The following is a 57,671-nucleotide window of genomic DNA, read 5'->3' as shown; positions in this document are numbered from 1 at the left end:
GGAAAATATACAAACGGATCTCCCAGCAGAAAAGCAAAGCCCGGCTCCTTCGTCGACTGCAAATAATCAAAAGGTCCTTCCTCCAGCGAAATCAGTGCGAACTCCGTTTCCTCCTCGAATCCCGGCATGCCTTTCGGAAACCGATAAATTTGCTCCTCGGCGATGTCGAGCTCTCCCCAGGATGCGGTCTGTATAATCATGGCGGTCACTCCTTGTTCATCGATTGAAATTTCTGTACCATAACTCAGGGCAAGTACGTAAAATGTCCCTACGATCACTCTTGTTTTCGGATTTCTGATTTATAAAACCAATGTAAGGTAGCAATCCGAAAGCCAAATGTGACCGCTTCGCTTCTTCGGAATCACTTTACTCCCCCGCTTGCATCGTATTCTTCAGTTCAACTTATCTCTAAATAAAAAGAAAACTATAGAAGGCGATCGAGAATCCCCCTCTATAGTCTACTCTATCATTTCATACCTGCCCAACATCAGCGCTGGGTATCGATTTCCGGCGGGATATACTGCACGGACGCGTACTGCTTCATATAAATGTCCAGCTTGCCGCGGGTATATTCGATCTCCGGCCGGTTCACTTGCACCTGGATATCTGTATGCGCCTTCCGGAACTCAATATCCGGCGAACGTGTGTCGATCTGAATGTCGACGTTATCGATGGAAGCCGGCGTGCGCGTCTCCGGAAAAGGAACCGGCTGCCAGTCCTCACCATAAATATTCGCGATCGTGTTGCTGGCAATGTGAATGGCCGCGGCACGGTTACCCTCCTCGACCCTTCGGGCAATCCCCTGTAGATACAGCTCCTGAAAGCCGGAATAGATCCGGCTGTTCATATCGATAAAGTTGCCGCCGGTGAAAGCCGAAAATGCCTTGGACTGATCCACATGAAGCTCCGGCTTGTACTGGTGAATTTCCAGCTCCGACGGCGTAGTGTTCATGGTCACGTCAGCCTTAGGCTGGCGAATGGAATACTGACCCAGGTCGGCATCAATCCCAATCTGGGCCCGGGTCTGGCGGATTTGCAGAATAGGCTGTACCATACCTTCCTCCTACAAACGATACTATCTCAGAAAATCAACCAGGGATGGTTGAATGATTTTGGAGCCGGCAGACAGCGAGGCGTTATAAATGTTCTCCTGGATTTTGGAGTTCATAATCAGCTCCGCATAGTCGGCATCTTCAGTTTTGGCCTGAAGGTCCGTCAGGTTGATGTTGAGATCGGACAACCGGTCCTGCATCAGCTCGATGCGGTTCGTTTTGGCACCCAGCTCCGCGCGGGACGTGAGCATTTTCTCGGTGCGGCTGTCGATCAGTTCGAGCTGGGAAGACAGGCCGGCAAAGTTGCCGTCGTCCAGATTTTTGGTGATATTTTCGATAATGTTAAAAATGTTGTCCGCATCGCTCCCATTCCCAAATACATCTGTACCGGTCATGTTGATCGGGAGCTTCACGCTTTCGCCAACGCTGAAATTGATGAGACCCTTATCCGTAACGATATCGGCAATCCCCATACCATTTGGTGACCCGTCCGCGTTCAGACCTGTCGTGTTGGAGGTACCATCATCGTTTTTCGGAAAATCGTACGGCTTCTTGTCATACGCTTCCCCGTTAAAAACATACTTCCCGTTCAGCTTGCTGTTTGCAATATCTATCAGCTGTTCCTTCAGCTGGGACACTTCCTGCTTGATGCTATCCAGGGCAGACTGCGGATTCGTGCCGTTCGCCGCTTTGGTTGTCAGCTCGCGCAGACGCTGCACGACATCTCCAGCTTCGCTGAGCACTGTATCATTAAAATCCAGCCAGGACAGCGCACTGTCCACGTTGGATGTGTATTGGTCATTGGAAGCCAGCTCCGAACGGTAGCGCAGCGAGTAAGTAATGCCCACGGGATCGTCCGAAGGACGATTCAGCTTGCGGCCGGTGGCCAGCTGGTTCTGCGTGTTGTTCATCTCGCGCGCGTTGCGGTTCAAGTTCAGGAGCAGCTGGGAGTTCATCATATTGGAAGTCACTCTAAGCATTTCGTTAACCCACCTTTACCGTTATCTTCCTACAGTTCCTGTAGAGTTGATCAGTTTATCCAGCAGCTGGTCGAACGTGGTCATAAAACGCGCGGACGCGCCGTACGCATGCTGAAACTTGATCAGGTTCGCCATCTCCTCGTCCAGAGAAACGCCGCTGACCGACTGGCGCTGGCTCTCGACCTGCTGTACCAGAATGTCCGAGTTTTGCGTCTGCCGGCTCGCTTCCTGGGCTTGTACCCCCAGCTGTCCCACCATCGAGCTGTAATAGCCGTCGATCGTCGTGGAGCGGGTGCCATCCGGCGAAGTAAAGTTGGTCTGCTTCATATTAGCCATGAGCAGGGCCAGCGTATTGCTTCCTTTGACAACCTTCTCGTCCGTTCCCGAACCTTCGGTTCGCATTGAGGTAGCAATCAGGGTGGGATCTTCCGCAATCTTCGTGTTCAGGCGGATATTTCCCGCCGTAATCGGACCGCCATCGCTCGATTCAAAGAAAGGCAGACCGCCCGTGGTGGTCCCATCCATCGTATATCCCAGCTGGTGCAAGACGTTCAGGCCTTTGACGGTTACGACCGTATCCTGATCGACAACCCGTCCGGTAATGCCCGGGAGGGTGACACCGGCCGGCAGTACGCTGCCTTTTGGAATCGTGATCTGAATATCACCGTTCGCCAAGGTGTTGGCCAAGTCATTGAGCTGCTTCTGGTAATCCTTCACGTAGCCTTCACGGGAAGCAATGATGCCGTAAACCTCTCCGCCCTGTAGATTTCCAGACGCATAGGCTGCTTCAAGAAAAGCACCCCGGTCATCCGGACCTGTACCATCCACATCCGCGCTCACGGCAAACCCTTCGACGAGGGCTTGTCCGCCCATCGAAATATTATAACCCTGGTCGGTGTCCTGGACCGTGATGTTAATGATTTTGGACAGCTTGTCCGTCAGCAGGTCGCGTTGGTCTCTAAGGTCATTGGCATTGTCCCCGAGTCCTTCAATCCGCGTGATCGACTGATTCAGGTCCGCGATGGAGTTCAGGTAGTTTTGAACCTCGCTGGCTTTGACGCCGACGTTGGCGGTCAAATCCTGGCTCATTTTATCCAATTGGCCGCTCATGTAATTCATTGCATCCGTCAGAGCCGTTGCATTTTCCTTGACGACTTTGCGCGCCGCGGCGCTTTCCGGATCTTTGCTCAAGTTGGACCAGGAATTCCAGAAGTTGCCGAGTACCTTGCTGATGCCCGTGTCAGACGGCTCGTTAAAAATACCCTGCAGCTTGTCCAATGTGTCCGATTTGATCGTCCAGCTGCCGTTGGCGTTGCTTTCGCTGCGGAACTGAGTATCGAGAAAGCTCTCGCGGATCCGTTCAACCGACGGGTATTCAACCCCCGTGCCCAGCTGTCCAGGCGCAGTGGAGCGGTTCATGCCGTAAGCCTCGATTGGACGGGACGCCTGCATTTTTACGGTTTGCCGGCTGAAGCCTTCCGTATTGGCGTTGGCGATGTTATGGCCGGTCGTACCCAGTGCAGCGGTCTGCGTAAACAGACTTCGCTTCGCCGTCTCGATGGAATGGAATGTGGATGTCATGCAACAAAATCCTCCTTCACGTTCGGGGGAGAGCCGGGCTCACCCATGTCTCAATTGCCCCACGTTGTGGGTCTCTGCTTCGTCGTTGGTTCATGTAAAAATCTGCGGGGAGCCCCGACACTCGTAATGCTCACAAGAAAAACAAACTTTTAAGGACTCAAGCCCTTGAATCGAAAAGGCCGCTCCGGATCACGTTCCCGCTCCGATCGGCCGGATGGTGGTAGGTGACATCCTGATTCGGTCTTCCGACCAGAATATCCAGGGACAAATCTATAAACGAAAGCGACTGCTCGATCAGCTTCTGGTTCAGCTCGTTCGCCCTCTTCAGCTTCTGCAGGGTCTCCGACAGCTTCTCCTGAATGGCAAGCAGCCGCTTCTTCTCTTCCACGTCAAAAACAAGCCGCGACAGTTCCGTCAGATTCAGGTTCAATTCCGACTTGATGCCGCGTTCGCGTAAATACTGCTGGGCGGAGGCCGCGCGCTTCTGTTCGAGAATTTCGATCTGCTTCACCAGCTTGGCTTCCTGGTTCATGATCTTGATGAGAGACTCTACTTCATTGGCAATGATGACTTTCTTCTTCTCTGCAGCCAAGTCCAGCATGTGGTGATGAACCGTATCCAGCTGCTCCAGCAGGTCGATTAAAGTATGAACAGACATATGGGGTCACCTAATTCCTTGGGAACTCTTTAAAATAAGGCATCAGCTTATCGGCCAGTTTACCAGCATCCACTTGATAGGTGCCGGATGCGATTCTCTGCTTCAGATCCTCGAGCTTCTTCGCTCTCTCCGGGTCATTGGCACGGCTCTGGGCCTCAAGCATTTCAATCGCCTCCGAGGAAATGGAAACTTGGTCCTTCTTGCGTGCAGGCTTTTGCGCTTCCTGCCGCTGCGTCTCCATATTCCGTTGATAAGGGTTAACTCCACCAATTCTGCCGGTATCATTAATTTTCATATCTTCCACCTTCTTTCACAATATGCGGGCTGCTCCGCCGGGTACTCACCCGGCCTCCCAAGCCGACACGTCAGCCCGTTCGCATGCAAAATGCAAACAACCGATAATCTTTACTAAGTTTATCGGTCGTCACTGAAACATTATTAATAGCTGCTGCCGTTTTTAGTGCGGCAGTCGGTTATTTGTGGAATTTATCCACGACACGGTAGGCACCTTCACCCGGTTTTCTAGGACCTGAATCCTGATCTTGGCCTGCTTGTGCAGCCTGGCTGAGCTCTCGGGTCAGACGGGTGCGGCAAGAGTCGCACATATGCCCCTCACGAATCAGTGTACCGCAAACCTCGCACGGATACATCAAGTTCGGTGCATTCACGACCGAGATCCGGCCCTCACGGACAAAACTCGTAATCTGCTTGACGGAAACACCCGTGGCTTCCGACAGCTCCTGTATATTGGCACCCTTCTGCTCCCGCAGATAATCCACGCAAATCTCGTATTCGCGTTCGATCTCCTTGATGCAGTTCGGGCAAATGTCTCTGAAATTGGCAGCAAACAATCTGCCGCAGCGAGGGCAATTCGCAAGATCCATAGTACTTCTCCCCCTATCGAATACCAAATCAAGCCATGATGATATGGTTCTAGATTACATTATTCAGGCTCCCTTCGTCCATCTTAATTTACGAGATTCGGTAAATCCTGACATGATTCTTGTCGGCATTACGAACGGGCCCATGTCAGGCTGTACACTTCAGCGGCAAGCCCCAATCCCTGGTGCAAAGTATTCCGCAGCACCTCTGCGCATGCATTAATCGTGCTGCCTGTCGTATAAATGTCGTCTATTAAAAGAATTTGCATGGGCAGAGGAGCATCCTGAGCCGTTATAGCATGTCCATGGCTTTCATGACGAGTCATCTCGCTATTACTATGACTTGCTTTAGATGGCATCCCATATGTACGCATATACAACGATAAGGCAGCTTCTACCCCTTCCTCATGAACAGCAAACACATTCTTCATCGAATCGATCCGCTCCTGACGGGATTTATAGCTCTGCTTGGCGGTGTGCTCCCTGCGGACCAAAAGCGGCATGACAGGAATCCGATGCTTGTTTCCAAGCCCTCTCGCCAACACCTCCGCCTGATTAAATCCCCGCTCCTTCAACCGGACGTCGCTTACGGGGACATAAGTAATCACGTCCGGCTTCCATAAAGCCTGTTGCGAAGTTTCTCTTAATTTATGGAAAAGGGGCACCTCTGGCAAAACGAAATCGACCCTTGAAATAACCTTGGAAATAACCGCTGAAAAGAATCCAATAGAGGCATCCGATTGAATACGCTGATTTTGGGGGTGGAATGAGCGAAATGTGTGGCCTGGTACAGTGCCTGAACTTCTCGTTGAAAATAAACCTGGCGAAGATGCTGAAATTCCAGTAGACGAAATTGAATCCCCAGAAGACGACGACAAAAGTTTTCCTTGCGTCAGTTTAGGGTTAAGACCGAGCAACAGGCTGCTTAGTTCCTCCTGCATCTGTAGGTAAGCCCTGCTCAGCATATGGACAATCAGATCCGCGTATTTCTCATGCCCGCGATACTTATATTGGGCCAGCCATTCTCTCATTACCCCGTTATACTGGACGGCGCTCCGATTACAGACAAAAGATCGGTGTCTCATCTCTTCCCGCAGACAGTCCGGACAGCCGATGGCACGGCCGCAGCAGAGGCAGCGGGGTTTATGAATCCAGGGGATAGCCTCTGCGCAGGATCGGCAAATACCCGGCCATTCGCAGACAAGACGGCTAACGCTGCCGCAGGTTAGGCACGTTTCGCCGGGCGGAGACAGCAAATACTGCATCATCTGTAACAAGGAACTACTGGACTTCAACTTATCATCCCTCCTATCGGCTTATGACTTAGAAGGTTACCCCTTCAAATATCCGTGCTTGCCGGCAATCCGGTTCATCGCCTTGATCTGGTTTACGGCCAGCTTTTGGGACAACGTCCACTGGGATGAAGCAAAAATGACCCTTCCTGCCGGATCCTCCGAAGACCGCCCGGCCCGGCCGGCCATTTGGACGAGCGACGCCTCGTCGAACAGGCTGCTGTCCGCATCCAGGATATACACGTCGCTGCGGGGAACGGTCACTCCCCGCTCCAGAATTGTCGTCGTGACGAGCAGGCGGATTTCCTTCTTCCGAAAAGCCATGACTTTCTCACCCCGCCCAGAGTCTTCCGAGGATGTCCCTTCAACCGAAATATCTTTGAATCGGCGGCGTAAAATCTCGACGAGCGGTCCGATATGGCGAATCCGTGAGACAAATAAAAAGATCTGCGCTCCCCGGTCGATCGACCGGCGGAGCTCCGCAGCCAGTGGCCCCAGCAGCTTCGGCTGCCGTAGGCAGGTTTCGACGCTGCGCATCGCGATCCGCTTCGGCACAGGCAGCGGGTGGCCGTGGTACCGGACGGGTACCTTGGCATGCGGCAGCGTGCCTCGGGATACCTCCCGCTGCAGCGGACGAGGAGGAGTCGCCGACAGATATACAAATTTACCGTCCGGCTTGCAGGCATGCTGCGCCGCATAGGCTAGCATAGGGTCGTTATGATAGGGAAATGCGTCGAGCTCATCGATCACTACCAGGTCGAATGCGTGATAGAAACGCATCAGCTGGTGGGTGGTCGCGAGCGTTAAGGCGCCGCTCTCCCAACGCTCGGCGCTGCCGCCGTACAGGGTGACGATTCGGACACCGCTGAACGCTTTGGCAAGGCGTGGGGCGAGCTCGAGCACCACGTCCCGGCGCGGCGTGGCCACAAGCACGCGCCCGCCCACCGCCAGCACGGAGTTCAGCAGCGGGAAGATCATTTCGGTTTTGCCCGCGCCCGTCACGGCCCACAGCAGGAAGCGGGAGGGCGCGATGCTGGTGCCGCTTCTCCGCGCGGCACCCCATCTCGGCCACATCCAGCCGGTGCGGCCGCCTGCCGCGGAGCCCCCTTCGGGCGGCTCCGCCAGGAACCCCAGCGCGGCCCAGGCGGCATCGCCCTGGGCTGCGCTCAATCCCCACCGCCCCGCGACGGCGGCGGTGGATTCCCCGGCCGTGCCCCGCACGGCCGGATCCGCTGCTGTGCGAAGCAGCAGCGAGCAGGCGCGGCTGCGCCCGAGCGCGAGGCATGCCTCGCAGTAGGCGCAGGCCGCGAGGCCGCACGCGGCGCAGGCCGTGCGGCCCGTGGCTTCGCTGCCGCACCGGCGGCAGCGGGGGCCTGGCCGCGGCCGGCGCGAAGCGCGCCGCGGGGCCCCTTGCGCGGGCTGGCGGCAGCCACGCCCGCGTCCAGCGCCAGCTGGCCCTGCAGGTAGGCCAGCTGCGCCGTGCTGTGCCAGGCGCCGGCTAGCCCCGGCGCCCGGTCGCTCAGCAGCGAGTCGACCTCCGCTGCGAGCAGCGACCTACCGCGCAGCCTGTCCACCAGCTGCGCGGCATGCTCCGCAAGCACTCTGAGCACAACCGGATCCCTTACGTCTCCTGCCCACTGCCCTTCCTCCGGCTGACGCATCAGCCCCTGCCATACGGCAGGAGATAGCGGCTCGCCGAGCTCCCAGCTCCACATTCCTGAACAACCACCCCCGACTTTTCTGTCATTGCTCTTGAGGTTAAGCCCATCCCGCACAGCTCCGTCATGGTCCTTGGCTTTGAATCCTTCCCGGGTCACTCCGTTATTGCCCTTGGATTTGAACTCATCCTTCGTCGCCAAGCCATAGCCCTTAACCTTGAATGCACCCCTCGCTGCTTCATCATTGCCCTTGAGGTTGTGCCCTTCCCGCTCCATCTCCTCCCTCAACTCCGCCTCCAACCACCCCCTCCACTGCTGCATCTTCCAGGCCGCCATGTCCGACGTACCCACAAAATCCCTAGCCACCTTGCAAGCCCAGCCTAGAGGCATGTCCCCCGACAGCAAAACCATCGTTCCATCCATTCCAGCATCCCTGTGCACATACTCCCACCATACGATATCAATACGCAGGTCCAGCGAAATCTTCATCCTCCACCGCTGCCCTTGCCGGATGGCATATACGGCGACACGCATGCGCCCGCCTCCTTTCTCCCTTCCCGTTTCGGTGAAACGTAAAAGCCGAATATCCTGTCCTCCTACGGAAAACCTCAATCTCATCAAGAATCTTTTCAGCACGAGTGATATGTAAATCTACATAGAACGAACTAAAGAAATGAAAATAAATGAATGTTATAGGCCGCTGTTGGGCCGATCTAACAGGAAGTTCAATGCAAAATCTTTAGTTCAATCTATACAAGTCCTTAAAATTCACAAATCACCGACGATCCTCCGCCCAACGCAAAAAAGCACACCCCCGGCTTGTCGCCATTGGAGTGTGCTTCACTCTGTATTCTGCATTATGCCGCCTCCCGGCATGAACGCAGTTCCCTGCGTATTAGACATAAGGGATGCGCTCCGCTTCATGCGGCTTTCTCAAATCAATCATTTCGGAAATCATGCCGTCAGCCAGCACCAAGGTTCCTTCGATGTCTCCGTGCTCCACGGAGGACTGCATCGGGACGACGGACAATTCCATACCCGCGGTTCCGTGCATTCGGTGGACAATTTCCACGGTCTGATCCGTGGAAGCTGCATCCATCACCGTTAGACGAAGCTTCTTGCCTGAAATGAACGAATACCACCCGAATGCCCGGATGTACCATTCGATCTGTCCTTCATGGTTGGACGTCACCAGCGTATAGTGAACCCAGGGTGAACTTTTGCGCTTCTGCCAAGCATGAAATAAGTGAACCGCCGCAGCCGCCAGCACGTATACCGCCGTGATCCACAAAAGCGGAATCATCATGCAGACTCACCTCCTGTATACCCACACTATATGCGGGTACAAACCGGACGGTGAATGATAAAGGCCGGATCGCCCACACCTCTGACGAAAGGGGCATGAGCGAGCGCACAGTGGAATTTTTCACAAACTTTGGCAGAGGCAAGCAGCTATCCCAAAATTATGGTATTAGAGCGTTACCCAACCGTATTTAATCGAGTTGATAACTGCTTGCGTACGATCGTCGACTTCCATCTTCTGCAGGATGCTGCTGACATGGTTCTTGACCGTTTTCTCGCTTATGAATAAAAACTCTCCGATCATCTTGTTGCTCTTGCCTTCCGCCATCAGGCGCAGCACTTCAGCTTCCCGCCGGGTCAGCGGATTGTTCTCGCCGGCCACGAACTTGACGCCTGCTTCGCGGACGCCGCTCTCAGTCATGGCACCCGTTTCGTTCAGGAAGGTCATGCGCCGCAGCTGCTGAATCAGCTTGCCGGTCACTTTTGGATGAATAAATGCATAGCCTTCCTGAACCGAACGGATCGCATTGATCAGCGACTCGGCTTCCATATCCTTGAGCAGGTATCCGTTCGCGCCCTTGCGGAGCGTCTCGAATACGTAACTCTCATCATCATGAATGGATAGAATAATGACCTTTACATCCGGAAACAGCTCGCGGAGCTTCTCCGTGGCCTCCACACCATTTTCCACAGGCATATTAATATCCATCAGGACAATGTCGGGTTTGATATCGTTGCAAAATTCGAGCACCTGAATACCATCGCCGCATTCCCCGATGACCTCAATGTCTTCCTCCATGTTCAAAATACGCTTCAGACCCTCGCGAAACAGTTGATGATCGTCAGCCAGGAGGACCTTAATGGTTGTTTTGCCGGAATCTCTCGTTTCCATCCAACTACTCCTTTCCCTTTTCCACGTTCGTTGGGATATGGATAATGATCTTCGTACCCTGGTTCTCGGCCGATTCGATCTCCATTCTCCCTTCGAGAAGCTCTACCCTCTCGCGCATTCCGATTAAACCGAAATGATCCTTGCTCTTCTGTTCCAGAAGCTCGACTCGGAATCCAAGTCCATTGTCTTGAACGACAATTTTAACCATCTGCGCTTGATATGTAATTTCAATTAACACATAGGTTGGGTGGGCATGCTTCGCCGCATTGCTCAGTGCTTCCTGGACCAGACGGTAGATCGCCGCCTCCATTGCAGAAGAAAGACGATGCTCTTTCCCTCTCGTTTCGAACATGGTACGGATCTTGGTCTTCTCCTCGTAATCGTGCGCGTATTTGCGCAGCGTCGGGATCAGTCCCAAATCATCGAGTGCCATAGGACGCAGATTAAAAATGACCTTGCGCATTTCTTCAAGGCTGGAGCGTACCTGCCCCTTCAAATCTACTATTTCGTCCTGCACCATCTTAAATTCCTGCTTCAGCAGCATTCTTTCCACAATTTCGGTTCTAAGGACCAGGTTAGCGAGCAGCTGCGCCGGACCATCATGGATTTCACGGGCGATGCGTTTGCGCTCTTCTTCCTGCGCCAAAATAATTTTCAGACCGATCACCTGGCGGTTCTTGGCCGTCTCGATGATCCGGGTCACTTGTCCCAGCTCTCCCGACAGGTATTCCATGACAACGCCCATCTGCGATCCGATGGATTCGGCACGTTCTATCGAATTTTCGACACTTCTCACCCGCTTCTGGAGTTCATCGCGTCTGGCCTTCAAATACATTTCCTTCTCACGATAAATCATCACATCAAGCTGCAGCTGCGTCGCTTTCTCGTAGGCCTGCCTAATATCATCCTCTTTGTACCGGACGAAGTCCCGGCTGACCTCGGTCAGCCGGATCCGGGAGCGGCGGTAGTTCAGCTCCAGCTGATCCACCTTCTGCAGCGTCTCCACGGTTTCCTTCATCACTAACTGCAGTTCCTGATTCAACGTGAGCAGCTCGTCCCGGGCCGTCTCGAGAATCTCGAACATCTGATATTTGCTGTTTTCAACCACCTGGATGGCATTCTTAATGACTCGGTCTATCGCATCGGCTTGAAAATCCACGAATGTTCTACTCCATTTCTAACCATTACAGTTCTACATAGAATGAGCTGCAGTCGCATTTCCTAAGTTCAATTCTATACATATCATACCATATCATGATTGGATGGTAATGGTCTTCGTGTTTTGTTCCCAATTTACTTGTAATCCTAATTGCTCGGAAACGAGCCGAAGTGGGACTAAAGTACGACCTTGGGTAATGAATGGAGCAACTTCTGCGCTTTTACGCTTGCCGTTTAGGATATATTCCTTTTTGCCGACCGTCAAGTCCATCAGCTTGCCGCCCCGCAGGACGCTGATCCGCTGATTGGCCGAATCCCATGTCGCTTGTCCGCCAAATGTATCCAGTACGTATTTCACCGGAATGTAGGTCGTACCGTTCTTCATGACCGGCGCAGCGTCCATGGATTTCTTCTGTCCGTTCGACATATAGGACTTCTGCCCGACCGCCATGATCACCTTGCCGGTTGGAAGGCCGGCATCGCTGGACAGCGAAGGCATCGTGAATTTAATGTTGTCAAAAGCAACCGTGCCCGTCTTCGCCCGCTCGTCCTGACCATCTTCGACATTGACGACGTAGAGGCGCTTCAGTTGGGCCGGGAAGGCGATGCCCAGGCTGCTCAGATCCACGTTGATCGTTTTCCAGCCCGTCCAGTCAATGGCCTTGGCCAGGTCGACGTATACCGTCTGTCCTTTCGCGTCCGTCAGCTCGGCACGCATCCAGTTCAGGCTGTTGTCGCCCATCGCGTCGATTGACATCGACGTAGCCGCCGCATTAATGCCTTTGCCCGAAGTGCCGTTCAGTTGTGCATAAGCATACATTTTGCCGCTGCCGGCCGTCATGTCATACTGCAGCTGAAGCACTTTGGAATTGGCATGGTCGCCGGTTCCCTGCGTCACCTGTGCCGATCCGGTCACCTGGCTGCCGCTGTTCGTCGTGAAATCAACCGGGTATGTGACATTTTCAAAGTTTTCCCACATGTCTTCGCCTGCTGCCGACAGCACGACGACGGTGCTGAAGCCGTTATAACGGGCGATCGCGTAACCAACCTTCGTATTCGCATTTACCGAAGCGACGGTCAGCTTGTCATCCTGCACGCTGCCTTTAAATCCGATGAATTCCCATTTCAGGGAGCCGGCCGGAACCGTGATGCTCTGCCCGTCCTTCGTCACCGCCGTAACCGGCACTGATACCGTGCTGCCTGCCTTCAGCGGAGCCGTTGCCGTTCCGACGTTCAGGGCGGACAGGTCGTCTCCGCCGATAACCTTCACCTGCATGCTGGCGTTGGCTTTGCCGCTGACCGCGGTAATCGTCGATGTTCCCGGCTTCACGCCCTTCACCGTCTGCCCGCTGACAACGATGTTGCCGTTGCTCGACTTCCAGGTCGGCGTAATGCTCGACACGTCGATCGGGTTGTAGTAGGTGTCGTAGCCTTTCAGCTGGAACGACGCCTGCTGCCCGATCAGGATCGCGGAAGAGCCGCTGATTTTCAGTCCGAGCAGGCTGCCCTGCGGCGCCTCGGTGTACACGCCGACAGCGTTGACGACGCTGCGCTGGGTCGTGCCGTATTCCGTGTCGAACGTCAGCTTCGTGCCCGTTTCGCCGAGCGGCCGGTCCACCATCGTTGTGGAGCCGCCACCGTCCAGGTTCATCCCTTTCCAGACACCGACCTTGACCATAAAGGTCTGCAGCTCGGACAGCGACATGCCGGAGCTGTTATCGTTCTTCTCAACGGCTACGATATATGCGTAGCGCTGATCCTTCGAATATCCGAGTGCCGTACGGGCGCGGTAGCCTCCGATGCTGGATACGTCGCGCGAAAAGGCCGACGCCGCTCCGTTGTTCACGAGAATCGTATGCCCGCCGATCATCATCTGCAGGTTGGCCGGATCAAGCGACTGTCCGGACGTTTTGGACAGCAGCTTGTAGTCGGTTGTGATCGTTTGGCCGACTGCCATATGGTTCGTTACGAACTGCGCTGCCGTTCCGTGAGTCCGCAAAATGTACCCGTCCTCCGGCACTGCGAAATCGAAGCCGCCTGGCTCGGAAATTTGCGTAATCACGTTATTTTGCACCAGAACCTCAACCGGTGTAGTGGAGCTGTTCTTCGGACGAACCGGCGACTTCCAGGCGCTTGTATAAATATACATGGCATTCGCATGGCTGTAATTTGAAGTACCGCTCTCCGGCGTGTAAGATGCCTTGTTGACGCCTGCCAGCGGGAACGTAGAGCCGTCTTGGGCTGTTACCGTTCCGTCAAACGAAAACTGATCAATAACCGGCGTACCGCTCTTGGTAACCGCAAAGGAATACATCCCCTTCAGATCCGAAGGCGTCGATACCAGTTCCCCGCTGGTGACCTGACCCCCGATCGGTGCCCCGTCTCCGGCCGTATTAAAATAGTCCCCATTCACGCCTGCTACCGCACCAGTCTCTTTGACCATGCCGCCAGTGCTCTGTTTGGTGGTCAGCTGACCGTCCTGGCCGTTCATGACGTCAATCTTGACGTTCGGATTCTGCAAATCCACTTTGATAACATCCGCCAGTGCCGTCGCCTGTTTGCCGGAGCGCGTCGTCGTAAATTTGTACTTGGTCATTATCGCCCCAGACGTAACCGGGCTCTCACTAAGCTTCGTTACGGTCGCCGCCGTGGCCGCGCTGGCCACCGAAGCAATAGAATGTCCGTTCAGCGGGATGCCGCTGCCGATAACCGGCGTAATAAACAGCAGGCCGGCCAGCGATACGACCATCCACTTCTTGCCTGCACCCTTCTTGTGCTCGTTCCCCATGCGATCATTATGCCATTTCATGTACTGTTAACTCTCCCATCTTCTTCATACGCAATGCTATTCTATCGTTGCTCGTTCATAAACAGGACCAACCGACTATTCACGTTACAGCATGAGTTCACAGACTCTATTATCTAGGTCCAGTATGAACTCCCTATTAAATAGACTGAAATTATCCAAAAAAGTTACGGAAAATTAATCTTTTTAGCAAAATCCACCGAAAAATCCCACAAAAAAAGCCCCACCGAAGTAGGGCTGACGTACCGAAATGGAAACTCTATGATTTTGTGGGAGATTTAACCTGTTTACTGCTCTGGTTACATGTACCCGATTTTCTCCAGCAGACGCTGAAGCATGACTGCCGCCTGGGAGCGGGTTGCATTTCCGCGGGGCTGGAACGTGTTCACTGTGACGCCCTGGATAATGCCTTCCTTCAGGACGCGGGCCGCGGAATCCGGATACTGGATTTGCTTGCTGTCCTTAAAAACTTTCAGGTACGTGGACGCCGGATAGCTCAGCGTCGAGTTGTATCCCGCATAGTTCATGGCACGGACCATCATGATCCCCATCTGCTCGCGTGTGATCGAGCTGTTCGGTTTGAACGAACCGTCCGTATTGCCGGTGACGATGCCGGCTTTGGCCGCCGCCCCGATATAGGCGCTGGAGCCGATGTTGACCACGTCATAGAAGCGATCCGCGCTCTGCGCATCTCCTTCCAATCCGAGAGCCCTGGCCACGTACTCGGCAAACTCAGCACGGGTAATGCTCTGATCCGGGGCAAACAGCGTATTCGTACGGCCCTCGATCACCTGCTTGGCGGACAGCGTGCTGATCGCGTCTTTCGCCCAGTGATTGCCAAGATCGCTGTAATATTTATAGAATGTCGCTCCGAAAACAGTAAAGTTCCCCTTTACCTTGCCATGGAATACCCGGCGGCTGCCTGCTGTGTCGATCACTCCCGGAACGTAGGTCAGCTTGTTGGCTCCGCTGTCGAAGCGGACCAGGCTGGACCGGCTGTCCTGCAGCGCACTGCTCGTCCGGACGAGAACCTCCCCGCTGAGCTTCAGCTCACGTGGATTGTTCGGCGAACTGTTGTTCACGGCGGATACATAGAAGTCTACTGGCTCGGTGATCTTTTGGCTGGAGCTGGTGTTCAGCTTCTTGCTCAAATCCGCGGCTGCCTCTGCCGACAGCTTCTCTACCGTGATGTTAAGCGTTACGGAAGAGCTGCTGGCATTCAGGCTGCTGGCAATGTCCGGCAGGTTCACTTTGCTAAAAGGTACCATATACACGGCGTCCCCGGCTTTCACCGCCAGTACCGCGCTGCGATCGATATTATAGACTTGCTGGAGCGTGTCTAGCGGGAACGTAACCGATGCTGAGCTTAGCCCGACGGCCGCATCTACAACGAGCGTGTGCAGCTTTTCACCGGAATTCAGCATATATTGGTAGGCCTGTTTCAGCTTCTCGCCATCAACCCGGTACTGCTTAATATATTGGTTGTTGCGGGACTTCACGTCCGAGACGGCCGTCACCTGGTTGCCAAGCGCAAACATAGCCTGTCCAAACTCAGATGACTCCATGAACGTCAGGTAAGAAGGACGATTCGGATCGGTCGATCCGCTGCCTGCTGTCGTTCCTGTACTGCTGACCGGGATTTTGCTAAAATACTTCAGATCATTGCCTGCGCTATCCTTTAGTGGCGCTGCCCCTGGAAAGTAAGACAGCTCCACCTTTTGGCCGCTGATGACCGGATTGCTGAGCTTGAGCGTCAGCGTGCTGCCATTGACCGAGGCGCTGTACAGGGAACTCGTTATACCGTCCACCAACACTTGGAATTGGGTCACTGTAACCGAGGGTTGTGATACTAATGTTTTATTAAACACAACCTGGATTGTGTCACCCTGCACGACCGCTGATTGAATGCCTCCCATGTCAACTGAATTCGTAACAGTAACCGGCTCCAAGTTCAGGTATCCGGCCGCGTTCCCGTTCAGGTCTGTCAGGCGCGCCGTACCGGGCACGTACGAAATCGTCACCTTGTTGTCCATGCTTAGTGCAGTGGTCAGGGTCAAGGTCACCTGATTGCCCTTGATCTCCACCGCGGTCACGTAATTCGGCACATTGTTGACCAGTACGGAAAACTGGCTTTTCATCGGCACATTGGTCGTGCTGAGCAGCTCGTTATACGTCAGGACGAGCTTGGTGCCGCCGCCTTCCGCCTTGTCCATGACCGGGGGCTTTGTGTCCCAATAGTTGCGGACGATGTAGTCCGTGAATCCGGCGATATTTTGTCCGCGGTAATCCTGAATCGGATACGCCCCCGGTTTGTAGCTGACCCGCACCACCTGCCCGTCACCGACGGACGTGTTCAGGGACAACGTCAAGGACTGGCCGCTTTGACTCACGCTTTTGACGCCCATACTCGTTCCGTCCGCCGTCACTGTGAACTGCTCGTAGGCATAGGCAGATGGGCTTTTCAGCGACTGGCTAAAATACAGCACCACCGTGCTTCCCGAAATCGTGCCGCTGGTTGGCTTCGGCAGTGCGGAATCCACGCCGTTCAAAACCTCGCGGGCCCCAAAAGCCGCCGCCGCATTCCCCGCCGTATCGCGGATCGGGCTGGAGCCGCCGCTGTAGCTGATTTTCACATTTTGCCCGACGGCGACGCCGGTCTCCAGAATGACATAGACACTGTCACCGGAGGTATACACGTAGCTGATCCGCCGCGTTTCGTCGTTCACCGTCACGTTAAAGTTGGCCGTCGATGGCCAGGAGTCCGAATACAAAGCTTCATTATATACGAGCCGGATGGTCGTGTTGCTGTACATCTCGCTGCTCTGCAGCACCGGAGCTTGCTTGTCCGATGTGTACGTCTGGAATGTCCACCCCGTATTGCTTGTAATTCCAGCATAATTCATGCCAGGGTTCTGTTTGTCGTAAAAAGCCCCCGGATCTACAGTCACGTAATAGGACCCGTCTCTGTCGAGTGTGTAACCGGACTGCAGCTGGATTTTGGCCTGGGTCCCACTTACCGTGACCGTCAAAGGAACACTGGCACCATTAGAGGATTTGCGGAGCAGTACATTCCCTGAACCGCGAACGACTTCCCGGTTAAAATTCATATACAGCGTCGCGTCCACCGCCACGTTCGTGCTTCCGCTTGCCGGGAACAAGCTGGAAACGGATAGCGGAGTCGTGCTGCCTGGCGCCGCTGCCGTCGTGAAGGTCCAGCCGTTGGTCGATGTAATTCCCGGCACATTCTTGCCTTCTCCGTCCTGAAAAGCGCCTGTCGGCACGATCACATAATACGACGACCCGTATGCCAACACGCTTCCCGGATCGATCGTCACGACCGTCGACCCGCCGCCTGTCACCTGGGTGGATTGGACATTAATCGAAGTTACCTTGGTACCGTTCGATTTATACAAATCAATTGTTCCCTGCCCTGGATACACCGGGTTGTTAAAGGACAGCTGGAGCTTGCCGTTCGTGGCGATCCCGGTCGCGGCGCTTTGCGGCGAGTTGGCCGTAATGGCGGTATCACCCTGCGTCGTAAAATACCACTGCCCGCCCGTCGTCAACCCGCCGAACGCTTGCCCATCCAGCGTGGTGATCGCACCAGCAGGGATATACACGTAATACGTTGTGTTTTTGTCCAACGAACGGGACAACGCGAAGCTAACCTTCTTCCCATCCACTAGAACCCGTGAATTCGTCTGCCCCTGCGTCAGCGTAATGGAGTCCACCACTTGGTTGTCGGACACGCGTTTGATCTGCACGCTGCCGCTTCCCGTTTGGATCTCCTCATTAAAAGTCAGCTGCAGCGCGTTGGAAGTGCTGGCACCGATTGAACCCACTTGGGGCGCGTAGTCCACGACAGCCAGCTTGCTTAACGTGGTGAACGTAAACGTCGACTCGTCCAACGGTTGATCTGAAGCGTCTTTCAGAACCCCCGCCTCGACTTTCACCTGATAATCCGTCTTATAGGACAGCCATTTGCCTTCAGGTAACTGGAAGGTGAATTTATCGGAGGGTGCTGGATTCTTCGAATCCATGGCCTTCAAATCGCTTAGGCTGAGCTTGATCTGGTTGGCCTCTTCCGGATGAGCCGGATCGATGATCCGCACCGCTGGGTCCGACACTGGATCGCTGGATGGATCGGCAATATGTACGTTTTGGTTAAAGGTCAGCTGAAAATCCGGACGTCTCCCAACCTCCATGGCCCCATCCTCTGGCAGTGTGGAGATAAGCGGTCCGCTCATTTGAGCCTTTACTGCCGTTGCTGCAGCTGATACGGGACTTCCTCCCATCCCTCCTGTGATTCCTATGTCCAATGCCATGGCGAGTGCTAGCATGCATGCCGTTATTTTTTTCATAGAATGGCGTAAACCTACCTTTCCTCGTATTTCGCCCATGTGAAAGGAAGGCATATTGCACTCTTTTCACAGGCACACGCTTATACTTCTATGTCGGTATAAATTGGAAGGAAGTTTAGTCATGGCTAGAAACGCTAGGTGATAGGCACGCAAAAAAACCTCAGCCTGGCCATCTGGCCAAACTGAGGTTAAAAAAATTTCTTCTATTATAAAAAACTGTTTCAGTTACAGACCGGCTTGCGCACGCAGCTCTTCGGCTTTGTCGACACGTTCCCAAGGCAGATCCACATCGGTACGGCCAAAGTGACCGTATGCCGCGGTTTGCTTGTAAATCGGACGGCGAAGATCCAGCATGCGGATGATGCCGGCTGGGCGCAGATCAAAGTTGGCACGTATCAGCTCAACGAGCTTCTCGTCACTCACTTTACCCGTTCCGTACGTATCGACGTTGATCGATACCGGCGTCGCTACACCAATGGCGTAAGCCAATTGGATTTCGCATTTGTCAGCCAGTCCTGCAGCGACCAGGTTCTTCGCCACGTAACGCGCTGCGTATGCTGCGGAACGGTCCACTTTCGTCGGATCCTTACCGGAGAAAGCACCGCCGCCATGACGGGCATATCCACCGTACGTATCGACGATAATTTTACGTCCTGTCAGACCAGCGTCCCCTTGAGGTCCGCCAATGACAAAACGCCCCGTAGGATTGATGTAATACTTTGTCTCGGCGTCAAGCAGTTCAGCAGGAACCACCGGCAGAATGACTTGCTCTTTCACGTCTTTCTGGATTTGCTCCAGTGTCACGTCTTCCGAGTGCTGCGTCGAAACGACGATCGTATCGACACGGACAGGCTTGTCATCCACGTACTCAATCGTCACCTGCGTTTTACCGTCCGGACGCAGGTAGTCCAACGTACCGTTCTTGCGCACCTCAGCCAAGCGGCGGGCAATGCGGTGAGACAGCGCGATCGGAAGCGGCATCAGTTCAGGCGTTTCGTTGGTCGCAAAACCGAACATCAGACCTTGGTCGCCGGCACCGATGTTTTCGGTTTCCTTGTCGACCTGTGCTGGGTCACGGCTCTCCAGAGCGGCGTTAACGCCTTGCGCGATGTCAGCCGATTGCTCGTTGAGCGATGTCAACACGGCCATCGTGTTGGAGTCAAAGCCATATTTGGCCCGAGTATACCCGATTTCTTTCACCGTATTTCGAACAATTGCTGGAATATCCACATATTCGGATTTCGTGCTGATTTCACCGATGACGAGCACCAGGCCGGTCGCAACCGACACTTCGCACGCCACGCGGGCATTCGGATCATTTTCCAGAAAAGCGTCAAGAACCGCATCGGAGATCTGGTCGCAAATCTTGTCCGGATGTCCTTCCGTAACGGACTCGGATGTGAACAGATGACGTCCTTTTACAGACATTGTATCAACCTCCTATAAGGGTATTATAACAACGGCAGATAAGTTCTAAACAAAAAATGAACCTTTTCCGCAAAGGAAAAGGTTGTTCTACAATCCTCGTATGTCATATTAACGTATTTGTCAACCCATGTCAATCAATGCAGAGGGAACATGGGCCTCGAAAAAAGCTCATAAGTGCTTCTCTAATCATCGTTGAAATGGCTGGTTACAGCAGGTTTTGCTGCGCCAGACGAACGAGGCGTTTCGTCATTTCGCCGCCCACCGAACCGTTCTCCCGGGATGTCAGATGAGCCCCGTACACACGGCCAAATCCAACGCCTCCAGCTTCACCCAGGTCGGATGCAAACTCGGTGTCCGCACCGTTAAATCCTGCAGATCCGTACGCCGCACCCAGCCCAAACTCGGCAGCGATTTCGTACTTCATTTGATTCAGCATATTCCGGCTTTCCGGTACCACTTTACGATTGCTTCTTGCCATGATGGATACACCTCCTGCAAATATGGTCTTGCAAGAGTAGTATTTGTCATCCGGCCGTCCTTAGACGTATAAATCATTGTTACTTCTGGCAAAAATAAGCTTATGTAGGGCGATTATTGGATCGAATAACCGCCACGAACCATAACCGTCAGGCTGGATTTCACGCCGTCTTGCACCATGATGCCGCGTCCGGCTCTCGGGAAGGACATCAGATGGTTGTTTCCGACTGCCTGTCCATTGGTTACGTCTTTGCCATCCGTAAGGTCAGCGACACCGTTGGAGTCGGCACTGTAGATAACAGCGTGTCCATTGCGGACGATAAACTCGGCACCGGCAGCAGCGATCAGCTTCTCGCCTGGTTTTACGGTAACGATGGTCACTTGGTCACTAGAAGAGGATGAATTATTATTCCCTGAATTGTTGTTTCCACTATCCGTTGGTGCCGTTGGATTGGTAGGCGTTGTTGCTCCTCCGCCCAACGCTTTTTGGATCTGTTGGTCAACGTAGCTCTTCGTTACCACCGGATCATCGGCTGTGCCTGCTTGGCCCGTAACACCTGCGCCCTGGGCGGTGATGTCAAAGATGGAGCCAAGGGCTACACCTACGCCGAGAATGATCACGGTAAGGGATAGTTTGGTGATGGGTTTCATGAGGGACCTCCTGTCAAATGATATTCTAATAATTATACCAAAGATTCTACTAAACTCCATTGTTGTCTGTACATATTAGTTTATAAATAAAAAAAGAAGCCTAGCATACGCTAGACTTCTTTACCTTCATTGTTACTTACGGAAGATCAATCAAAGTTACTGTTGCACTATTACCAACTGCATCAGAAACAACTGCAGTTACATCGGCTGCGTAGGTTGATACAGCAGTTGCTGTGATAGTAGCAACCTTGCCAGTTGTATCAAATGCTACAGTCGCACCTTGTGCACCTGCTGCTCCTTCAATAGCAGTTTTAACTGCGTCTTTGGAAGTCGCATCCAGAGGTTCGCTGAATGTAAGAGTAGTAGTACCAACTGGCAATTGACCAGAGTGAGCAGTTACTGTTGGTGCAGTAGTATCTGCTGGAGTAGCAGTTACTGCTGGGCTATACTTCTCGAATCCAGCAAGTGCGTTTTGATCAACATGATCAACTACTGCTTTGCTATCAGCATTTGCATCCCCGTTAAATTTAACATAAACTTCACCGGTAGCAGAATTTTCAACTGTTGCTTTGACAATGATTGTATTACTGTTCGCAGCAGTCGCGCTGATTACCTCAGTATCGGAAGTTCCAATTTTAACAGTGAACAGATTGTTAGCTACAGAAGCAGCATCTACATTTTTAGTAACAACTACTGGAATAGTATATGTTGTTTCAGTAGCGCCTTTTACAGCAGTAATTGTATCAAACTTAGAGAATTCTGGTTTGATTTTATTAGCTACTGCAACTGTAGGAACATTGACAACATTACCAAAGGAATCGCGAGTTACAGAACCGTTGATAGCGAGAGTACCAGCGAAATTAGTTGGGATTTTATCTCCAAATTTCAAAGTAACTGTTTTATTATCTGCACTCAGCGAATAATCAGTTGCAGTATATTTAGCATTCGCATTTGCAGTATCAGTAAGAACAAATTCGGAAGCATCTACTGAATTCAATGGTCCGTTGAAAGAAACAGACACTTCGTTAATGCTATTAGCTTTCACAGTTCCTTCAACTTGAACTGCTTTGTTAATTCCATTAATTGTTGCAAACAGATTATAACCACCATTAACTGCAGAAGAACGCAGGTAGTTTCCGTTTGCATCCTGAATGTAACTTGCAGTAATTACAGGAAGTGGAGTAGCCGTCAATTCAGCAACACTGAAGTTACGAGCGAATACACGAACTGTATCAGTGGATACAAACTCAACATCAGAAGCATTATAAGTCAATGGCTTGTTGTCGATTGTGTATTTAGCCGGATCAGCAGCATTACCAGCACCACTAGTGCTCAATGTTTTGTTGAATTGAACATATACATATTGTCCTTGAGACCAAGCGCGGTTAATTTGACCAAACACAGCGTCTTTCACAGACAATGTTGCAGTGTAAGGAAGCAGAACGTTTCCTACATAAGATGTATCTCTAATGCCAGAGATAGTCAATGTGTAGTCGTCGTTAGCAAGTCCTGGTCCAAAGTTGATAGTTACCTTTTTACCGTCAGTGCTCAATTGTGGTTGACGAATTGGGTTACCATTAGAGTTAACTCCGCTCACTTTTGCAACGTTACCAGCAGAATCTTTCAATACATACTTGGAACGGTCTTGAGCATCATCTTTGTTAACAGCTTTGCTGAATTGCACTTCGGCAACATAGTCACCATTCGCATTTTCTTGAGATACAGCAGTAGCTACTACAGTCGGACGAGTTACATCCAGAGAAGGTGTAACTGTTACATCCACATCACCAGAGTTATCGCTGTAGTCTTTTACGCCAGCAATATGAACTGTGTTCTCAGAATAGCTCAGCGCTTGCGGGAAGTGCAAAGTCACTTTGTTATCATTGATGGTGATGCTATCAGCCTTGATCGAAGAAACATTGGCATAGGCACTAGATACGCTCTTAACTGTTTCATCAAATTCAACTGTTACTTCTTTCAGGTCGTAAGAAGAAGTCGAAACAACTTTTGGAGCAGTAGTATCTTGAGTTACCGTGAAGTCTTTGGCAACTGGAACTACAGCCAGGTTGGAATAGTCTTTCACGCCGCTTACACGCAGAGTGTGTTGACCTTCGGAAAGATTAGTTGTAACGATTACTGTATCTGGGTAAGCGTATTTCACGTTAGCCGCAATTGTTTTGTCGTCCACGCGGAAGTTGCTGGAGATCAAATCAGTTGGTTGAACCGGCTCACTGAATTTAACTTTGAACGCTTTAGTTCCCAGTGCAGTAACGGATTGAACTTCTGGAACTGTTACGTCAAGGGCAGTGAATTCTACCTTTTGAGTAATAGTTTTAGCAGCTCCTTCGCTCTTCACGTTGTTCACTTGAACGAAAGTTTGCTTTTGGTTAGTCAACGTGCTGCCTTCTGCCAAGAGAATCGTTACCGATTTTTTGTCAGCACCTACAGTAACACTGTCAATCGTTTTGCCATCGACAACGTAGTTGTTTTTGTTTCCAGCGGAAGCAGGATCAAGTGTTCCGTCGAAAGTTACAACTACTTGCTTCAAGTTGGCTGCGGAAGCAGAATCAACTTTAGTTGCAGATGTTACAGCCCAAGTCACTTTTGCAGTGTACTCGTTGCCAGCCGCATCTTTGAATTTCACTTCAGTTTCTTTGTTGGCTTCAAGCGGCTTGTCAAGTTTAACCTTTACTACTTCACCAGTAGAAAGTGTGAATTCAACATTGCTTGGGTCAACTACTTTATAAGTGAAAGTAATGTTAGCCGCTTGGTCGATTGCGTATGCAGCTTCAACCAGTTGGGAACGGCTAGCGTTTGCTTTGAAGTTAGCATCTTTAGAGATGAGGCCTTTGTCGATTGCTGCTTGAACATATCCTTTAGCCCAGTCAGCTGCGTTGTTGTTAGGGTTTGCAGGGATTTCAAGTTTCAGCGCACGAGTCAGAACAGTCGCCATTTCTTGGATGGTTACTTTTCCGTTGTAGTTGAAGATTTTCTTCACGTTGTCTTGACCTTGCATGATACCAGCAGCAGTTACTGCTTCGATGTAAGGTACTGCCCAGTTCTTGGCGTCGTAACCTTTATCTTTGTAAGAAAGAGTTCCAGTTACTTCTTTCAGTCCAAGAAGCTTCGTGATGACTTTCGCGAACTCAGCGCGAGTCATTTCTTTTTCAAGATGAGCTTGTTGGTCTGGGTAGCCGTTGAAAATCCCTTTAGCTGCCAGAGCGTCGAATTTTTGTTGCGGAGTTACTGCAGTATCACCAAATGCTACAGATGCAAACATGGAGAATGCCATTGCTGTAGACAGAGCGACTGTCAAAATTTTCTTCATAACCTTTTTTTCTCCTCCTTGAACATTCATCACATTAGAGTTTTCTTTAAATGGGTAGCTCGTGTTACTCATTAGCCAATGCACCCCCTTTCCCGAGTTGAGCATAGTTCATATAAATGATGTCTGTGACGATATCACAGAAACTGGTAAACATTTGAATGAAAGCGACAAAAATAGAGTAGATTCCTAATCCTACCTAAGTATTATACAATGGGCCCCACAAGCCGTAAAGATAATTTTTCTAAAAAATAGACATCTTTCTTGCGGAGGGTAATGCTGGTTAAGCACCCATCATAAATGACTCTACATCTTAGACGCGCGTGTTTCTAAAAAGTTGCACCTTTTTTAAAAAAATTTCAAAATTGTTACCGGCCCTTTAAAAAAGCCGTCAAAAGCCCTGTTTGTCCAAGAAATATCTGGAAAACATTAACCTTTCCTTACTTGCTTGAAACAAGGAAAACAAAAAACAAGGCGCCGATTGGCACCTTGTTGGACGATGTAAATGAGTCAAAGGTTACAAAATATTAACGGATTTTCATGGCCAGCTGAATGATCTGAGCGCGCATTTCCGGGTTTGCGTTGTGGTTATGGTACATTTGCTCATCAGGTGCTTGTGCAGGTGATATGTGGTTAACTATTAAGCATGTCTCACTTGTTTTAAACTCAAAACATGTAAAAAAATGGCGCCTGGTGAAGAACAGCAAAAGTGTTTATTTGAAAAATTATCTTTGTTACAAACACAACGAGCCTTCTTGGGAAGATAGCTTATGTCCCCCATCGTTAAATTCTTAATACACTAAACACACTTATTCGTAAATAAAAAAGGGACTTCAGCTTTTTGAAGGGCCCCTTATTAATTCTATAGGACGGCTCCAGTTTCAACAAACATTCTGCAACGTGCATGTTTGGCTCACTTTATTCGTGCCAACCTGAACCTTTTCCAACGGATAGATCGTATCAAGCTGGCTGCTCATTGTTCTTCACTCTGTTGCCGAGCACTCCTTAACAACCCTATACGCCCTGTCTTTTGTTGAATCATTAACTTTATATATGCAGGTACCTCGTAAAATATATTATAGCTGCCACTTTTATCCACTACTACCCTGGTAGTGTTCCAGCCGGATAATTGCGCGTTCAGGCTACTCGCATCCAATACACAGTGCCTCCCCCATTTTTTCCTTTTTGCCGCAACCAACCATTCGGGGGCTTGGAAAACAATAGTAGCTCTGTTGGGCATCTCTGAGATCAATAGTGCATCGATTTCCTTGAAGTCCGGTGAAGTATAATCCAAAAATAATACCAGCCCATTCGTTTCATTAGCCAATTGCCCGATATGTAGGATTTGTTCCTGGATTATCCGACGCTCCCTTCTTCTTAAACGTGCAACCACTGTTATACATAACGCGAGCCATAACATCGTACCTAAGAAAAATAGATTGAACATAGTCATGCCTCATTTCTTTTTCGGAGAAGCTGCACCACCTCAATCGAAAAGGATAGTGCCATGACAAAAACGAGCGAATAGATCATCGAGTAAACATCTCCCCGCTCCCGGTTGAAGCTTGCATCGATTAGCAAAAAAATCATAAGCGCAAAATTTCGATAAATCGGGAACCGATTTAGGAAACCGATATTGCCAAAGCAAGCACAAGTGCCAACACCCGTATTTTTTTTCTTTCTCCAAGTCAACCAAGTAAAAGCAGCCAGCATACCTATCCCCATAAGATGTTTCCAGCCGTCAGCCCAGCCAGTCGCAAAAAATAAAAACAGCAAAAATTCCACAACCAATACGGTGATCGCCGCCAAGGGCAGCAGGAAAGCCGGCAAAACTCCATAGGAATATATTTCTACCTTTAGCCCTTCAAAGCTTCGCAGTTTCATGTAAAAGGGCAGGAAAAATAAAACCGAAATTACCAAGTCCAGAACATGCGCGATCGCGCTGGTCATATTCGTTCACCCCAGTACCAGACTTTTTTCTTTCAAAAAATCAGGGAACACGATTCTCCTCCTCCAGCACTCGAATCGTTAACGGATACCAAGCCGCTTCTTCGCCATCGGCGAAACACCTGATATGGACAATTCCCGGTTCTGTTATCACCAGCGTAACAACATAGTCTTTATCGACGCCCGGTACTTGATTTTCCCCTCTGTAATTCCTGAGGACAGTCGTTGTCGTTCTACCAAGCTGCTCTCCACAGTGATTAGTGAAGACAAGATAGGTATCCACTGACTGTCGTAAATCAAATATTTTCAATAGGATGTGCAAGTCTAAAGCATAGGGCAGTACGGGAATCGTCAGTTGATTCAACACCCTTCCCAACTCATGTCCTCTCCATTGTTCATTACTTGTAATTCGGTCGCAAACGATCAGTTGTGCATTCAGGAAGCATTCCCCCTGTACTTAAAAAGAGTAAAAAGAGAAGAGGGGCTATCCCCCTCCTCAAATGATTTTAGTAGCAGCAGCCGACATTTGGCTGATTACATGTTGTAGTACTTCCGTCTTCGCAACCAAGAAGTTTATTGGATTGCATGGTTTTAGGATAACTATTACCGCCAGAAGTACAAGGGCTTACGTAGCAGAACTCTTCGCTTTTCAATACAACTTGACACTTAGGATCAGTACAGCTCATAGGTTTTCACCTCCTTTCATGAGAAAATGCGCTATTTCGGATGTAGAAATCGGCATATCCGCATCAAGCCGATGCATGGCGGACGTAATCCTTCACGATCTGCTCGAACTCATCTGCGTTATAAACGACCCCTTTGGCGGTTACTTTCCCCGACTCATCAACAAGGATCATAAAGGGAAGATAAGTCACTGCAAAATATGCCTCCATGTCACCCTGGTCCAAAGAGCAAACCGGGAATTCCCACCCAAAATACTCGACCATACTTCGATTATCTTCCTCATCACCCGTAGAAATAAGTTGGAAGGAAAAGGATGGGTTCCTTTGCGTCATCGCATCGATATGCGGGAGCAAATCGATGCAGTGCGTGCAGTGCATGGAGACGAACAACAACACCTTTGTAGTTTCTGAGTCCGACAGCAACGACTCTCCAATCACTTTGCTATGAGGCGGCATGGCCGATAGCTCGGATCCAATCGGTGGGCCACTGTCAGCAGATCGGCCCGACTTACGGTTTAACGACATCGCCATTCCCTCTTTTCACATAAATTAGTCATACCATTGCTTTTGCTGATGCCACATTTCATGATATAACCCATGCTCGCGAAGCAGGTCGTCGTGTGTTCCGGATTCAGCAATCCTCCCGCTTTCCATTACGAAGATGCGGTCGGCCCGCCGAGCGATCCCAACACGGTGAGAAACCATGAGCACGGTTTTGCCGCGGCAATGCTCGAGCATTTCATTCATCATCCGGACTTCGCTGACTGGATCGAGGGCAGAGGTCGGCTCATCAAAAACGACCAACTCGTGCTTGTCCGAGATAAACACGCGCGACAGAGCCAGCCTTTGCCACTGTCCGCCAGACAGGTTGACCGCATTATCCTCGAGCATCCCCAGTTTGGTTTCGAGTCCATGTTCAAATGTTTTCGAAAGCCCTACTTTTGCGAGCACCGAATGCAACTTGTTCGTATTGTGCACCTCAGCCACATTTCCAACTGCGATGTTATCCCTTACGTCAGTCATATATTTGATATAGTCCTGGAAGACAGCGCTGGTTTTACTCCACATCCCACTCCGATCTAGCAGACGAATGCTCACACCGTCATAAAAGATGGAATCACTGTCACTCCGGTAAAGGCCAAGCAGCATCTTAATAAGAGTAGATTTTCCCGATCCGTTTTCCCCTAGGATGGCGATCATCTCGCCTTTTCCAATCTCCGCGTTAATGTCCGTCAGCGCAGGCTCGTCCCGATTGGGATAACGGAACGTGAGGTTGCAGATCCGAAGTTTATCCTGGAAGCGAAAGGGCTTGAGCTCATTCTGAACTGGTTCGTGGATGGCGGCATGCACATCATTTTCAATCTTGTGCAGTCTCTCGATATGAGCGGCATTTTCAGTCAGTCTCGATATTGAAACGAACATCATCGTAATATTCCCTTCCGTCATCGTTAGTGCCATCGTGATAGCTACATAATCTCCGATCGTAAGCGAACCTCTAAAAATAAGAATCGCGATGATAACGATAACAATGCCTGAGCTGATAATGGACAGCAGCTCACCGGAAGCTTGTCTTTTGAGATTTAATTTTTCGAGCTGCATAGACAACGCGTTGGCTTCATTCTTCTTGCGCATCCACTTCTGTCGGAAGTAGGGCACCAATTGGAACAGTGTCATTTCCTTCTGCGTTTGAGAGCCCGTCAATAAATCGAAATAATAATGATACACACGTGCTTGTCTCATCAATTTTTCGTTGATGACTGCTCTTCGCTGAACAGCGTAAAGATCGTAGATCCCCTTCGACGTACCGACGAGTAGTGCTAGCAAACCTATGTAGAGGTGATAGTACAGCAGATAGCCCATACTTATCGCCGCAATCAAGCTTTGTTTGGCAAGCTGGGTCACGGTGGTGTATGACTCCAGATATTTCCCGTTAATAAAAGACCAATAAGAGAAATCGCCTGTATATTGGGGATGCTCTTTATCCAGTAGTTCAGTCTTAGCGACGAGATCAATCAAGTCGTTCTCACAATGAACGGCAAACTCCATATGCATCCGCCCGTTCTTAAGTGTGGAATATGACTCTAACACCAGCCGCACGAGTTGAAAAGTAATGAGGAGAGCAATGCTTCCCAAGAGGCTGTACAAGTTGTTTGCGGAGAGCTGGTCTACGATCCATTTGCTTAAAAAAATATTGATATTTGACTGCAAGGCCACCATTAAAGATATGAACAGAGACAGTAGAACAATTGATTTATTGAATCGATATACCTTAAAAAAGGCTTGGCCAGCACATCTAATTGTGTTTGCGAACGTTTTCATATTCTTGAAGAACTTCGCTCGTACACACGGATCAACGGGGCAGCGAGCTGCTCAAGCTTCTCATAGTCGTTAAAGATGCCGGCGCTAACTGCTTGTCCGATCTTATTCAAAATCAGGGCAAAAGGAATCATGTTCACTTTCAGCTGACCTTGTAATTTAACGGTATCGCAGAGATAGCATGGAGTGTCCAAATCATAGATTTCACGCTGCAACTCTAGCTCTTCCCGGCTTCCTTCAAATAAAATGCAGTAACGGAAAACTCCGTACCTCTTCACGAACTCTTGAATCGGCTCCATACGGCAGGCCGAGCAACGAGCGCTCACGAAGAACACGACAGAACCGTGTACCGCCTCTCGAAGCCATTGGAAGGAGACAGGCTCCGACTTGGCGAGCAAGGTCAAGTTTTCGGGAAAATACGTTCCTAATTTAAATTCCTCTGAAAATTGTTTTAAAAATCGTCTGTGCCCATCAGGCGGGCGTTCAGGCTGCATTTCATTTCCTCCAATACAGAGAACTCGAAAAGCCACTTCATTCACTGGTGCACGATACCCTCTTGCTATAATGAGGCGATCTTTTTGAACTTGTTACTCCGATCCCTATTTTCGGTACCTTCCTAACTGTTTGACTATATATTTCATTCCACCTTTTGTTTACTTTTGACCCCCTCTTTGGAATTTATAACACAATTTTACAATATAACCTCGTTTTAGGGAAGTTATTTTTTCATTTATTTGCCATTTTTTTAAAAAACGACTATTCTCACCAATAAAAGATGCGAATTAGAATGGCTCTGTTAATGCATGGTTGCGATAGTTTTCCGAATTCCCTCTTAGAATTTCCTAAGCGTATCTACTTGATATTAGGCGATCTGTAATCGTGAATTCAAAGTGCCGTAGTGGTGATCTTACAAACGAATCACCTCAGGCATAGAACAGGAAGAAGATGGCGATTTATCCGAGGCGCCTCTAGAATACAACAAACCCAGCACCGAAAGCGGTACTGGGTTCATCCTTACAATATCTTTTTGGTTTTTCAGGGTTCTTTCCAGAGGAATCCTTTTTTATAGAAACAATGAGTCAAAGGTTACAAAAAATATTAGCGGATTTTCATGGCCAGCTGAATGATCTGAGCGCGCATTTCCGGGCTTGTGTTGAGGTTCTCGTACATTTGTTCAATCGGCTGCTTGTTCTCACGATAAGTCTTATCATGTTTGATTGTCGAATGGGACCATTCAATCAGTTCGTTCTCGGAAATGACCAATTCATTATATGCATCATGGAATCCGGTCTCCATTACGAGACCTTCCATTACTTCTTGCGTAATTTCTCTCGTTTTCCGAGTGGTTTCGATTTTCTTCTCCAAAATGCTAGCTTTATTCTCAAATTTGGTCTTCGCTTTCAAATAATCCAGTTGCGCCTTCGAATAGATCGGTTTCATAAGATTGCCTTCACCCTCTAAGATAAAATATCGTTCTACGCCATTGTATCCTAATTTCCGACAAATTACAAAGAGTTGAAAATGGAAAAAGATAGCCCCTTAGCCTAATCATTGGACCAAGGGGCTTTACATTTATTCGATTAGCTTAAATTTGCCGGGAAGATTTTGGAGCTCTTCTTAAATAGCTCTACTGCAATCTTGCCTGCTTCTGCACGGGTCATGCTGCCCTGCGGATTGAAGTTGTATGAAGCCTTCTTCTGGCCTGGAAGCGTAACAGCTTCACCTGACATCACCTTGGCTTTCGTTACGGCCACAATGGCCGGTCGTGCATAAATACCGATCTTGCCAGAATCGAGGAATGACTTGTCCAACGTCGCTTTAAGCTTATCATCGTTAGCTGCAAGCTTTAGTTTCATGGCTCGTGCCACCATAACGGCAGCATCTTCTCTTGTGATCGGTTCAAATACACCGAAGTTGCCTTCTCCAATGCCTGTAACAATACCGGCTCTTGCCGCTGTTTCGATATGTTCGAAATCCCACGTGTCCGTCTTAGCAGCCGGATCCACATCAAAGAACGTTTGTACGTTCTTATCAAAGTTTAGAGGAATGTTAAGACCTTTAACCAACAGAGTTGCAAATTCCCCGCGTGTTGTTAAATCGTCCGCACCAAAGACACTCGATTGAACATTAACCATAATGCCTTTTGCATAGAGGGCATTCAAGATGTTACGAGCCCAAGGATGCTTGGTAATGTCATCAAACCCGCGGCTTTGTTTCATGACTACATAATAACCAAAATCATCGAATGGCACCGTAATGGTATTGTTTTTGGTATCCACGATACCACCGACATTCTCCCACCTTGCGTCGTCCGTGAAGCGGAACACCGTGACTGTAGTACCTGCTTCATCCACCACGCTCTTGTTGAAACCAAGAGTCAGTGTACCACGCTGAGATGGAACAATCTTACGGTCAGGTTGGAGTTCTGCAGATTCCTTAAAATTGTATTTTGTGTTTTGATATTCGTAAGCATGCGGCGGAAGTCCGTTGGAAGGCGGAATATAATCCGCGGAGTTCACGTTGCCATGCTCACCAAGACCACCGCTGATCCAGTAAATATCGGATACCCGAGTAAAGTTATAGTTTGCGATCATGGATGTAAACGGCTCAAGCAAATCCTCAGCCAGTGGAATCACGGTATTTCCCTGCGGAGTCCGATCATCCTTGTTAATATTAATGACGTTACCGTAATCATTCTTTCTTTCCACCACGCCGTCCTTCGGATCGGCAATACCGAACAGCAGCTTATTGTCCGGATAGAATTTGGCCACTTCCCCTACATTCACGTTAGCAGAAGTCAGGACCGTTCCTTTCGGGAAGGAAAGGGACAATGCTTTATTAAAGGCCGTATATTTGGTAGCCGGTTTCTCAGTCATAAACTCAGAGTTTACCGCGACGGTTCCGGTGTAATAAATATCAATTGATTGAGTAATGGTATCTTTCCCACGAACAACCTGAATTTTAACGGTATTGTTTTTGTCCGGTTTTAACCCTACATAATCAAGGACAAAGCGGTTGTTCATATCCTGACGTTTGGTTGCTTCTTCCTTGCCGATGATGACCTTGTCTGCACCTTCTGCTTCGATATCAAATCTAACAAAGTTTTTGTTTACCACAATGCGATTGTCGACTGTTGCTTTTGGAGACAGAATCCGGAAGGCTTCAGCCACGCGGGTAAGCTCCAAACGCTGATTGGCACGCGCACCTGTGCTGTTGATCAACTCCAGGTTGTACACTTGGCTGCCCAGCGTTTCAAACGGTATGTCGTTAATCCGCAGCACAAACTTACCATTCAGAATCGCCATATCATAGTACAGCGTCTGGTTGTTGTACTGGAACGAGCTTCTGATAATTTTGGTCGTTTGCATTGTTGTATCTGTTAAGTCAATATCAGAATTGCTCGAAGATGCAAAGAACTTTTGTGTCCCCAGATTCAAGTTAACGTATTTGGCACCGCTACCCTGAATCACCAGGCTGTATTTCAGTTGTGTTGTTTCGTATTTATCGTTGTTGTATACAAACTCCGGCGAGTTTGCGGTAATTTCATTTAACCGTGAGTTATCCGTAAGCTGAGTTAAATCCAACCCGTTAAATGACGCAGGTGTTTCCAGGGACAGCGTCGGCCGGAATACCGTAATATTGGCTACATTCGTATCGACAATGTAAATACGGAGTTCAGTATAAACAGTAGTGGTATTTCCTCTGCCGTCTTTAGAGTAACCGACAAATTTGATTTTGTTTTCTCCATAGTAGAGTGGTCCCTCCGTATCGACGGCTAAATCGAGATCAAATTTTCTGTTCGCATCGGTTACGTCAAACGTAACGTCCACCTTGCTGCTGGCAATCCCGTTGATGAATAGCTCAGCTTTCTCGAGCTTGTCAAAATCACGGTATTCACCTTTCACATTGATCGTCTTCTTGTTGCTGGAGTCCATTTCATAAACTTGGCCGTTTCTCACGTTCTCAATATAAATGTTATTCTTGATCGCATAAGAAATCGTAGCCGGATAGTTGGCTGATGAATCTTTAAAATGGAATTGTACCTTTTGCTGTCCGCTGGATAGCCCTGTTACCTTGTAAATTTTCTGGGCTGCGCTTGGACCAACATCTATATAACTAACGTCGATTGGCTGGCCACTCGGTACATACTCCGCCTGAAGGTCAGGGTTTCCTGTAAGGTCCTGGTCTGCCTTTACCAAAATATAAAATGTACTGCTGTCCACTTCACTCAATGGAAGTTGACTTGCGCTGCCTAGACCTTTGGAAGGATCATACCCCTTCAAATATTTGATGTCGTCAATCCCGATGACACCTGCCATGTATTTATAAGCGATATCATAAGAATTGCTGTTATTTCCGTAAGCCACTCCAAGCCGATAACTTGTCTTCGTGTTCATATCTGGTGTATCCATAGATATCGTTACCAGACGGTAAGCTGGCGTTACCCCATCTGGAGCAGGAATTGGAACATCCTTGTCAATGGTAAGGTTTGTTGGAGGGTTACCGTCGATCGTTACGGAACCTTTACTGCTGAAAGTATTGCCTGTATCCTCCACCAGGACGACAGACGTTAACCGGCCAATCCCTGTACCTGCGGTTGAGCCGTCTGTAACCGTTGGCACGTTATTCAGTAGAGAATAATTCTTGGCGTTGTAACTGAGATTGAGGCTAACGAACGGACTCTTCTTATTATAGTAATAAACATTCCGGGTCACCGACATGGTGTCGGAACCATTCTTGATATTAATGGTAAGAACGTTTAAGCCCTGGGTAAGCTTCAAACCTGATGAAAAGAATTTACCGGATGGCAGCAGTGTCGAAGTGAGGGTCGCATCATTATTTACCGATACGGTTACGTCCGTTGCATTGCGGACCTCACCTTGGATTGAAATCATTTCTTTATCCGAAACCGCTTCGGAGCCTTCATTCAGCGGTACCTCTCCGAGGCTGGTTCCAGTCATCTTCAAATCTGTCACATAAGGAATCTGATCATACAGCACATAAAATACGTCTGTACGAGTAATCCCGTTCTGCGAACCTGAGAATGTGATCTTGTTAAAGCCTGAGAAGAGTGGCAATTTATTCGCTTTAAATTTTTGTGCTGTCGACGAGGTGTCTGCTACAATATTTCCATCTTTAAAATGGGTCGGATCCGTCACCCACTCAATGGTTCCATCTGCCAGTGTTTTAGAGCTCAACTGCTCGACTTTTGCTTTAAGCGTATTCTCACTGACATAGGAGTATACACCGGTTACGTCCAGTGTAGAGATGCTGGAAACATATACGTTGGTTCGGTTAATTTGCGTGCCCGAGTTATCGGTGGTTAACAGTGAAGTCTGCCGGAGTACCAGATCATCGGGAATAAAGTAGGTTGCGGGTGCTCCCGGGTCTGCATGTACAGGCTGAGCTAAACCTGCAGGAAACAATGAAACGATCAATGCCATAAGCATGATCCAGACATACGTCTTCTTAGTGCGGTGCATAAATGTTTGATCTCTCCTTTTCGCCTAACTTTTGTGAGATTTCCGGTAATCATGACTGGAAATTCCAATTGATTCTCTTATTCTTTGTATCGGATACTTTCTTCCTATTTTTTAGGTGAAACTAGAAAAAAAGTCCCCCCTTGAAAAATAGAAGGCACAAAAAAACGCCGCACCCCCAGGTGCGACGTTCCACTTAACAATATATAATTGCACAACGCTTATTATCTTACCCTAATTATGACGGTTCTCACTAACCTTCATCCGCAGCCGGGCGATCAGATTCAGGATCGGCCGCTTCGTCTTGCCGACGAGGCCGATGATCTCTGCGCCGATTTGCAGGAAGAACATCATGATGCAGATCACGACGAACGTGACCCAGTTCGCTTCATACATCGCCGCTGAGGACTGGATGACCGCCAGGACGCCGAAGAACGCGGCGATACCATACACGATCAGCACCGACTGGCGGTGGCTGAAGCCGATTTCGCGAAGGCAGTGATGCAGGTGGCCCTTGTCCGGTGCGAAGATCGGTTTCTTCTGCATCCAGCGGCGGACGATTGCAAAGAACGTATCCGACAGCGGCACGCCGATGATGATCAGCGGGGTGATGAACGAGATAATCGCGATCTGCTTGAATCCAAGCAGAGAGAGCATCGCCAGACAGAAGCCCAGGAACAGCGATCCCGTATCCCCCATGAAAATCTTGGCCGGGTGGAAATTGAAGTACAGGAATCCGACGATGGCGCCGAGAAGCAAGAGACACAGCATAGCGACCATCATGTTGCCCATCAGCAGGGACATCACGAGGATGGTGCCGATCGCGATGCCGGATACGCCGGCTGCCAAGCCGTCGAGACCGTCGATGAGGTTAATGGCGTTCGTTACGCCGATAATCCAAATGATGGTCAGCGGAATGGAAATCCAGTTTTCCAGCGAAGAATAGTTATCAGCAAAAGGAATATTTACAAAGTCCACTTTGATATCGAATCCGAACACGACCACGCATGCAGCGATGATCTGTCCGAGCAGCTTCACCTTGGCCGACAGTTCGAAGCGGTCGTCGAGCGCACCGATCAGCACGATCAGCGTTCCGCCCAGCAGGAATGCCTTAATAAAGTTCGAATCCCGCATTGAGAAATGATCGGCGACAAACGGTAGCACTGCGAACATGGCTAGTATAAAAGCAAGATATATGGCTAAACCGCCAAGCCGGGGCATAATTCGCGTATGCACTTTTCGGGCATTCGGTACGTCCACGGCTCCGATCTTCACCGCCAGCTTCTTGACGAGCGGCGTCAGGACCAGTGCCAGGATGAGCGACACGATACATCCGATGATGGCTAGCATTAACATGTGATTGTTCAACCCCCAATTGTTCTACCGGATTGAATTATACTCTGATCGAAAAATAAAACCAATCCCGTTTTTTCGCAAAATATCGGGTTATTCAAGACGATTTCATCTTTTTATCTGGGTTTTGTTAGGTTTTCTTTATCCCGCAGCACTTTCGCTACGAATTTCGGCAGCGCAAGCATTCTTTTGGCTCGCGTCGGTTCCTTCAGCAGGCGGTATAACCACTCCGCCCGCAGCTGCTGGAACAGCTTGGGAGCCCGCTTGGACTTGCCGGAAATGACGTCGAAGCTTCCGCCGACGCCCATCATGACCGGTACGCCGAGCTGCTCCTTGTAACGCGCGATCCAAGGCTCCTGCGTATCTACGGCGCGTGCCACGAACAGAATGTCCGGCTCCGCTTCGCGGATCGCCGCGATCACATCGGCGTCCTGCTCCTGGGAAAAGTAGCCATCACGAAATCCCGAGATTTGAATCCCCGGATACTGCAAATGTAACCGCTCCGCCGTCGCCTGAATCACTTCGGACGTCGAGCCGAGCAAATACACTTTCCAGTGATAGTCTTCTCCGACCTTCATCAATTCATGTAGGAGGTCAAAACCTGCAACGCGTTCCTTCACGGGCGAGCCGGCCTTATCCGCCGCCCATACCACGCCCGTCCCGTCCGGGACGAGCAGATCGGCTCCCCTCATGACGTCCATGTAAGCCGGGTCCTGAAGGGCCGTCATCACCATAATGGGATTGGCGGTAATGATCTGATGCGGCCGGCGCTCACCCGACTGGATGAGTCCGCTTAAATATTGAACGGTATCGGTCATGCCCCATCGGCTCACCGGGATGCCAAAAATCGGCACCGTGGGCACTTGGCTTGGTTGGTTCACGCTATAATCACCTTATCCTTTATTGCTGCTGCAAAAAATCAATAATATGCTGCGCCGGAGCCTGCGCCTCTTCCTTCAGCACCGCGATGCGCTCGCGGTTCGCCTCCTGCCAGAGGCTGTTCTCGCTCAGCAGGCGGGACACCTCGCTCTTCAGCGCCTCAGGCGCCAGCGAAGCGCTTGTCCCTACAGGCTCCAGATCCAGCCGCTTCAAAAAGTTATCGATCTTCGGATCATAGGACACGCCGATCATCGGCACCAGCTGATTCGCGGCATAGATGAGGCTGTGCAGCCTCATGCCGATGACCACGTCGCAGCGGCCAACCTCGGCCAGCATCTCCTGCGGGTGTACCGCATCATGGGACACCGACACGACGCTGCCGCTCGCGGATACATCGCTCATCCGGTCGATGATTTCCTGCGATGCTTTCACATCGTCCGGCAAATGGAAAGGCAGGAAGCGCAGATGCACCGCCTGCTCCTGGCACAGCTTGCTCAGCCCGTCGGCCATCGCCTGCAGCTCCCGGCGCTCCGGATCCCAATACCGGACCGAGATGCCGATTACCGGCAGTGGACGTTCGGCGTCCTGCTGCAGCGATTCCGGCTTCTTGTCGCCGGTCGTCAGGCCCATCACCGGGTCAGGCACGACCTGAACCCGGTTCCAGCCCAGCCCCATGCGCTCCAGCAGGTGTGCCGATTCTTGATCCCGAACCGATATATATTCACATTTGTTAAATACGCTTTTGATGAACGGGTGAAACAGCTTCCGGTTGACGGGCCCAATCCCTTGAGAGTAGATAAAGACCGGCTTCTTCAGCCACTGGGCCAGCTTGATCACCCCGAGATAATAAGGGATCGTCTTGGGGCTGGTGGCATCCTGCAGCAGGCTGCCGCCGCCGCTGATCAGGCCCGAGCTTTCCTTCAGCGCCTGTCTCACTTCGCCCAGCTTCATCCGGTGTACCGCGTCCACGCCGTAGGTGGCCTTGGTCCACTCAGGATCGATGGAGAGAACCACCGGCCGAATCGAAACGCCGGCTGCCTTCCCCCGCTCCACCAGAGCGGTCAAGATCGATTGGAGCACCGCCTCATCCCCGCTGTTCCGGAACCCGTAGTATCCGGAGATGACTACGGTCTTCTGAGAGGTGGTACCCATCGTTTCCAACACCCTTCCAGTACTTGCCATACGCCAATGGCGATCAGGCCAAAGATAAATCCGAGACCCAGACCGAGCAGGTCACGAACGAACGAAATTTTCATCGGCGAGTGGATATGCGCGAACGTATCCACCATCGACAGCTGGCCGATTACCGCAAAGATCATCAAGTAAACGACGTTGCGGTATCTAAGCGACACGAAAATGCCCAGCAGGAACAGCGCGTGTGCAACGAGCTCCTTGTTCCGGGGACGAACGTGGAACGTGTTTTCCAGAATCGTGCGTAACGTCATTTCAATCGAGCTGACGCTTCCCCCGTTGCCGGTGCGGCTCAGATAATATAAGCCTAACACACCAATGACCCCTGCTGCCACTACCCAGGTCAGCGTAATCGGAGTGCGGAATAATTTACCGATTTGCTGCAGCGGTTTGCCGCCGCGGTACAGCACGACATAAATCGCGATGAGACCGATTGGGGCCAAATGCAGCAGGCTGACGCCGCGGAACTGATTCAGCACCAGGCTGTAGGTGATGTTGTTCAGCAGCGCGATGACAAAAGGAATCGCACTCATCGAAATAATCGCCGTCTTGATATAAGTCACAACCGCATGAGCCAACCGGCGTCCAGACGTAAGCCCGGCATTGGCCGCGTTCATCTCGTTCAGCTTTCTGACCGCCAGCAGCACGGCAATCGTCGGTGCGCTGATGGCCACGAGCAGAGCCAGCGCTTGCTCAAACAGCGTCGGCTTGAGGACATACAGTCCTGCACTGCCGATTAACCCAAGCACAAACGCGATCAGGGTCAGTGCCGGGATAAAGTAAGAAACAAGGAGCGCAACGAAGGCAACCCCGCCGAGCACGACAACCATTTTAAAATAACGCTGTCCGGCCGAATCATAAATATGGAATGCTCCCGCTTGTCCCATTTTGAAGCCGTTGTTCTCCATCTGCTTGATGGCATTTCCCGGCTCCTGCAAGGTTTTCACGATATTTTCCACAGAGTCGGTAATCGTGGCCTTGGTTACGTTGCGGGATGGAGCGACATTGATATACAGCATCCGGATGTTCCGGTCCTTCGTCGCCAGCGCAAACCGGTCGGCGATCGTCTCCGGACTCAGCGCCGCAGCATCACGGTCGCTCAGGGAGTACAGACGGGCTACGTTGTAATCCGTATCGTAGGCCAGCTTGGACAACCCCTTCTGCGGCTGCTTCAGGTTCTCGATGGCCGCAATGCCGATCCCGTATTGGTTCAGCAGGTTGGCAAAGCCCTGCAGGCTGTTCATATCCTCATTGTCATTGAAGCCTTTAACGGAATCGCCCTCAAACAATACGCGTTTGACGCCGTTCGCCTGATAGTAGGCCAGCAGCTTGTCCATCGCTTCCTGGTTGTAAGGAAGGCTGTCGGACATCCGCGGCACGATGTTAAATCCTTTGCTGCGCAGCATTTCGAATGCAATCGGATCTGGCTGCATTGGCTTGAGCACGGCATCCTCCGGGGAAGTTTCCAGAATCAGGCCCTTCTGCCCGTTGAATTCCCATGGCTTGACGCCGATGCCGATCCCCGTAAAGGTGTCTTCGATCAGGGGAGACAAGCGTCCCGCATTCTCTTCGTTCGTAAACAGAATATAGGTATAGTTATCGTTGGTCGGGATGACGCTCTTCGTCATCGAGGCGACGTCCCCCGCATTAAACATCATGATGCGGCGGGATTTTTTAAAATCGTCCAGCGTACTCTCGAACATCGCCATGCTCGTCACGCCCGCCGCCTTCAGCTGATCCAGCTGCTGCTGAAGGTATTCCTCCGGATGGGCTTGATACGAAGCCGTCTCCACCAGTCCGCGATAGTTATACACCAACTCTACGTTATTGGAAGATGACTCCGTCCGGTAGCGGTCATAAATCACCGGAATTGCGGCGATTATGCCCAGCACGACGAGAATCCACAGCCATTTGCGGGATGCCGTGTTCCAACGCTGCCATTTCTGATGCACCAAAAGTACCTCCTCATAATAACTCCGGGAATCCGCAGCGTTCTTCTTCGAACACGCGGCCTCCCGGAATATCCATTTCTTAAATGTTAGGCGTCAACCCTTGCCATCACTTCATCCGACAATTTCTGAATCCGCGCATTCGCATCATCCAGAGAATCGCCTCTCACGGCAAAGTATACCTTGATCTTCGGCTCTGTCCCCGATGGGCGCAGGCAGAACCATGAACCGTCTTCCAGCATATATTTCAGCACGTTCTCCTTCGGCAGGCCGTCCAGCCCTTTCGAATAATCCAGCACCTGCGTAACAGTCTTTCCTGCCACCGTCTGCGGCGGGTTGCTGCGCCAATCGGACATTTTCGCCTGGATTTGGGCCAGGCCGTCTTTGCCTTTCAACGTGCGGGACTCCAGTTTCTCCTGGAAGTTGCCGAACTGCTCATACAGTTCCTGCAGCACTTCGTACAGCGTTTTGCCTTGAGCCTTGTAGTAGGCACCCGCTTCACAGATAAGCAGCGAGGCCAATACGGCGTCTTTATCGCGGGCATAGTTGCCCGCAAGGTATCCGTAGCTCTCCTCGTATCCGAACAGATACGTATGGGAGCCGGTCTTCTCGAACTGGGTCATTTTCTCCCCGATGTATTTAAAGCCGGTCAGCGTGTTGAACACTTCCGCCCCAAAATGCTCGGCGATCGTCGCTCCCATCTCGCTGGTCACGATCGTTTTGATGACCGCCCCGTTGCTTGGCAGCTTGCCTGCTTCTTTTAATTGGCTGAGCAAATAATAAATCATGAGTGCCCCGGACTGGTTACCGGACAATACGACAAATTCTCCTGCCTGGTTCTTCACTACCGCACCCATGCGGTCGGCATCCGGGTCGGTTCCGATCAACAAATCAGCACCGATCTCCTGCCCTACCTTCATGGCCAGCGTGAACGCTTCGCGTTCTTCCGGATTCGGAGATTTCACGGTGGAAAATTCGGCGTCCGGCTGCTCCTGCTCCGCTACGATATGCACGTTCGTAAAGCCGACTTCCTCCAGCACGCAGCGGACCGGAATATTTCCCGTTCCATGGAGCGGCGTGTAGACGATTTTAAAATCTTTGCCAAGCGTCGAAGCAATCGCCTCGCGGTTAACGCTGACATTGGCTACGGTGCGGATAAACGCATCGTCATCCTCTTGGCCGAGCCACACGAGCAGCCCCTTTGCTTCCGCTTCCTGCTGATCCAGCCGCTTCACCGCAGCGAAGGAATCGACCTGCTGGATGTAAGAGATGACCTTCTCCGCTTCGTCAGGGACGAGCTGTCCACCCTCGGCGTTGTACACCTTGTACCCGTTATACTCCGGCGGGTTATGACTCGCCGTAATAACGATGCCTCCGGTCGCTCCCAAATGGCGCACGCTGAACGACAGCTGCGGTGTCGGGCGCAGGGATGGGAACAGCTTGGCTGTGATACCGTTGCCTGCAAGCACCAGAGCGGCCTCCAGCGCAAACTCCGGCGAGAAGTGGCGGGAATCATGGGCGATCACTACTGAAGGCGTGCCTTCGGCCGAACCGTGCTGCTCCAGTATGTAGCGTGCAAATCCTTGCGTCGCCTTGCCGACGGTGTACCGGTTGATGCGGTTGCTTCCTGCACCGATCACGCCGCGGAGGCCGCCTGTGCCAAACTCCAAATCTTTGTAAAAACGGTCTTCCAGCTCCAGCGGCTGATCGGACAGCCCTTCGAGCTCCCGTTTCGTTTCTTCATCTATAGAAGGATCTTGAAGCCATTGCTTGACATTTTCACTTGCTTGATTGCTGAGCTCTTGTGTCATTACTGCTTCTCCTTTCCATAATAAGAATGATGGGTACTTAAGATTGTGCGGGGTCGGACAGGGCGAACATGATGTCGCCTTCCGCGACGACTTTATCGTCGACCTTGGCTACAGCGTGTCCCTTCCCGATGCTTCCCTTCAGGCGGGTAATTTCGACCTCGAGGCGAAGCGTATCTCCAGGCACCACTTGTCCACGGAAGCGGAAGTTGTCGAGACCGGCCAGAAAGCCGATTTTGCCCCGGTTGCTCTCTTCCTTCAAAATAGCGGCTGCTCCAACCTGCGCCAGCGCTTCGGTGATCAGCACGCCTGGCATAACCGGATATTCCGGAAAGTGGCCGATAAAGAAAGGCTCATTAATGGTAACGTTCTTGATCCCGACCGCACGCTTGCCCACTTCCATCTCGATGATGCGGTCCACCAGCAAAAACGGAGGCCGGTGCGGGATGATCTCCTGAATTTCTTTCACGTTAAGCACGTCTCTCATACTCCTTCCAAATAGGCGAATCACCGCAACTTTCAAGGGTTATACTGCATAAAATCCATAGATTTCGGAAAAAACTAAACTATCCTTCACCCTCTGCAGAAGTGAAGGTTCAGATAAGGGGCCTTTCTCCGGTATGCCGATCCTGATGAACGGCACGGGGGAGGCCCTTTTGTACGGGCTTCGCAAGTCCCCCATCATTATACATTTTCCGAGCAAAAAAAGAAAACTCCCGAATGGAAGGAGTTTTCTGTCAAAAGTCAGCGGTTAGGCGCCCCGTCAGGGCGCAAATACCAAATCGATCACATGCTGCCAAGTCTTCCATTGAAACACGTCGGACAGGCTCTGTTTGCCGATAAAGACATAACCGAAGGTCATCCCGCCAACCAGAGCGAGCAGCAAAAACAGCGGAATCATCCAGCGGATGACGATTCTCCATCTTGCCGTCTTCCGCACGGCCGGTTTCGCTTTGCCAGCTGCTTGGGTTTTCTCACTCATTGCAGAACTCCTATCCACGGATATTGTTCGCCAGATTCATCATCGTGTCGCTGGATGTCAGTGCCCGGGCGGATAGCTGATAAGCGCGCTGCGCCTGCATCATATCCGTTATTTCTTGTGCATAATCGACATTCGACTGTTCCAGATATCCCGAACGGATGGTTGTCCCGGAGGCGGCTGCGGTATAAGGGGCGTTGCCGAACACCTGAGCTTTCGTCAGGTTGGCGGGAATGACAAACAGGTTGCCGTCCATCTGCACCAGCGCATCCGGGCGGACCGGCGATGCCAGCTGAATGGTAGTCACGGCGTTTGTCCCGGTCGCATCCGACACCATCAGGCGTCCGTCCTTATCAACGGCTACCTTGGCATCATTCGCAACGGAGATCTGTTTGCCGTCCGCATCCAGAACGAAGTACCCCTGATTGTTGACCAGCACCATGTTATCCAGCTTGGCAGGGTCGGGATCGGGCACAAAATGGAATGCGCCTTCCCGGGTATACGCCGTGCGTCCGTTCGCTTCGACCGCAAACAGGCCCGTGCCCTCAATGGCGAGATCCATCGGATTGCCCGTCTGATTCAGCGGTCCCTGCTGCATATCCCGGGTGACTTCCGTCATCCGCATGCCAAAACCGTTATTGTATCCAAGCGGGGAAACCCGTCCGTTCTGCTTGAAGCCGTCCGGCTGCTGCGTGACCGTCGTCAGCACGTCCTCGAAGGAACTGTCCTTCCGTTTGTAACCGTCCGTATCGATGTTGGCGATGTTATCCGCGATCACGTCCAGCTTCCGCTGCAGCGCATTCATGGATACCATCGCGCTGATCATGGAGTTATTCATTTACGTCCACCCTCCCTAGTCCGTAGCATCCTATACCTTGCCGACCTCGTTGACAGCCTTATCCAAACTTTTATCATAAAATTGCACGACCTTCTGATTGGCCTCATAGGCCCGAAGCGCCGTGTTCATGTCTACGACCGCCGCGGAGGAATCCACGTTGGACTGCTCCAAATAATGCTGCCGCACTTCTACGCGGTCGGCGTTACCCAACGCGCGGACACCGGCAGCTGCGGTATCATCCACCTTGAACAATCCGTCACCCGTACGCACCATCTGGCCGGGCTGCCCCACGACGGCAATGCCAAGCCGTGTTCCGGGCGCACCCGTTGCGGGATTCAAAATAAACCCCTGCTCGTTCACTTTAAGGCTGTCCACCGAGCCTGTCAACCGAATGGGCCGATTATTGGCATCCAATACCTGGTATCCGGCCGAAGTCAGCAGCAAACCGTCCGGAGTCACCTGGAAGCTGCCGTCTTTCGTATACCCGATTTCCCCATCCGCATTGCGGACGGTAAAGTACGCCTCCGGCTTGTAGGTCACCTTGCCGTCCGGGTCAATGTACTTGCCGGATTGGTCGAACGGAATGTTCTGGCCCGTTGCCGGATCAGTGACTTCAATATCGGATACCAGCGCAAAATCGGTCGGCTTCTCGCTCTCCGTAATGACGCCCTGCTGATACATGGATAAGCTTTCTTCGGCAAAAACGCCCGTGTTCAGCTTGCCGAGCCGCGGGTTCGGATTCTCCGCTCCCCCGCCGATCATCGAAATCAGAACCTCGGGGAACGAACGGGAAACGCTGTTCACCTGCTTGTACCCTGGGGTGTTGATGTTGGCAATATTTTGGACATCGGTATCGTGGCGGCTCTGCTGCGTCATCATGCCGGCAGCGGCGGTGTAAAGTCCTCTCAGCATTGAGATGGGGTCCCTCCCTGTTTCATGTGCTTGTTCAATGGGTAATAAAAATTTTATCTTCATCTAAATAGAAAAAAATAAAGAGCATTGTTTGCTTTACTTTTTTCTATCTAAATAGAATACATTGCTCATTTATATGAACGGGCTCCTCAGAGCCCGCGATCCATAGTACATATATCGGACATAGGCCCGGTCTTTTTTAGGGTTTTACCGCAGCCGGCTCAGGGGCCGGCCATAAGTTATTAGAATGCTTTCTTGGACACCTTGTCCAAGTGATCGAGCATGAGTCCCGTGCCTTTCACGACACAGTGCATCGGGTCTTCCGCGATCAGCACCGGCACGTGCAGCTCTTTGGCGAGCAGCTCGTCCAATCCGTCAAGCAAAGCGCCACCGCCGGTGAGAATGACGCCGCGGTCGATAATGTCGGCGGACAGCTCGGGAGGCGTCCGTTCCAGCACCGACTTGGCAGCAGCCACGATCATCGAGACCGGTTCCCACAGCGCTTCCTGAACTTCGTTCGAAGAGACTGTCACGGTAAGCGGCAGTCCGCTGACCATATCGCGCCCGCGGATATCGATCTCATCCTGGCGTCCGCCCGGACGGACGGTACCTACTTTGATCTTGATATCCTCCGAGGTGCGTTCACCGATGAGGAGCTTGTACTTATTTTTAATATATTTCACGATAGCTTCGTCGAACTTGTCCCCTGCCATTTTAATAGAAGAGGCGGTAACGACGTCGCCCATGGACAGGACGGCTACATCCGTCGTTCCGCCGCCGATATCGACGACCATATTGCCGCTTGGCTGATAAATATCCATACCCGCGCCAATGGCTGCGGCTTTCGGTTCTTCTTCCAGGAACACATCCTTGGCTCCGCTTCGCTCGGCGGCTTCCCGGATGGCCTTCTGTTCAACAGAGGTAATATTCGTAGGCGCGCAGATCAGAATCCGCGGCCGGCTGCTCCAGCTGCGTCCTCCCACACTGCTGATGAAGTACTTCAGCATCGCTTCCGTAATCGCAAAATCCGCAATGACCCCGTCGCGCAGCGGACGAATCGCCACGATATTCCCAGGCGTGCGGCCAACCATTCTCCGGGCTTCTTCCCCGACGGCAAGGACTTTTTGGGTGTCGCTTTCGATCGTCACGACGGAAGGCTCGTTCAGTACAACCCCCCTCCCTTTGACATGAATCAGCACGTTGGCTGTGCCAAGATCAATTCCAATATCCTTGCTAAACATCATGAAAAGAGCCCCCAAAGTATTATTTTATGGTAAAAGAGTCCCTGTTACCGCTTATCGAAGTCCCATTTCGACAGGATGTGGCAGGAAGTTATGTATTTTTGGGAAAAAGGGATCACATTTTTCGACCTTATACCATCTTTTAACATATCATACTTCAGGGGAGGGATACAATGGGCACAGGTGTGCCCTGCCGCAAGATCATATGAACCGGGCCCGGAAGCCCAGATGGTCAGGCTTTGGCGGAAACGACGGCTTCCCGTTTTTTTCCGCTGGTCTTTTTATACTTAATCTTGGTCGCTTCGCCTCCCCGGAGATGACGGATCGATTTGTGGTATTCAAGAATGTGCTTAACCTGATCAGCCAGATCGGGATTGATTTCCGGCAAACGTTCGGTCAAATCCTTATGCACTGTGCTCTTCGATACGCCAAATTCCTTGGCAATGGTTCGGACCGTGTGTCTCGTTTCCACGATACAACGACCAATTTTAATGGTCCGTTCTTTGATGTAATCGTGCACGCTCCCGCCTCCCTACTGTGGATAGTTTGGTACATTATATGAGGGGCGTGCCTATATATTCGCGCTTTCCAAGCCTGACAAGCTCCGCAAGGCCCATTTATTTTACGGACAGCGCAAAATAACCCCGCAAATCGAGGGGGCTGCCAAGAGCCTTTTCCCGCCATTCACAAGGGTTTGCACACAAAAAGGCAGGGATTGTCCCTGCCTTTAGGCTTATTTTTTCTTCACGCTTTCGGTTATTGCTTCGGAAGAACGGTTTCCGGATTGACTGGTGTTCCCTTGTCGTACACTTCGAAGTGTACGTGGTTGCCCAGTTCCTTCTCGATTTCGCTGCGTCCGGCGGTGCCGATCGTATCGCCCTGCTTCACGGTGTCGCCCAGTTTAACTTTGGCGTCCGAGAGGCTTTGGTAGACCGTCTTGAGGTTGTTGTCGTGGGTAATCTCGATCACGGTTCCCGTCAGCGGCGGGTTCAAATCGACGCGAGTGACTTTTCCGCCGAGAGCGGCTTTGACGTCAAACGCCTGGTCATCTGCGCGGGCCAGGTCGACGCCGACGTTCGGAGTGAACGTGTCATCGTACTGAACCATCGCGGCTTGATGATTTTCTTCGGTACCATTTTCATCATAGAACGGCTTCACGACTTTTACATCTTTGGCATTCGCCACCGGCCAAACCATACCTTCGGCATTGGCGGTTACTTCAACAGCATTGTCCTTGGCGTCTGTGGCAGTGTCCTTGCTTGCTGCAGCATCCGAAGCGGTAGTAGATTGCTCCGTTACTTTAGCGGGGTCTTGGGTAAGGTTCTTCTGGCTGGTATCCTGGTAGACCCACACTAAGGTTAGTATAATTGCTGCTGCGGCCACGTAAGCTGCCGGGTATACCCACCGTTTGGACAACAGCTTTTTCCACGAAGAAGGCTGATTTACAGGCTCTCCTTGCACTTTTTTAGGAGCTTCGCCGTGGTTTTGACTACTTTTGTTTTGTTCATTCATATGTTTATCACCTCAGTAACATTGTTACCGGGGCGGAATCTTTTATACGTATCTCTTTATATTATTTTTTCAAGGTTTTGAGAGCAGTTTTGAAGCTTGCATAAAATCGATGCCCGTATAGTAGTGTTTGAGAATTTGCGTGGCGGTCGAGCCTTCCTTGGCCATCCCGTCCGCGCCCCACTGGCTCATCCCGACGCCATGCCCGTATCCGTACGTGGTGATCTGGATGTCGGCCCCTGAGGTCTTCCAAGTAAACTCGCTGGACCGCAGGTTCAGCTTCTCTCTCACTTCCCGGCCGCTGAACACATGACCCCCGATGGAAATCTCTTTAATCCGGTGCCCCTCCGTCGTAGACAAGACTTGAATGAAAGGCTGACCCGTCGATACCGTGATAGCCTGTCCGGCCAAACCGAGCTTGTTGATAAAATCCTTGCGGCTGATCGTGACCGTTTCCTTGTATCCCGGCGCCAGCTCTTTGTCCCATGGACTCGTTACGCTGCGGAGATACGGGATGTCTTCCTTCCAATAGTCTTCCGAATTTTCGGTATACCCGTTGCTGGTAGAGAAAAAGGATGCCGTAATCGGCTTGCCTTTATAGGTCATGATCGTATTGCGAGTTTCCTGCACGGCCCGCTGCAGCTTGGCCAGCTCCGCGGATTTCCCCTGCGCCTTCCATTCCTTCTCCAATACTTCCTTGGAAATATACGCCTGGTGGCTGACCGTATCGGTCACCATCGCCTTGCGGTCCGGCACGCCGCTCGTGTCGCCGTCAACGAGGCGGCGGACGATAAAGGTGCGGGCCGCGATCGCCTGCGCTTTGAGCGCCTCAAGCTCAAAGTCCGCCGGCATCTCGGCCGCCAGCACGCCGGTGACGTAGTCTTCCATCGGCAGCACTTCCACTTGTCCCGTCTTCGTCAGATAGACGGACACGTTCGGCAGCTGCGCCTCCGCTTGCGGCGCAGCGGGCTTGGCCGGTGCCGGCGCCGGAATGGGCGCGGGCACCGGTGCAGGGTGGTGGTTCGTCGACACCACCACCAGCGTGGGCAGCAGCAGCGCCAGTGCGAGCACCCCGCCCGCCCCCCACAGGGCTGCTGGGGGCACCTTGCGGGCGCTGCCCGGGCGGCGCGGCCCTTTGGCCGGGCCGCGGCTTGGCGGCGGCGTCCATGGGCGCCGCCCTGGGGTGTGCCGGGCGCTGCCAGGCGCGCCCGGGGCCTCGGGCCGGAGCGTGCCTTGGCGCTCCGGCCTCGCCGGCGCTGCAGCCTCTGGCGGCTGCGCAGCCTGGCCGGGCAGCAGCGTCAGCTGCGGCCTGCCCGGCTGGGGGGCCGTGCTTCTCGGATCATCCGGCGTGAGCGCTTCGCTTCTGGGAGCGACGGGAATTTTTAATTGTGTGCGTGGATCCTTCATATTCTCTCAAACCTCCGTCCATGCTTCGTCTTCGTTACTAGACCTTCCGGATACCGGCTGCGCGGCGGGCAGATATCGATGGGACGCGGCGCTATCGTCCGCTCCCGTCTTCACCGTTCACATCCGATATTCATACATATGAGAGGCTTGAGAGTGATAGAACCCTTTTTAAGAGAAACAGAGATTGTGCCTTCCAAGCAAAGAGAACCTTCCATTCCTTAAGAGAACAAATAGGCTGGGTCAGAACCAGATACCCTGCATTGTATAAGAAGAAGTATGAACTGGCCCAGAGCCGAAACGGCCCCGTGATATCGGCTAGGATCGTTCATTCACTCGGAAAGCTCTCTTTATAATAAGAAGGACTTTGATGGGGGTGACGAAAACGAAGGAGATGGTGGATCGCGGACAAGTCGACGACAGAAAAGACCAGGCCGCAATGGGCCTGGTCTTTTCTCAGCTGCTTATGGTGGATGGCCGCGTAGCTCCGGCCATTTGTTTGTTTACAGTACAATGAATCGTTTCCAGTAAAATGTTCCGCCTATCACAAGATCAAATAAGGACTTACACCCAAGTCGGCTGCACATTCACCAGCTTGACTTCCTCTTCCTTGCTGTCCGCCTCTTTCTTGGCCGCTGCCGGCTGAGTCAAGGTCGGCTCATCGACGGAAATCCGCCAAATATCGGCTCCCAGGCCTTGCAGCTTCTCTGCCAGGTGAACGTAACCCCGGTCGATATGATGCGTTCCACTGACCTCTGTCGTTCCTTCTGACACGAGGCCCGCCAGAATCAACGCTGCTCCGGCCCGAAGGTCGGTAGCGCATACCTTGGCGCCTGTCAGCTTGGCACCGCCGGTTACGATGGCCGTACGGCCCTCAACCTTGATCTCCGCATTCATCAGCTGGAACTGGTCCACGTGCATAAAGCGGTTCTCAAACACCGTTTCGGTCACGACACTCGTGCCCTCCGACTTGAGCAGCAGCGCCATCATTTGCGACTGCATGTCGGTCGGGAAGCCCGGATACGGAAGCGTCTTGATATCAACCGCTTTGAGCGGATGGTTCGCCTTCACGCGTACGCCGTTTTCGCCTGGTTCGATCTCAACGCCCATCTCCTCAAGCTTGGCAATCACCGGACCCAAATGATCCGGAATCGCGCCTTCAACGTACACGTCTCCGCCGGTAATCGCGGCCGCCACCATGTAGGTGCCTGCTTCGATCCGGTCCGGAATGACCGTATGCTCGGTACCGTGCAGCTTCTCCACGCCTTCGATCCGGATAATACCGGTACCGGCACCGCGCACTTTCGCGCCCATGCCGTTCAGGTAGTTCGCCAAATCGACAATTTCCGGCTCTTTCGCCGCATTTTCGATCACCGTCACGCCTTCAGCCAGCGTGGCGGCCATCATAATATTTTCAGTAGCGCCTACGCTGGCCACGTCCAAATAGATCTTGGCCCCGCGCAGTCTGCCATTACTTTTCGCTTCAATGTATCCTTGTCCCAGGCTGATTTCGGCACCCAGCGCTTCAAAGCCCTTCAGATGCTGATCGATAGGTCTTGTACCGATGGCACACCCGCCCGGCAGTGAAATCCGCGTATGGCCCATTCTCGTGAGCAGAGGACCCATGACCAGAAAAGACGCCCGCATCTTCCGCACCCACTCATAAGGTGCCTCACATGAGGAAATCGTTTGGGCATTGACCCTCATTACATCGTTTTCGTATGTAATGACTGCACCTATGGATTCCAATACTTTACTGATTGTAATTACATCGTCAAGAGGAGGCGCATCGATAATGATGCTTTCTCCTTCTTCCCCAAGAAGAGAGGCAGCGATGATCGGAAGAACAGAATTTTTTGCCCCGCTGACTTTCACGCTTCCGGTCAGTTTATTGCCACCGCGGACGATAAATTTGCTCATCATGATTCCCTCCGCGTCCAATTTTTCCTTTATTTCTGGATATTCAAGAAATTACATTGCTAATTCCCTAACTTCCATCATAACACTGACCTTTTGACGGATACAAGCGTTTTTTGGCGAATATGCTCCGGAGGAACTATCGCTTCAAGCCAGCCGGCAACAGGGCACGCTAAGCGGGATGAGTTACGAAATCAGACTTTTTCGGTTCCAGGTCCACATCTTTTTTAAACGTGTAAGGCTGTCCTGCCACCTTCGGCAAGTGGAACCGCCAGCCTTACCTAAACTGTTCTTTTTCATTGTTGACATAAAAAAATGTTATTATTCGACATCTTTCAACCATGTTCAGTTGCTGAAGTCCTACAAGCAGCCTATCAGTGATATAACCAAACGTTGACGGCTTAAAACATATACCGGATCATGTTGCTCCAGCCGATATAATCGAGCAGAAATTTAGCGACGAAATGCCCCAGTACTACCGCCAGCAGCAGCTGCAGCAGCTTCCCTTGAGCTCCCTTCGGATGCCTGATAAACAGGTCCAGCTTCAAGTTCTGGAGCGCCCACCAAGACAAACCGATGCAGAACAAAGACACCACAATGGACATCAGACCGCTGACTCCGATGGTGCTTGATATGTTCTGTGATACGTCCGAATCCATGCCCTTACCTCCATCATCACTTGATTTGAATAAAGAATAACGATGAACGCTGGGTGTCCCTTCCAGCAACCAAGCTCATCAAGGGACTATTATATAATACTTGCCTTGACCTCAAGAATCCAGTTCCAATTCCTTTATTTTTGAATAATTTATCGTAAAGCGCTTTCTGTCTAATTTCCTCGGAAATAATTAGGTCATTTGGACTAGTCAGCACCTATATTCTATATGGAATATGGGGATTGTATGACAGAAGAATCCCCTGGTTTCATAGGAACTATACCTTCGGTTTTTCCCGTTTCAATAAAAAAGCCTGTCTCTTTAACGAGACAGGCTCTCTGTACTATTATTTACGACCGGCCACATTGATCCGGTTAATCGCTTTTTGCAGGGCCATTTCCGCACGGCGGAAATCGATCTCATCCTGCTTGCCCGCTGCCAAACGGCGCTCGGCCCGCTCTTTGGCGGCACGTGCGCGTTCAACATCGATCTCTTCAGGAAGCTCTGCGCTCTCAGCCAGAACGACAACCTTGTCTTTACGTACTTCAACAAAGCCGCCGTTAACCGCGATCTCGGTAGTTTTCTTGCCGCTCGTCACGGCAATCGGAGCAACCCGCAGCGGGGTGACCAACGGAATGTGGTTCGGCAAAATGCCGAGCTCACCCTCCACACCGCGTACAACCAGGCTGTCCACCTCTCCGGAATAAGCCACGTGGTCCGGTGTGACGATTTCCAATAAAAAGGTGCTCACTTACATCCCTCCCTGAATGCTCACTTCGGAAGCAGTTAGCTCCCGGCAGGACACTATTCCAACGTCTTCGCTTTTTCTACGGCTTGTTCAATCGTTCCAACGAAGAGGAAGGCTGCTTCAGGAAGGTCGTCGTGCTTGCCTTCGAGAATTTCCTTGAAACTGCGGATCGTTTCTTTAACCGGTACATAAATACCCGGCATGCCGTTAAACGCTTCGGCCACGTGGAACGGCTGGGACAAGAAACGCTGTACGCGGCGGGCACGGCCTACGATCAGCTTGTCGTCCTCGCTAAGCTCATCCATACCGAGGATGGCGATGATATCCTGAAGCTCGTTGTAACGGGCCAGGAGACGCTTAACGCCTTGAGCGACGTTGTAATGCTCTTCGCCCACGATTTCAGGCGTCAGGATCCGGGAGCTCGATGCCAGCGGATCCACCGCCGGATAGATACCCATCTCGGAAATTTTACGCTCCAGGTTGGTCGTTGCGTCCAAGTGGGCGAACGTTGTAGCTGGAGCCGGGTCCGTATAGTCATCCGCAGGCACGTAGATCGCCTGGATCGACGTAACGGAACCTTTTTTCGTGGAAGTGATCCGCTCTTGAAGCTGACCCATCTCGGTTGCCAGCGTTGGCTGGTAACCTACCGCGGAAGGCATCCGTCCGAGGAGGGCGGATACTTCGGAACCGGCTTGGGTAAAGCGGAAAATGTTGTCGATAAACAGCAGCACGTCTTTGCCTTCTTGATCACGGAAGTATTCCGCCATCGTCAGACCCGTCAGTGCCACGCGAAGACGGGCGCCCGGCGGTTCGTTCATCTGTCCGAATACCATCGCCGTCTTGCTGATAACGCCGGAATCGCTCATCTCGTGGTACAGGTCGTTACCTTCACGGGTACGTTCACCTACACCCGCGAATACGGAAATACCGCCGTGTTCCTGAGCGATGTTGTTGATCAATTCCTGGATCGCCACGGTTTTACCTACGCCGGCACCACCGAAGAGACCGATTTTACCGCCCTTTTGGTAAGGAGCGAGAAGGTCGATAACCTTGATCCCTGTCTCCAGCATTTCTGCTTGGGTCGACAGTTCGTCGTATTTTGGTGCTTCACGGTGAATCGGGCTGGAAACCTCGGAAGTCACTTCGCCCGCTTCGTCGATCGGCTGTCCCAGTACGTTAAATACGCGTCCGAGGGTAGCGGATCCTACCGGAACAGTGATTGGGCCGCCCAAATCCACTGCTTCCATACCACGAACGAGTCCATCAGTGGAGGACATGGCAATGCAGCGCACCATGTTATCGCCCAGATGGTTTGAAGCTTCCAGAGTCAAGTCAATCTGGCGTCCGCCAGCGACTGTGCCCTCAACTTTAATTGCATTGTAGATTTCCGGTAGTTGACCTCTTTCGAATTCGATGTCGACAACCGCACCCATAATGCTGACAACGCGTCCTTTGTTCATCTTTTTTGTTCCCTCCTACAAGTCTGCTGTATTCGCAAACCTAAATCGTTAGCCATGCGGCTTAACGGTATGCTCCGTGCAAGGTTCTATTATGAAATATAGATCATGTCTATCGCAGGTAACCGAAGCCGACAGACCGATTAAGGATGAATTTGCTGCTGAAAACCAGGCGGGGCTTCTCCATACGCGGACAAGCACCCCCGGGTTATGAAAACTGTTATTCGAAAATAAGACACCGTCTAAAAACCTTATACCTGAGCGTTCGCACCAGATACGATTTCCGTAATTTCCTGCGTGATCGCCGCCTGACGCGCACGGTTGTAAGACAGCGTCAATTCGTTGATCAGCTTGGTCGCATTCTTCGTCGCCGCGCCCATCGCCGTCATCTTGGCACCCAGCTCACTGGCTTTGGCGTCCAGCAGTGCGCTGAAGATCAAGGTTTCGGCATATTTAGGAAGCAGCGCTTCCAGAACGGCTTCCGGGGATGGCTCGTATTCGTAGCTGGCCACCGGAGAAGCTGCGGATTCCATGCTGTCCATCGGCAGGAGCAGATTGGCTTCCGGAATTTGCGTCAACGCGTTCACAAAGCGGTTGTAGATGACGTACAGCTCATCGATTTTGCCTTCTTCAAACTCGCGGACCGCTGCGGAAGCGATCGACTTGATGTCGGCAAACGATGGCGTATCGGACAAGTCCGTAACCTCTTTCACAATCGGAAGCTCTCTGCGGCGCATGTAGTCGCGGCCTTTCCGTCCAATCACGAACAATTCGTATTCATCATTTGACTTATGGCGTTCCTTAATCATCGTCGAGACAAGCTTCAACACGTTGGCGTTCGAACCGCCCGCAAGACCGCGGTCGGAGGTGATGACCAGGTATCCGGTTTTCTTCACGGGACGTTTCTCAAACATCGGATGCTTGATGCCTTTGGTACCGGACGCGATGCTGGAGACCACTTCCTTCAGCTTCTCGGAGTATGGACGGGAATGCTGCGCCATCTCCTGGGCTCTTCTCAGCTTGGAGGCAGCGACCATTTCCATCGCCTTCGTGATCTGCTTCGTGCCTTGAATACTTTTGATCTGACGTTTAATTTCGCGTAATCCTCTTGCCATGTTTTCACCACCTCAAAACTTTAGCAAAGCTAAAGTTACTTCGAAAGCATTTACTGCGCTTTGACATCGTCAAAGCAGACTTCGATGCGCATATCTAAAAAGATGAACCCGAGCCTTGCGGCCCGGTTCACGTCCAGGCTTACGCCATCACAGCAAAGCCTCTTTTAAATTTATCAATAGCCGCTTTCAGAGCCGTTTCGTTGTCGGCAACCAGATCTTTGGTATCGCGGATGGATGCCATGATCTCAGGATGGTTGCTTTCAAGGAACGCCAGGAATTCGCTCTCGAAACGACGGATGTCGCCGACAGGAATGTCGTCCAGGTGTCCTCTGACTGCCGTGTACAAGCTGGCTACCTGCTGCTCAACGCTGAGCGGCTGGTTAACCCCCTGCTTGAGGATTTCCATCAGTCTCGCACCACGGTTCAAACGGGCCAGCGTGGATTTGTCAAGGTCGGAACCGAATTGGGAGAACGCTTGAAGCTCGCGGTACTGGGCCAAATCCAGCTTCAAACCGCCGGCGACCTTCTTCATCGCCTTGAGCTGAGCGGAGCTACCTACCCGGGATACGGAAATACCTACGTTGATCGCCGGACGCTGTCCAGCATAGAACAGTTCGGACTCAAGGAAGATCTGTCCGTCCGTGATCGAAATAACGTTGGTTGGGATATATGCGGATACGTCGGACGCCTGTGTTTCAATGAATGGCAGAGCGGTTAATGAACCACCGCCGAGTTCATCGGACAGCTTCGCGGCGCGTTCCAGCAAACGGGAATGCAGATAGAATACGTCACCAGGATAAGCTTCGCGGCCTGGAGGACGTCTGAGGAGCAGGGACAATTCGCGGTATGCCGCTGCCTGCTTCGACAAGTCATCATAGATGATCAAGGCATGCTCGCCTTTGTACATGAAGTACTCACCCATTGCACAGCCCGCATAAGGAGCGATGTACAAGAGCGGAGAAGGCTCGGAAGCCGATGCGGTAACGACGATCGTGTAGTCCAGAGCGCCGTGACGGCGAAGGTTTTCCACGACGTGCGCAACCGTCGATTGCTTTTGGCCGATGGCGACATAGATACATTTCACGCCATTGCCTTTTTGGTTAATGATCGTATCGATCGCGATTTGGGTTTTACCCGTTTGACGGTCACCGATAATCAGCTCGCGCTGTCCGCGGCCGATTGGCACGAGAGCGTCAATCGCTTTGATACCGGTTTGCATTGGCTCATGAACCGATTTACGGTCGATAACGCCTGGCGCGCTGCTCTCAACTGGACGATAAGCAGAAGCTTCGATCGGTCCTTTGCCGTCCACTGGCTGACCAAGCGGGTTGACAACGCGTCCGAGCAGGGCTTCCCCAACAGGAACCTGCATGATGCGTCCGGTACGTTTTACTTGGTCGCCTTCTTTGATTTCCGTGTAAGGTCCGAGGATAACGACACCTACGTTGCTTTCTTCCAAGTTCAGCGCAAGGCCTACGACACCGTTGGCGAACTCGACGAGCTCACCGGCCATAACATTGTCGATCCCGTGAATACGGGCGATACCGTCACTTACTTGAATAACGGTGCCGACTTCGGCCACTTCGATGTCAGATTTATATTGTTCAATTTGACTTTTAATCAGCGTACTGATTTCTTCAGGTCTGATACTCAAGTGTCTTCACCCCTATCTACTGTGCTAGTCTGTTAAAAGACTTTTCAAGCCGTTCCAGCTTCCCTGCCAAACTGCCGTCGTACAGCATATCGCCGATGACGACTTTTACACCGCCGAGCAGATTTTTATCAATCACGTTGGTTACGCGAATTTTCTTCTTAGCCAATGCTCCAAACTCCGCGGCAACCGTTTCGATTTCCTGGTCGCTCAGCGGATAGGTGGAGTACACCGTGGCGTCCGCAAGTCCAAGGCTTTCGCCTTCGATCCGGACGTAGCTGTCCAGCAGGTCGGCGAACAGATCCGCTCTGCCCCGCTCGATCAGCATATCAACGGTGTTCATGACCGGCTGGGATACTTTGTCTTGAAGGGCCTTCTTCAGCACATCCAGTTTCACCGATACGGCAATGTTGGGCGTGGAGATAAAACGGCGGATCTGGTCATCCTGGGTAATGGCCCCAACGACGGCCTTGAGCTCCTGCTCCACTTCCAGCGTCTTCTGCTGCTGCGCAGCCACTTCAAACAGCGCCTTCGCATAACGCTTGGCTGCTATTGTCTCCCGGCTCATGGTCTGCCCCCTACCTCTTTAAGGTACTGGTCCACGAGCTCTTCCTGAGCTTTGTCGCTGCTGACTTCCTTCTCAAGCAGCTTGGATGCGATCTTCACGGATACGGCGCCCAGCTCGCTGCGCAGCTCCTGAACCGCCTTGTTCTTTTCGCTTGCGATATCGCGGACAGCGTCCTCTTTAATACGGGCAGCTTCCACTTTAGCTTGTTCCATAATTTGGTCAGCCTGCTTGCTGCTCGTTTGTCTGGATTGCTCGATAATGTCGTAAGCCTCTTTGCGCGCATTTTCCAGAGCTTTTTTCTGCTCTTCTACGTAAGCAATGGCTTGTTCGCGGGTTTGTGCCGCTTCATTCATTTGACTCGTCACAAGCTCACGGCGCTTCTCCATGATGGAGAACAACGGACCGAAAGCATATTTGCTCAGAAGCAAATACAGAATCACAAACGCAATCAATGCCACAATGAAAGACGAAGGGATAATAGTCAATCTAGTCACTCCTTTCCGGTGCACGTTCAGTCTTGTTCATCAGACAATCAGATAAGGAAGGATCCGAGAACCTTCCTTATCTG

48 protein-coding genes (1 of these 48 running past the window's edge) are annotated in these 57,671 nt (G+C 51.5%); all 48 read right to left on the bottom strand.

Features of this window, described 5'->3' with window-relative positions:
* Positions 1 to 200, bottom strand: the beginning of a protein-coding gene (gene fliW / locus MKY74_RS06095; protein ID WP_076174584.1) for a flagellar assembly protein FliW. It extends 250 nt beyond the left edge of the window; 200 of the gene's 450 nt are visible here — the first part of the coding sequence; the start codon lies at positions 198 to 200; the stop codon falls past the left edge of the window.
* A gap of 287 nt (positions 201 to 487) precedes the next feature.
* On the bottom strand, positions 488 to 1,054 hold the full coding sequence (locus MKY74_RS06090) for a DUF6470 family protein (protein ID WP_076174586.1): 567 nt from the start codon (positions 1,052 to 1,054) through the stop codon (positions 488 to 490).
* 21 nt (positions 1,055 to 1,075) lie between these two features.
* A complete protein-coding gene (gene flgL, locus MKY74_RS06085) occupies positions 1,076 to 2,032 on the bottom strand; it encodes a flagellar hook-associated protein FlgL (protein ID WP_076174588.1) in 957 nt (318 codons plus the stop codon).
* 21 nt (positions 2,033 to 2,053) lie between these two features.
* Positions 2,054 to 3,613 (bottom strand): flagellar hook-associated protein FlgK, encoded by a 1,560-nt coding sequence (gene flgK / locus MKY74_RS06080; protein WP_076174590.1) that lies wholly within the window; start codon positions 3,611 to 3,613, stop codon positions 2,054 to 2,056.
* A gap of 157 nt (positions 3,614 to 3,770) precedes the next feature.
* A complete protein-coding gene (locus MKY74_RS06075) occupies positions 3,771 to 4,271 on the bottom strand; it encodes a flagellar protein FlgN (protein ID WP_076174593.1) in 501 nt (166 codons plus the stop codon).
* Between the two features lie 10 nt (positions 4,272 to 4,281).
* On the bottom strand, positions 4,282 to 4,566 hold the full coding sequence (flgM, locus tag MKY74_RS06070) for a flagellar biosynthesis anti-sigma factor FlgM (RefSeq protein WP_076174595.1): 285 nt from the start codon (positions 4,564 to 4,566) through the stop codon (positions 4,282 to 4,284).
* 178 nt (positions 4,567 to 4,744) lie between these two features.
* The gene (locus MKY74_RS06065) at positions 4,745 to 5,155 is read right to left on the bottom strand and encodes a TIGR03826 family flagellar region protein (protein ID WP_076174597.1); all 411 of its coding nucleotides are present in this window, start codon (positions 5,153 to 5,155) and stop codon (positions 4,745 to 4,747) included.
* Between the two features lie 128 nt (positions 5,156 to 5,283).
* Entirely contained in the window at positions 5,284 to 6,183 is a 900-nt protein-coding gene (locus MKY74_RS06060) for a ComF family protein (protein WP_144025506.1), read from the bottom strand.
* 300 nt (positions 6,184 to 6,483) lie between these two features.
* Positions 6,484 to 7,665: a helicase-related protein gene (locus tag MKY74_RS06055; RefSeq protein ID WP_445671799.1), complete on the bottom strand. Its 1,182-nt coding sequence runs from the start codon at positions 7,663 to 7,665 to the stop codon at positions 6,484 to 6,486.
* Positions 7,611 to 8,636, bottom strand: a complete 1,026-nt coding sequence (locus MKY74_RS35665; protein ID WP_445671798.1) for a hypothetical protein — start codon at positions 8,634 to 8,636, stop codon at positions 7,611 to 7,613. The genes MKY74_RS06055 and MKY74_RS35665 overlap by 55 nt, the downstream gene beginning before the upstream one ends.
* A 361-nt stretch (positions 8,637 to 8,997) precedes the next feature.
* Positions 8,998 to 9,408: a hypothetical protein gene (locus MKY74_RS06050; protein WP_076174604.1), complete on the bottom strand. Its 411-nt coding sequence runs from the start codon at positions 9,406 to 9,408 to the stop codon at positions 8,998 to 9,000.
* Positions 9,409 to 9,573: 165 nt separating this feature from the next.
* A complete protein-coding gene (locus MKY74_RS06045) occupies positions 9,574 to 10,296 on the bottom strand; it encodes a response regulator transcription factor (RefSeq protein ID WP_076174607.1) in 723 nt (240 codons plus the stop codon).
* Between the two features lie 4 nt (positions 10,297 to 10,300).
* Entirely contained in the window at positions 10,301 to 11,455 is a 1,155-nt protein-coding gene (locus MKY74_RS06040) for a sensor histidine kinase (RefSeq protein WP_076174609.1), read from the bottom strand.
* A gap of 93 nt (positions 11,456 to 11,548) precedes the next feature.
* Entirely contained in the window at positions 11,549 to 14,263 is a 2,715-nt protein-coding gene (locus MKY74_RS06035) for a stalk domain-containing protein (protein WP_076174612.1), read from the bottom strand.
* Positions 14,264 to 14,559: 296 nt separating this feature from the next.
* A complete protein-coding gene (locus tag MKY74_RS06030; protein WP_341011794.1) occupies positions 14,560 to 18,507 on the bottom strand; it encodes an Ig-like domain-containing protein in 3,948 nt (1,315 codons plus the stop codon).
* Between the two features lie 339 nt (positions 18,508 to 18,846).
* Complete coding sequence (gene metK, locus MKY74_RS06025; protein WP_076174616.1) at positions 18,847 to 20,049, bottom strand: methionine adenosyltransferase; 1,203 nt, start codon at positions 20,047 to 20,049, stop codon at positions 18,847 to 18,849.
* Between the two features lie 205 nt (positions 20,050 to 20,254).
* The gene (locus MKY74_RS06020; protein ID WP_076174618.1) at positions 20,255 to 20,527 is read right to left on the bottom strand and encodes an alpha/beta-type small acid-soluble spore protein; all 273 of its coding nucleotides are present in this window, start codon (positions 20,525 to 20,527) and stop codon (positions 20,255 to 20,257) included.
* A 113-nt stretch (positions 20,528 to 20,640) separates the two neighbouring features.
* Positions 20,641 to 21,177: a hypothetical protein gene (locus MKY74_RS06015; RefSeq protein ID WP_076174620.1), complete on the bottom strand. Its 537-nt coding sequence runs from the start codon at positions 21,175 to 21,177 to the stop codon at positions 20,641 to 20,643.
* Between the two features lie 136 nt (positions 21,178 to 21,313).
* A complete protein-coding gene (locus MKY74_RS06010; protein WP_076174622.1) occupies positions 21,314 to 24,577 on the bottom strand; it encodes an Ig-like domain-containing protein in 3,264 nt (1,087 codons plus the stop codon).
* An 898-nt stretch (positions 24,578 to 25,475) separates the two neighbouring features.
* Positions 25,476 to 25,949 carry a hypothetical protein gene (locus MKY74_RS06005; protein ID WP_076174624.1) on the bottom strand — a complete coding sequence of 158 codons (474 nt, stop codon included), beginning with the start codon at positions 25,947 to 25,949 and terminating at the stop codon, positions 25,476 to 25,478.
* 2 nt (positions 25,950 to 25,951) lie between these two features.
* A complete protein-coding gene (locus tag MKY74_RS06000; RefSeq protein WP_244169408.1) occupies positions 25,952 to 26,452 on the bottom strand; it encodes a MauE/DoxX family redox-associated membrane protein in 501 nt (166 codons plus the stop codon).
* Positions 26,453 to 26,492: 40 nt separating this feature from the next.
* Positions 26,493 to 26,813: a hypothetical protein gene (locus MKY74_RS05995; RefSeq protein WP_244169409.1), complete on the bottom strand. Its 321-nt coding sequence runs from the start codon at positions 26,811 to 26,813 to the stop codon at positions 26,493 to 26,495.
* A gap of 385 nt (positions 26,814 to 27,198) precedes the next feature.
* Positions 27,199 to 27,657, bottom strand: coding sequence for a TlpA family protein disulfide reductase (locus MKY74_RS05990; RefSeq protein WP_076174628.1), 459 nt, complete (start codon positions 27,655 to 27,657; stop codon positions 27,199 to 27,201).
* Between the two features lie 24 nt (positions 27,658 to 27,681).
* Positions 27,682 to 29,178: an ATP-binding cassette domain-containing protein gene (locus tag MKY74_RS05985; RefSeq protein ID WP_244169410.1), complete on the bottom strand. Its 1,497-nt coding sequence runs from the start codon at positions 29,176 to 29,178 to the stop codon at positions 27,682 to 27,684.
* A gap of 269 nt (positions 29,179 to 29,447) precedes the next feature.
* Complete coding sequence (locus MKY74_RS05980; protein WP_076174633.1) at positions 29,448 to 29,942, bottom strand: hypothetical protein; 495 nt, start codon at positions 29,940 to 29,942, stop codon at positions 29,448 to 29,450.
* A 604-nt stretch (positions 29,943 to 30,546) separates the two neighbouring features.
* The gene (locus MKY74_RS05975; protein ID WP_076174635.1) at positions 30,547 to 30,888 is read right to left on the bottom strand and encodes a hypothetical protein; all 342 of its coding nucleotides are present in this window, start codon (positions 30,886 to 30,888) and stop codon (positions 30,547 to 30,549) included.
* Between the two features lie 140 nt (positions 30,889 to 31,028).
* Positions 31,029 to 34,931 (bottom strand): S-layer homology domain-containing protein, encoded by a 3,903-nt coding sequence (locus tag MKY74_RS05970; protein ID WP_076174636.1) that lies wholly within the window; start codon positions 34,929 to 34,931, stop codon positions 31,029 to 31,031.
* Positions 34,932 to 35,162: 231 nt separating this feature from the next.
* Positions 35,163 to 36,284 (bottom strand): glycosyltransferase family 4 protein, encoded by a 1,122-nt coding sequence (locus tag MKY74_RS05965; RefSeq protein WP_076174637.1) that lies wholly within the window; start codon positions 36,282 to 36,284, stop codon positions 35,163 to 35,165.
* Between the two features lie 113 nt (positions 36,285 to 36,397).
* On the bottom strand, positions 36,398 to 37,162 hold the full coding sequence (locus MKY74_RS05960) for a WecB/TagA/CpsF family glycosyltransferase (RefSeq protein WP_076174638.1): 765 nt from the start codon (positions 37,160 to 37,162) through the stop codon (positions 36,398 to 36,400).
* A 19-nt stretch (positions 37,163 to 37,181) separates the two neighbouring features.
* Positions 37,182 to 38,312: a polysaccharide pyruvyl transferase CsaB gene (gene csaB / locus MKY74_RS05955; RefSeq protein ID WP_076174639.1), complete on the bottom strand. Its 1,131-nt coding sequence runs from the start codon at positions 38,310 to 38,312 to the stop codon at positions 37,182 to 37,184.
* Positions 38,285 to 40,303, bottom strand: coding sequence for a DUF5693 family protein (locus MKY74_RS05950; protein ID WP_076174640.1), 2,019 nt, complete (start codon positions 40,301 to 40,303; stop codon positions 38,285 to 38,287). The genes csaB and MKY74_RS05950 overlap by 28 nt, the downstream gene beginning before the upstream one ends.
* An 86-nt stretch (positions 40,304 to 40,389) precedes the next feature.
* Entirely contained in the window at positions 40,390 to 42,111 is a 1,722-nt protein-coding gene (locus MKY74_RS05945) for a phospho-sugar mutase (RefSeq protein ID WP_076174641.1), read from the bottom strand.
* A gap of 37 nt (positions 42,112 to 42,148) precedes the next feature.
* Positions 42,149 to 42,586 (bottom strand): 3-hydroxyacyl-ACP dehydratase FabZ, encoded by a 438-nt coding sequence (fabZ, locus tag MKY74_RS05940; protein ID WP_076174644.1) that lies wholly within the window; start codon positions 42,584 to 42,586, stop codon positions 42,149 to 42,151.
* A 285-nt stretch (positions 42,587 to 42,871) separates the two neighbouring features.
* A complete protein-coding gene (locus MKY74_RS05935) occupies positions 42,872 to 43,090 on the bottom strand; it encodes a DNA-directed RNA polymerase subunit beta (protein WP_076174647.1) in 219 nt (72 codons plus the stop codon).
* A gap of 10 nt (positions 43,091 to 43,100) precedes the next feature.
* Positions 43,101 to 43,925 carry a flagellar hook-basal body protein gene (locus MKY74_RS05930; RefSeq protein ID WP_076174649.1) on the bottom strand — a complete coding sequence of 275 codons (825 nt, stop codon included), beginning with the start codon at positions 43,923 to 43,925 and terminating at the stop codon, positions 43,101 to 43,103.
* A 30-nt stretch (positions 43,926 to 43,955) separates the two neighbouring features.
* Positions 43,956 to 44,837 (bottom strand): flagellar hook-basal body protein, encoded by an 882-nt coding sequence (locus MKY74_RS05925; protein WP_076174652.1) that lies wholly within the window; start codon positions 44,835 to 44,837, stop codon positions 43,956 to 43,958.
* A 242-nt stretch (positions 44,838 to 45,079) separates the two neighbouring features.
* A complete protein-coding gene (locus MKY74_RS05920) occupies positions 45,080 to 46,078 on the bottom strand; it encodes a rod shape-determining protein (RefSeq protein ID WP_167372918.1) in 999 nt (332 codons plus the stop codon).
* 232 nt (positions 46,079 to 46,310) lie between these two features.
* Complete coding sequence (gene spoIIID, locus MKY74_RS05915) at positions 46,311 to 46,598, bottom strand: sporulation transcriptional regulator SpoIIID (protein WP_076174656.1); 288 nt, start codon at positions 46,596 to 46,598, stop codon at positions 46,311 to 46,313.
* Between the two features lie 236 nt (positions 46,599 to 46,834).
* Complete coding sequence (locus MKY74_RS05910) at positions 46,835 to 47,590, bottom strand: M23 family metallopeptidase (RefSeq protein WP_076174658.1); 756 nt, start codon at positions 47,588 to 47,590, stop codon at positions 46,835 to 46,837.
* Positions 47,591 to 47,659: 69 nt separating this feature from the next.
* Positions 47,660 to 48,994, bottom strand: a complete 1,335-nt coding sequence (gene spoIID, locus MKY74_RS05905) for a stage II sporulation protein D (RefSeq protein WP_076174661.1) — start codon at positions 48,992 to 48,994, stop codon at positions 47,660 to 47,662.
* Positions 48,995 to 49,555: 561 nt separating this feature from the next.
* On the bottom strand, positions 49,556 to 50,911 hold the full coding sequence (gene murA / locus MKY74_RS05900; protein WP_084204124.1) for a UDP-N-acetylglucosamine 1-carboxyvinyltransferase: 1,356 nt from the start codon (positions 50,909 to 50,911) through the stop codon (positions 49,556 to 49,558).
* 398 nt (positions 50,912 to 51,309) lie between these two features.
* On the bottom strand, positions 51,310 to 51,567 hold the full coding sequence (locus MKY74_RS05895) for a DUF1146 family protein (protein ID WP_076174666.1): 258 nt from the start codon (positions 51,565 to 51,567) through the stop codon (positions 51,310 to 51,312).
* A gap of 343 nt (positions 51,568 to 51,910) precedes the next feature.
* Positions 51,911 to 52,315: a F0F1 ATP synthase subunit epsilon gene (locus tag MKY74_RS05890; RefSeq protein WP_076174668.1), complete on the bottom strand. Its 405-nt coding sequence runs from the start codon at positions 52,313 to 52,315 to the stop codon at positions 51,911 to 51,913.
* 53 nt (positions 52,316 to 52,368) lie between these two features.
* Positions 52,369 to 53,772: a F0F1 ATP synthase subunit beta gene (atpD, locus tag MKY74_RS05885; RefSeq protein WP_076174670.1), complete on the bottom strand. Its 1,404-nt coding sequence runs from the start codon at positions 53,770 to 53,772 to the stop codon at positions 52,369 to 52,371.
* A gap of 248 nt (positions 53,773 to 54,020) precedes the next feature.
* Positions 54,021 to 54,884: an ATP synthase F1 subunit gamma gene (gene atpG, locus MKY74_RS05880; protein ID WP_076174672.1), complete on the bottom strand. Its 864-nt coding sequence runs from the start codon at positions 54,882 to 54,884 to the stop codon at positions 54,021 to 54,023.
* A gap of 139 nt (positions 54,885 to 55,023) precedes the next feature.
* Positions 55,024 to 56,538, bottom strand: a complete 1,515-nt coding sequence (gene atpA / locus MKY74_RS05875; RefSeq protein WP_076174674.1) for a F0F1 ATP synthase subunit alpha — start codon at positions 56,536 to 56,538, stop codon at positions 55,024 to 55,026.
* A 16-nt stretch (positions 56,539 to 56,554) separates the two neighbouring features.
* The gene (locus tag MKY74_RS05870) at positions 56,555 to 57,103 is read right to left on the bottom strand and encodes a F0F1 ATP synthase subunit delta (RefSeq protein WP_076174677.1); all 549 of its coding nucleotides are present in this window, start codon (positions 57,101 to 57,103) and stop codon (positions 56,555 to 56,557) included.
* Positions 57,100 to 57,588 (bottom strand): F0F1 ATP synthase subunit B, encoded by a 489-nt coding sequence (atpF, locus tag MKY74_RS05865; protein WP_076174679.1) that lies wholly within the window; start codon positions 57,586 to 57,588, stop codon positions 57,100 to 57,102. The genes MKY74_RS05870 and atpF overlap by 4 nt, the downstream gene beginning before the upstream one ends.
* Between the last annotated feature and the right edge of the window lie 83 nt (positions 57,589 to 57,671).

It is taken from the genome of Paenibacillus sp. FSL R5-0378, from assembly GCF_038009285.1.
Taxonomy (GTDB): Bacteria; Bacillota; Bacilli; order Paenibacillales; family Paenibacillaceae; genus Paenibacillus_AQ; species Paenibacillus_AQ favisporus.
This window is presented reverse-complemented; position numbering and strand designations above follow the sequence as displayed.

Coding starts and splice junctions, on each gene's coding strand:
- MKY74_RS05970 (WP_076174636.1), bottom strand. CDS start 34,931: ATGCACCGCACTAAGAAGACGTATGTCTGGATCATGCTTATGGCATTG.
- MKY74_RS06065 (WP_076174597.1), bottom strand. CDS start 5,155: ATGGATCTTGCGAATTGCCCTCGCTGCGGCAGATTGTTTGCTGCCAAT.
- MKY74_RS05930 (WP_076174649.1), bottom strand. CDS start 43,925: ATGAATAACTCCATGATCAGCGCGATGGTATCCATGAATGCGCTGCAG.
- MKY74_RS06050 (WP_076174604.1), bottom strand. CDS start 9,408: ATGATGATTCCGCTTTTGTGGATCACGGCGGTATACGTGCTGGCGGCT.
- murA (WP_084204124.1), bottom strand. CDS start 50,911: ATGAGCAAATTTATCGTCCGCGGTGGCAATAAACTGACCGGAAGCGTG.
- csaB (WP_076174639.1), bottom strand. CDS start 38,312: ATGGGTACCACCTCTCAGAAGACCGTAGTCATCTCCGGATACTACGGG.
- spoIID (WP_076174661.1), bottom strand. CDS start 48,994: ATGAAGGATCCACGCACACAATTAAAAATTCCCGTCGCTCCCAGAAGC.
- atpG (WP_076174672.1), bottom strand. CDS start 54,884: ATGGCAAGAGGATTACGCGAAATTAAACGTCAGATCAAAAGTATTCAA.
- MKY74_RS05980 (WP_076174633.1), bottom strand. CDS start 29,942: ATGCAGCCTGAACGCCCGCCTGATGGGCACAGACGATTTTTAAAACAA.
- MKY74_RS06005 (WP_076174624.1), bottom strand. CDS start 25,949: ATGTTCAATCTATTTTTCTTAGGTACGATGTTATGGCTCGCGTTATGT.
- MKY74_RS05945 (WP_076174641.1), bottom strand. CDS start 42,111: ATGACACAAGAGCTCAGCAATCAAGCAAGTGAAAATGTCAAGCAATGG.
- MKY74_RS05975 (WP_076174635.1), bottom strand. CDS start 30,888: ATGAAACCGATCTATTCGAAGGCGCAACTGGATTATTTGAAAGCGAAG.
- MKY74_RS05935 (WP_076174647.1), bottom strand. CDS start 43,090: ATGAGTGAGAAAACCCAAGCAGCTGGCAAAGCGAAACCGGCCGTGCGG.
- MKY74_RS06030 (WP_341011794.1), bottom strand. CDS start 18,507: ATGAGCGGACCGCTTATCTCCACACTGCCAGAGGATGGGGCCATGGAG.
- MKY74_RS06045 (WP_076174607.1), bottom strand. CDS start 10,296: ATGGAAACGAGAGATTCCGGCAAAACAACCATTAAGGTCCTCCTGGCT.
- MKY74_RS06020 (WP_076174618.1), bottom strand. CDS start 20,527: ATGGCAAGAAGCAATCGTAAAGTGGTACCGGAAAGCCGGAATATGCTG.
- MKY74_RS06000 (WP_244169408.1), bottom strand. CDS start 26,452: ATGACCAGCGCGATCGCGCATGTTCTGGACTTGGTAATTTCGGTTTTA.
- MKY74_RS05985 (WP_244169410.1), bottom strand. CDS start 29,178: ATGGAGTTTGCCGTTCATTGTGAGAACGACTTGATTGATCTCGTCGCT.
- MKY74_RS35665 (WP_445671798.1), bottom strand. CDS start 8,636: ATGCGTGTCGCCGTATATGCCATCCGGCAAGGGCAGCGGTGGAGGATG.
- MKY74_RS05910 (WP_076174658.1), bottom strand. CDS start 47,590: ATGAATGAACAAAACAAAAGTAGTCAAAACCACGGCGAAGCTCCTAAA.
- MKY74_RS06090 (WP_076174586.1), bottom strand. CDS start 1,054: ATGGTACAGCCTATTCTGCAAATCCGCCAGACCCGGGCCCAGATTGGG.
- MKY74_RS05990 (WP_076174628.1), bottom strand. CDS start 27,657: ATGTCGTTAAACCGTAAGTCGGGCCGATCTGCTGACAGTGGCCCACCG.
- MKY74_RS06035 (WP_076174612.1), bottom strand. CDS start 14,263: ATGAAATGGCATAATGATCGCATGGGGAACGAGCACAAGAAGGGTGCA.
- flgM (WP_076174595.1), bottom strand. CDS start 4,566: ATGAAAATTAATGATACCGGCAGAATTGGTGGAGTTAACCCTTATCAA.
- MKY74_RS05920 (WP_167372918.1), bottom strand. CDS start 46,078: ATGTTTAGCAAGGATATTGGAATTGATCTTGGCACAGCCAACGTGCTG.
- MKY74_RS06010 (WP_076174622.1), bottom strand. CDS start 24,577: ATGAGTAACACGAGCTACCCATTTAAAGAAAACTCTAATGTGATGAAT.
- MKY74_RS05925 (WP_076174652.1), bottom strand. CDS start 44,837: ATGCTGAGAGGACTTTACACCGCCGCTGCCGGCATGATGACGCAGCAG.
- MKY74_RS05895 (WP_076174666.1), bottom strand. CDS start 51,567: ATGGATTCGGACGTATCACAGAACATATCAAGCACCATCGGAGTCAGC.
- metK (WP_076174616.1), bottom strand. CDS start 20,049: ATGTCTGTAAAAGGACGTCATCTGTTCACATCCGAGTCCGTTACGGAA.
- flgK (WP_076174590.1), bottom strand. CDS start 3,613: ATGACATCCACATTCCATTCCATCGAGACGGCGAAGCGAAGTCTGTTT.
- MKY74_RS05870 (WP_076174677.1), bottom strand. CDS start 57,103: ATGAGCCGGGAGACAATAGCAGCCAAGCGTTATGCGAAGGCGCTGTTT.
- atpD (WP_076174670.1), bottom strand. CDS start 53,772: ATGAACAAAGGACGCGTTGTCAGCATTATGGGTGCGGTTGTCGACATC.
- MKY74_RS05965 (WP_076174637.1), bottom strand. CDS start 36,284: ATGTTAATGCTAGCCATCATCGGATGTATCGTGTCGCTCATCCTGGCA.
- flgL (WP_076174588.1), bottom strand. CDS start 2,032: ATGCTTAGAGTGACTTCCAATATGATGAACTCCCAGCTGCTCCTGAAC.
- MKY74_RS06060 (WP_144025506.1), bottom strand. CDS start 6,183: ATGAGAGAATGGCTGGCCCAATATAAGTATCGCGGGCATGAGAAATAC.
- MKY74_RS06075 (WP_076174593.1), bottom strand. CDS start 4,271: ATGTCTGTTCATACTTTAATCGACCTGCTGGAGCAGCTGGATACGGTT.
- MKY74_RS06015 (WP_076174620.1), bottom strand. CDS start 21,177: ATGAAACCCATCACCAAACTATCCCTTACCGTGATCATTCTCGGCGTA.